This is a genomic window from Pedobacter sp. AC402 (genome assembly GCF_979252805.1).
The window spans coordinates 1-56,554 of the sequence record NZ_CEEDAI010000007.1 but is presented as its reverse complement, the minus strand read 5'-3'; the positions used below and the strand labels follow the sequence as shown (position 1 = coordinate 56,554).

Sequence of the window (56,554 nt, the reverse complement as noted above, 5' to 3'; positions counted from 1 at the left end):
AATACTGTACAGGTATTCGCCGGTATCTTCAATAAAAAGTATTTTACCTTTTGTATCTAAATCAGAATCGCTACCAGATAAGGTTTCAATAATGCTGAGATTTCCACCAACTAAAATTCCATCAACTTTTCCAAGTCTGTTATTGCTATTGGTGGGAGCAGAGTAACCCATTTGCTCACCAATTAAAGCATTTTTTATGGATAGAATAGTTTCAATCTGAATGGGCTCAGCTTTACTCCAATCATCAGGAAAACTGTTGCACATTTTGGAATGGATAGAGGCAATATTATAATTTTTTGCCAAATGGCAGTGCAAAACAGTGATGTCACTAAAACCAATAATCCATTTTGGATTCTTTTTGAAAGACGAAAAATCAAGTTTATCAATTATCCTTACAAAACCATAACCACCCCGGGCACACATAATGGCTTTAATGGTTAAATCATCAAGCATTTTTTGGAAATCAGCTAATCTTTCTTCGTCCGTTCCGCCATACGTAAAATCGCGCTTACCGATCGTATCACCTATTTTTATGTTAAAACCCCAGCTTTGCATCTGTAAAATAGAAGGTTGAATCTGCTCTAATGTGATATAACCTGCAGGACTGGTAATTGCAATAGTATCCCCAGGTTTTAAATATGGAGGCATTTTAAATGAGAAGTTTTCACTTTCTACAGTATTGGCTAATGTTTTAAATGCAGGAAATACAGTTGCTGCTGCGATAAATGAAGAAAGGAAGTGTTTTCTGTTCATCTAAAATGTGATGTAATGTTGATTTTGCTAAGATATGATTAAAAATTTTTGCATAAAAGAAAAGGGATTTATATCCATAAATCCCTTTTTTAAACCAAACAAATTAATCTGTAAAAGATTAGTATAATGTGAATTATATAAATAACCCAGAATGAAATAAAATGTTTTGGGATTTCTGAAAAAAAATGAATTCTATTTCATTCCATATTAATAAAAATAATTTTCAATCATTGCCATTACTGAATAGCCCTTATAAGAGCAGAAATAATTTGGTAATGTTGTCATTTTATAGATATTAAAAATAATTTGCTTTAAAAGGAAAAGGCTATTCATCGCGAATAGCCTTTGCTAACAACAAAACAAATATAAGATAACCAAATCTTGCCTGATTGAGCAGAATCAGGATAAAGTGCTATGAGATACACTTTGCGGCCTAGTAATGGATTCGAACCATTGTAAAAAGTTTATGAAACTCCAACCTTCCAATCGGTCAACTGGCCAATTTTTATAACTGTTTTAACGATAAATAATCTCTTAACTCTAAAATCTGATCCTTAATTAAGCTATCTTCATCCCTTAATATCTGATGATCTTCTTTTTCGCTATTTAATGGAAAAATCTGGTTCGGATATTCGCTTATGGCAGGATATTGAAAATATATGGACATAATTTAGTGGTTTAAATGATTGACATATTATTTCTTATTATTACCGTTGAGCAAATATATAAATAAGTATATAATATCTATAGATTTAGTAGTTATTAATTTAAATTATTTTTTAACTTATTCATTTTCAGTTTAATAATTTTTCATTGAACTTAAAGTTTTGTTTTTATTGTTATTATTTCGGCGCAAAAACTTAAAAATAACCTTCTTATTTTTATTATAGGTTTGAAGAAGAGCATAGCAGAAATTCATTATAACCCTACATCGTTTCCGGAGGCGAAAATTCAATTTCAGAAAAGCTAATTATTTTAAGGATATTTGCAGTTCAAAAATTAAAATAGTAATTGTGTCTTTAGATAAATTAAAACTTAGCAAACCACTTGTTGCATCCATGACTGAGGCCGGATTTTTAACACCAAAAGAAATCCAGTCCAGAACAATGTCGCGCATTTTAGGTGGTCAAGATGTTATAGCGGTGGGACCAGAGGGTTCGGGAAAAACGACAACTTATGTTTTAGCTACTTTAATGAAATTGAAGTATGCTTTTGAAGAAGCACCAAGGGCTTTAATTCTAGTGCCAGATGCAGAACATGTTGATCACGTTTTGGAACAGTTTAAATTATTAAACCGCAATAGCACTTTTAGGATTTTGGGTATTGATAGCCGTGGTGCAGTTGATACGCAAATGAACGAAATAACAGATGGATGTGATATTATTGTTGCAGTACCTGATCGTGCACGTGCTTTATACTTAAAACTGGCACTTAATACCAATAAAATTCAATTGTTTATTGTAGATAATGCAGAGCTTATCGTTAAAAAAGGCTTGCAACTGCCCGTTGTAGAATTGGCCAATAGTGCTTATAAATCTCAGCATGTAGTATTTACTGAAGTAATGCATGAGAAATTAAACCATATGATTTCTCCTTTCATGAAAGATTCTACCACAACTATAGAGGTAGATGAAATTGGCGAAAAACAAGCTGAAGTATATCAGCAAATGCTTTACCAGGTACCAAATTTCAGAACAAAGCTTAACCTGTTAACCCTATTGTTAAATGATGCTGAGGTTTTTGATAAAGTTATAGTATTTGTGAACACACGCTTAACTGCTCAAACAGTTTATAAAAATTTTAATCAACCCAAAGAAAACGAGATTACCATTTACCGCTCATTATTTTTTGATGATAAAGGTTATGATGATATTGAAGATTTTAAAGATAATCCTGAGGCCAGGGTGCTAATTGTGGCCAATGAGAACCTGGAAGAATTAAATATTAAGGGAATTCCTTTTATTTTGCATCTAGAATTACCTGAGCAAAAAGAAACTTTAATTCAGCGTATTGTTAAACACGATGATGAGGATGTGGTAGCAATTACTTTTTCTACAGACATTGAATTAATCGAGGTTAAAAAGATTGAACAAGCCATTGGTCAGAAATTGGAGATAATGGAGTTGCCAGAAGATTTAAAAGTTGTTGATGCAGCAGCCAAGCCTAAGAAAAAGAAAGACGCCGATGAGGAAGAAGATACCGATCGTGGCGCGGCCTTTCATGAGAAGAAAGCCAGTAACTTAAAAAATTACAACTATAGTGCTGGTACAAAAGCTAAAATGACTTATAAGAATAAGAAGGGTTTATCTTAACTAAATAATCGTTTTTATAAATCGCCATCCTGCACTTGTTTCCGGATCTTTTAACGTTAACTCAATTTTACAAGTGTGGTGTTATACATTGAGTATATGGATCCTGATAAATTCAAATTGACGAAAGTTAACATAAAAAAAGCTCCTCAGAAATTAATCTGAGGAGCTTTTTTTAGTCGTTATTTACGATTAATATAAAGTAAACTCTACACGACGGTTTTGTTGACGACCAGCTGCAGTTTTGTTGGTTGCAATTGGTTGGTCAGGTCCGTAACCTGTAGCTTCAACTCTTGATGCATTAGCACCTTGAGATACTAAGTAAGCTTTCACCGATTCAGCTCTATCTTTAGATAAACGTAAGTTTAATTCTCTACCACCGGTATTATCAGTATGGCCAGCTAATTTTAAGCTAAAGTTTTTCTCTACTAATAAAGCAGCAACACGGTTTAAAGTAGTATAAGATTTAGAACGGATAGTTGATTTACCTAAATCGAATTCCAAATTAGAAATTGCATCTTTAACAACTTTACGATCTTCTTCAGTAATTACTCTTGTTTCTTTAATTACTTCACGTTGAACTTTAATTGGGCAACCAGAACCATCAACAACTGTACCTGATGCAGTACCAGGGCATTTATCGAATTTGTTTGCTACACCATCATTATCATCATCACCAAGATCTTTTGCATATTGCTCTCTATCACGTTGTGCATTTTGCTCAGCAGTAGATAATGCTCTTCTTAATTCTGAACTTTCTTCAGCACTTTCTTTACGTAAGTTTGCTAATGAACTGTAGTTTTGTAATTGAGGTTTTTCTTTGCTACCCAATGCAAATTCTACACCTGCATGTGCATAAGCGAATCTACTTTTAGGTAATGATTCTGGAGATTTGATGAAATTTACATCGTAACCTAAATCAATGTTGATACCTTTTGCAACACCTAATTTAACACCAGCACCAACCGGGATAAACCAACCTTCTCTATTGTTACTTTCGCTTACAATTGCGCCACTTGTGCTATAATCAGACGACATGTAACCAGCACCACCTTTTAAATAAGGAATTAACACTGCATTTTCGTTATTGATGTTGATGTTAGCAACATTAAACACTGCTGTTAAAGCTCCAGACCATTCAACGCTTTGTTGAAAATCAGTTGCTCCGTTGGTAGATTTAATATCACCTCTTAAGAAATCAGCCTGGATACCTAAAGATGGTAAAATTTGTTTTCTAACGTTTGCACCGTAACCGATACTTTTAAATTCTTTTGCTCTAACACTTCCTGATCCGAAGATGGTGTTAGGAGAAAGTATTCCTCCGTGTACACCTACAGTCCAAGTGCGGAAAGATTTTTCTCCAAATCTTGTTCCTGTTGTAGTACTGGTTGTAGTTGGCGTCTCCTGTGCAAATAATTGTGATGATAAACCTAATAAAGCAACCAACATTGTTGATTTTGTAATTCTCGTATTCATTTTCTTCTATTTTGTAATTAATAGTCTCTTAACAGTTTTTATATCGTACTGTTTTGCATCGACTAAGAAAAAATCTTGCCAAAGGAAATATTTTACATACAAATAGCATGTTATCAGAAGATTAGCATGTTAAAATAAATTCACAGAAATGTTACTTAGCATTAAGAAATACTCATTATTATGTATATTATTCTATACATTTTCACTATTGCGGCTTAAGGAAAGAATTGTTTATTTATTTTTCGGATGGATTTTTCTTTCCGTTTAAAAGCATTTCCAAGGTTTTTTCGAGCCTGTTTAAGCGGGTTTTTTCTTGTTTTGCCGATAAAACCCATAGCACATATTCTTTACGGTGGGAGTAAGCGAGTTGGTTAAAGTAAGCCAATGCTTTAGGTTGGTTTTCAAGAATATTTTTCAAATCCTCTGGAAGTTTAACCGTTTTATTTACGGGATCAATGTATTCGCCAAAATCGTTTGTTTTGATATGATCATTCCGCATGCCTGATGGCTTTACTTCAGTGATGAGTTTTAAGCGTAAAGCCGTCCATGTTTCATTTACGGCAGCTGAGGCGCAAGGTGTTAAGCCGTAAACATTCAGTTCTTCCCAACTTTTCATCAAATCCAGATCAGATTTGATTTTTGATGATTTTTTTGGATAGAAAATCCAAAAAATGGTTTTTGAATCTATCTTTTTAAGATGATTTTGAATCTGCTGATTGAGTTGATCTCTATTTATCGTAAATGTAATTAATACATTAAAATCAGTTTCTTCGCTAAATGTGATGTTAGTCGGAACATCACCAAATATTGCAGCTGAATTTTCTGGCGCATCAACTACCTTAATTACATAACCTGGCTTTACCTGAAGCTTTTTTAGTAATAGATTTTCCATTTGTAGCTTAAAAAATCGATGTAGTTAACTAAGACTAATAGATATCATCCTTTCGTTGCCTTATAGTTTAAAAAATGGCATTACAGCCTCAATTTAGCAAAGAAATCCCAAAAAACAATGCCTGCAGAAATCACAATGTTAAAAGAATGCTTGGTTCCAAATTGCGGAATTTCGATACACTCATCAATTTTAGTCATTACTTCATCACTTACACCATCTACTTCGTTTCCAAAAATTAATGCATATTTTTTATTAGGATCAGGGTTAAAAGTGTTTAACATGGTGCTGTTTTCAGCCTGCTCTTTATGGCCACAATCTCATAGCCCAGTTCCTTTAGCGTATCAACAGCCTGTAACGTATCTGCATAATGAATCCAATCAACCGATTGTGTTGCACCAAGGGCTGTTTTTTCAATTTCGCGGTGTGGTGGTTGTGCGGTAATGCCGCATAAAATTACTTTTTCTAAAGCAAATCCATCTGCGGTTCGGAAAATCGAACCTACATTATGCATGCTGCGAACATTATCCAATACTACTACAACAGGCAATTTTTCCTGTGCTTTAAATTCTTCAATATCAGGACGGTTTAGTTCGTCTAATTTTAATTTTCTCATTATTTTTTAAAAAGGATTAAGCAGTTGATGGTTTACATCGATTAAATGTAATTTATGAAACTGTGTTTATCCTTGTGCATTTGTTATTAAATATGGGCCATTGCCAATTTCGCTGATGTAAATCGCAGCTGGATAACCAATTTTATCTACATAATAATCTGTAAGGTGCTTCGCAAAATCTTCTTCATAACCTTTTTCCAATAATGCTATTGCGCAACCACCAAAGCCAGCACCCGTCATTCGTGCGCCGATAACATGATCGTAGCCGCTACAAAAATCAACAACTGCATCAAGTTCGTTTCCGCTTACTTCATATAAATTTCTAAGAGATTCGTGCGAGGCAAACATCAATCTTCCAAATTCTTTTAGGTTTCCATTGTTTAAAGCTTTTGCTGCCAAATGCACACGGTCGTTTTCTTTTACCACGTGGGTTGCGCGGTTTAGAATAGTTTCGTCGGTAATTAAGTGGCTATGGAGCGCAAGTTTCTCTGCAGTTAATTCACAAAGGTAATGCAGTGTTATTTCCTGGTTCAATAATTTTAAAGCCTGCTGGCATTCTGCAACACGCTCGTTGTATTTAGAATCGGCAAGTTCACGTGGTTTGTTGGTATTGATGATAGCAAGTACATAGTTGCCAAGCGTTACATCAACCATTTTATACTTTAAAGTTTCGCAATCCAATACTATTGCTTTGTCTTTTTCGCCAAAAGCAACAGCAAACTGATCCATTATGCCCGAATTTAAGCCGATAAAATCATTTTCAACACGCTTTGCAATTTTAACAAGATCTAATTTGTCATAACCAAGATTATAATAGCTGTTTAATGCAAAAGCGGTTGCAATTTCGATAGATGCTGAGGAGGAAAGTCCAGATCCGATTGGAATATTACCGTAAAATAAAAAATCGAGGCCGTTAATTTCTTTGCCGTCTCTAATAAATTCATTGATTACGCCTACGGGGTAATTGGTCCACGAACTTCCGTCTTTATCATTTAAAACGTTGCTGTTTACTTCTACCTGATTTTCAAAATTTAAGCTTTTAAATCTGAATTTCTGATCATTGTTTGGGGCAATGGCAACCCAGGTACCTAAGGTGATGGCACAGGGCATTACCAAACCGCCATTGTAATCGATGTGTTCGCCAATTAGGTTAACGCGCCCAGGAGTAAAATAAACCGCATCGGCTTTTTTATGGTATTCTGCTGCAAATTTTTCCTCAAGGTTAATGTTCATTTGGCTAAAATATATTTATAAAAAGCATTAATAATGTTATGTTTGCTTAGGAAACAAAAGCCCTAAGTTACAATTTATGAGCGTTCAGCAAATACCTACAGGAAAAATTATTGATGGCGAAGAAGTTATCGCAATCGAACTAACCAATAGTAAAGGCAGTTATGTTAAAATATTTAATTATGGTACTATTATAAATAAGTTTGTAGTAAAAAATGCCAGTGGTGAAATGCAGGATATTGTGCTGGGTTTCGATAGTTTTGATCAATACCTTGATCCGGCTTATTTAGAAAACTATCCATATTTTGGTGCCATTATAGGCCGCTATGCCAACCGCATTAAAAACGGGAAATTTACTATCGGCGAAGAAACATACCAATTGGCACAAAATGCCGGCACTGATACGCTGCACGGTGGCGTGGTGGGTTTCGATAGAAAAGTTTGGGATATTGTGGATATCAGCGAAGGGCCGCAATCATCGGTAACCTTTCAATACGAAAGTGTGGATGGTGAGGAGAATTTTCCCGGAAACCTGATTGTTGATTTAACCTTTGAGCTTACTGAAAATGATGAGTTGATTTTAAGCTATGAAGCAGAAACGGATAAAGCTACAGCAATTAATTTAACGCACCATAGTTACTTTAACTTATCGCCAAAAGGTGGCAATGTTAAAGATCATAAACAGCAGATTTTTGCTTCGAATTACCTTGAGCAGGATGATAATTATTCAGTTACAGGTAAATTAATCCCTGTGGCGGGGACTGCGTGGGATTTTACAAAATCAAAAGCAATTGGCGAAAACTGGAATGAAGAAGAGGGCTACGATCAAACCTTTGTGCTGGATAAAATTTACGGCGATTTATCTCTGGCCAGTAAAACAATTGAAGATGAAAGCGGTTTAGTTTTAAGTGTGTACACCACAGAGCCGGTAGCGCACTTGTATACTGCTAAGTATTTAGCTGTTAAAAATGGAAAAGGTGGTCAGGATTACGATAGTTACGGTGCTTTCTGTGTTGAAACCCAACACCATCCTAATGCTGTAAATATACCTGAGTTTCCGACTACCCTTTTAAACCCTGATGATTTGTACACGCAAACTACAATTTATAAAATTTCATTAAATAGATAACTTATGTTCACCATAGAAAACATCCAAGCGGCAGAATCGAAAATTAAAACTGGTGCAGATTTTCCTCAGTTTGTTAAAGAAATTAAGGAAATGGGTGTGATACGGAACGATGTCTATGTATCTAACGGCTTGTCGATTTATTTTGATAACGAAGATAATGCGCAACAGGGAAGTCCTGAAAATTATCCCGCTTTAATTATAAATGATGAAGCATCTGCCGATAAGTTAAAGCATGCATTGGCTATCCATCAGCAAGGTGAAACAGATTATTTTACGTTTTGTAAGCAGGCTGCAGATGCAGGAGTAGAGAAATGGGTGGTAGATCTGGAAGAAATGACCTGTACATATCTGGATGCCGAAGGGAATGAACTTGTAAAGGAAACGATAGCAACAAAATAATAGATCATTAAACAATAAAGGCCAGAAATATCGGGCCTTTATTGTTTAAAACAAATGGTAATATTTAAGTTTTCCACCTACTTTGAATTTTCAATATAATGGTGCTATTTTATTAGTTTAGGCTGATGTTACTACCTTACATCTAACAACTTTTACTTTAAACTCTTTCCAACACCATTTTAATGGCCTGCTCTACAATTTTGTTTGGCTCTTTGCTGAATTCAAAATTTACCCTGCTAGCCAGAATTGCATTAATGGAAAGTGCATGGTGGCCCAACACTTTCGCCAGTGCATAAATTCCTGCGGTTTCCATTTCTAAATTGGTAATCCGATGCTGGTTGCTCCTGAAGCTATTAATTAGTTCTATAAAGTTTGGTACAGCATTTTTTGCACGCACTATTCGGCCTTGCGGTGCATAAAACCCAGGTGCGGTAATCGTGATGCCTCTCGGCATATCCTTGCCAATGGTATTCAATAGTGTTTCGCTGCCTGCCGTTAAATAAGGATTAATGTTTTTAAGGTGGCCGAAATGGGTTTTAATATCATCCATTAAAAGTTGTTCATCTCCAGAAAGTTGCTGAAGATAATAATTCATTAAGGCATCCATACCTAAACCATGTGACGAAGCCAGTATAGTGCCCATCGGGATATCGGGTTGAACTGCCCCTGAAGTGCCAATGCGGATAATATTTAAGGAAGTAAGCGATTTTTTAACTTCACGGGTTTCAAAATCGATATTCACCAGTGCATCCAACTCGTTAAACACAATATCGATATTATCGGTACCAATCCCTGTTGAAAGTACTGTAACGCGTTTTTTGCCCACATAACCGGTGTGGGTAATAAATTCACGTTTACCTTTCTTATACTCCACCGTATCGAAATGTTTACTTACTTCACCTACGCGGTCAGGATCACCAACAGTAATTACGGTGTCTGCAATCTCTCCGGGCAAAAGGTTTAAGTGGTAGATACTGCCATCAGGATTGATGATTAAATCGCTTTCGGATATTTTCATATTTGGTTTGTTTTGCCTGCTGATTTCGGTTCACGCATTAGATAGTATGGAGGTATTTTAACTTTACGCCATCTATTTTATCAAATTTACTTAAAACCTGGTTCAGTTGTGCCTTTCTGATCTCAAATTTAAGGATACAGTTGCTATCAAATTGTTGATTTAGAATCTGCAGGTTTTCTTCCTTACATAATTTCATTACATCATTCATCTGCAGGTATTCAAAATGTGCCTCGTAAACATCATTTACCGTTTTGCTAACAATGGTAGCGGCTTTAATGGCTTCAATACCAGCGGTTTTATACGCGTTGATTAAACCTGGCACACCAAGTAGTGTACCGCCAAAATAACGCACTACAACAATTAAAATATTGGTGATATCTTCTGATAACAAACAATTTAATATTGGCCTGCCTGCTGTACCCGATGGCTCACCATCATCGTTCACTCTATAAATAGATCGATCGGGTGTTAAGCGGTAAGCATAACAAAAGTGATTGGCCTTAACGTGTTCTGCCCGGAGTTTAGCAATTATCGGTTTTAATTCCGATTCGCTGCGCATAGGGTAGGCATATGCAAGGAACTTGCTTCCTTTATCACGAAAGATACTTTCTGAAGCACTTTCGATTGTTTTATAAGCATCATCGAACAGCATTTTGCGATAGTGTTATGAAGATGACGGCTGCAATAGCCAAAATGATACCTGCGTAATTTAATTTACTCAACTTCTCTTTAAAAGCAATGATTCCAATTAACGACGCCACAATGATTACCCCTAAATTCATAGCAGCAAAAACCGTTGAGGGATTTTCTGCCAGTGCTTTATGGGCTTTCATATAAAAAAGAATGTTTCCGAAATTGAATAAGCCTAAAATAAGCCCGCAAACCAGGTTGATGAGTTGTAATTTTATTTTTCGGGCAATTACCAAAGCAATTACTATCAGCAATGAAACCACAAATGCAAGCGCAAAAACCGTGAAAAGGGAAGTGGTATAGGGCAGATCTTTATATAAGGCAATCTGTTTAAAAAGCACATCAATAACACCAAACCCAATAAAAACCATCACAGGGTAAAGCAAATTTCCTTTACTGTTTTCTACCTGATCGGGCTTGCGTATAAAAGTTAGAAAAATAGCTGCGAAGCCAATGCATAATCCGGCTATTTTGAAACTGTTGAAATCTTCCTTAAAAATGAAATAGGCAGCCAGTACAGGGATAAACAACGATAAACGCTGGGCAATATCAGTTTTAACAATGCCCAGGTTTTTAACGGATGCCGCTAAAAATAAAAATATAGCTGGCAATAAAATTGCCAGTGCAATATAAGCTGGCCATGGTGCGCCTGGGCTAAGCTGACTTACATCTGGCCTGAAAAACAGGAAACACAAAGTTAAAGCTGCCAGGTAGTTAACGGTAACGGCTTGAATGATGCTGATTTGATACCGTTTTGCCAATTTTAATAAAATAGCTACAGTAACACTACAGCAGATACTTAAAATAATATAAATCATTTATTTAATGTCGTTAAGGTAGATAGAGAGTTTATCATTTCCAATTTGTACAGCTTCCTTTAAATTGCCATTAATGGTAGGTGAAGGTACACCATCGGTCCAACTGTTTGATGAAGTGAAAATACGTGCCTCATCCCATAAGCCTGTGCTTAAAAACTGGTTTAATATGTTTGCACCGCCTTCAATAATTACGGATTGAATATCCATCAGGTAAAGCTGAAAAGCAATTTTTTGTGCTAAATAGAAGTGCATATCTTCCATTTGGATGTAATGCACATTATCAATTACATCGGTTTTAACTTCATTAAAGATGATGGTTTTGGCTTCAGTATTAAATATATGGTTGCTTAACGGCACTTGCAGGTTTTTATCGATAACCAAACGTACAGGGTTTTTACCTGGCCACTCGCGGGCTGTTAACTGCGGGTTATCCATAATGGCGGTTTGTTTGCCAATCAGAATTGCATCTTCTTCGGTACGCCATTGGTGCGCCAAACGCTTGGCCAAAGCCCCGCTGATCCATTTTTGATGCCCATCTTTTGTGGCAAAATAACCATTAGCTGTTTCTGCCCATTTTAAAATAATGTAAGGCCTTTGTTTTTGTATCCGTGTAAAAAACCTTCTGTTAAGGTACCGGCATTCATCATCTAAAATCCCACTTACTACGGTAATACCAGCATTTTCGAGCTTCTCAATGCCTTTTCCGTCTACACCCGAAAAGGGATCTTTATTGCCTATCACAACTTTTTTTAGCTGATGTTTAACAAATAAATCCGCACAGGGTGGAGTTTTGCCAAAGTGGGCACAGGGTTCGAGACTAACATAGGCTGTAGCTTGTTTAAGCAGGCTTTCTGCCGCTGTTCCATATTGATCGAATACTGCCTTTACCGCATTGGGCTCTGCATGGGCCTTTCCATATTGCTGATGGTAACCTTCGCCTATAATTTTGCCATTTGCCACAATTACGCAACCAACCATTGGGTTTGGACTTACGTTCCCGATGCCTAAGGCTGCTAACTCCAAACAGCGTTTTATATAAAATTCATCGCTCATTGGGGCAAAAGTAGTAAAAAAAGAGTCACCGACTTATCAAAAGAGATCTGTTGTCATCTCAATTAAGTAATTTTGTGCGCATGAAGATCGGAGAATTAGCGGCACATTACCAGGTTGAACTAGCGGCTTTGTACGAAAGCAATGAAGCTAAAGCACTATTTAATATTGCTGCTGAACATGTTTTAAGCCTTTCTCCAAATCAACAGGTTATGCAGAAGGAAACGGATATCCCTTTCATCAACATGCAAAAACTACTGAGTATCTTAAACGACCTTGAGATTGGTAAGCCTATACAGCATATTTTAGAAGAAGCGTATTTTTATGGTTCGGTTTTTAAGGTTAACGAGCATGTGCTCATCCCAAGGCCTGAAACGGAAGAACTGGTGGATTGGATGATTTCAGTTTGCAATTTACAGCGCTCGGTTAACAATGGTAAGATAATTAGTATACTTGATATCGGAACAGGATCTGGCTGTATCCCTATAACGCTTAAAAAGCATTTGCAAAATGCCGAAGTTTCTACTTTGGATGTATCTGCCGATGCAATTGTTGTAGCCGGGCAGAATGCTTTAAAAATGGGTGTTGAAATCAATTTCATCGAAGCAGATATTTTAACTTATAATACTGAACAAAAATTTGACATCATTGTAGGTAACCCGCCTTATATCAGAGATTTAGAAAAAGCCGATATGCATCACAATGTGCTATCACACGAGCCACATTTAGCCCTGTTTGTAAGCAATGAAAATCCGCTGATCTTTTACAAAGCGATAGCCGACTTTGCCAAAACGAACCTGAAACCTAAGGGGTTATTGTTTTTTGAAATTAATGAATACCTGGGGAACTGATACTGTTGACATGCTAAAGGAAAAGGGCTTTTTACATATTGAGTTGAGACAGGATATGCAGGGCAAAGACAGAATGGTAAGGGCGGAAATTGGGATGGAAGAGGTGTGATGGAAAATGGACGAAGAATAGAAGTCAAAAATTGATTTTCAATGATCAATTTCTAACGATATAGGCTTTATCGTTGAATGATTTTAATGGCCTTAACTTCTTAATTGTAAAAGAAATCATTACTAAGTCAGGATTCAGATGTCTGAAAGTATGGATATATATAAAGAAAGGAAAAACCATTTCAGCTGAACTTTGTGTTTTGCCTTTTTATGCCTTTGCGGTTAAAAATTATTAACTGATGCACGGAAAATTAGCCGTTTTGCTTAAGGCTAATATGGTTAAACTTTTTTAAAACCCAGCTTTGACTTAGTTAATTCAATGATATTATTAAATTGTGACTCACTTGTTTCAGACTTATGCAGCATGAGAAATATTTTATTCTCGATTAGCAGTATGAAAAAATCATTTCGAATTGAATATGATGAAAATGCTCCCCATTTAAAATGAAATCTTTTTTCATTATCAAAATAACTAAATTCATCATCCAAAAATTCAAAAGTATAGATGAAATTCTCGTGTTTTTTACATAGGATATTTAATTCCTTAGAAAAAATGCTACGTACATTTATAATTCTTAAAATATAATTAAGTGTTAGTATACAAAGTATAAAACCCACTATTCCATAAAATGATGAACCCCTTCCGTTATCAATTGTAATTGAAATTATTAACCCTATAGTTAGCATAACATAGATAAACAATTTAATATAGCTATTCTTGTTTTCTAATTTGAATTTTAGCCTGTTGCCTTTAATACAAAGCATTTTATTGAATGGTACAGTAATACTGATCATATTTACTTAATTTAAAGTTAGGCTCTCGGATGAAACTGCGTAATTACCTCTCTTAGGTAATCTCTGTCAATATGCGTATAAATTTCAGTAGTTGTAATACTCGAATGGCCCAACATTTCCTGTACAGCACGTAAATCGGCACCACCTTCAATTAAATGCGTTGCAAATGAATGCCTTAAGGTATGCGGACTGATTGTTTTCTTTAAACCTGTGGTTATTGCCAGGCTTTTAATCAGGTTAAATATCGAAATCCGTGATAATTTAGCACCGAAGCGGTTTAAAAAAATAAAATCTTCATTCCCTTTTTTGATGCTGGCATGTACCCGTACTTCATTTATATAAATATCGAGCAGTTTTAAAGCCACACCACCAATGGGTACCAAACGCTCTTTATTGCCTTTTCCAATTACTTTTATAAATTCAATTTGTGGGAATAGGTTAGAGATTTTTAGTTCGGTAAGTTCTGTCACCCTTAAACCACAGCCATATAATACTTCCATAATGGCTTTGTTGCGCATTCCTTCAGGCTTGGAAGCATCTATTGCGGCAATGAGATCGTTTATCTCATAAATGTTCAGCGTATCGGGGAGTTTCCTGCTTAGCTTCGGGGCTTCAATCAGTGCTGTTGGGTCGTTTGTAATCACCTCCTCGAGCATCAAATAAGAAAAAAAAGCCTTTAAACCCGAAATTACCCGCGCTTGTGTACTGGCTTGCATCCCCAATTCGTTTAGCCACGTAATGAATGATTTTAATTGTGCAATGCTAATATCTGTTAGTTTTGGTTCCTGATTTTATAGATTCAAAGTATTGAATCAGCTTATCTATATCACTAAGGTAGGCCTCAACAGAATTGCCAGACAATGAACGTTCGAGCTTTAAATATGATTTAAATCCTTTAATATATGATTGCCAAAGCATGCTTTTATTTGAGATTTTTTATAACATTGCAACGTTACAACATTATATTATGAAAATACAAATTATTAACGGCCCAAACTTAAACTTATTAGGCGTGCGCGAACCATCTATTTATGGTAGCACGAGTATAGAGGATTATATTAAAGAATTAAAAACCGTTTACCCTGGCATTGAAATAAGCTATTACCAAAGTAATGTAGAGGGTGAAATTATTAATAAACTGCACGAAGTTGGTTTTAGCTGCGATGGCATAATACTTAATGCCGGCGGTTATACGCACACCTCTGTAGCCATTGCAGATGCTATTGCCGCAATTGTTACGCCTGTTGTTGAGGTGCACATATCCAATATTTATGCCCGCGAAGAATACCGTCATGTTTCTTTAACAGGTAAAAACTGTCAGGGTGTTTTAACAGGCTTTGGTATGAATGGTTACCGTTTGGCTATTGAAAGTTTGCTGATCTGATTTTGAGCAGCTGATTAGCACCTGATTATAATAGTGCTCATTTTTAGTGGAGTGTAAGGCCCCAATTAATATGAAAGCTAAATTTTAAGGTGCTCACATTTGTGCAGGAGACTAAAATCGCATAAAATTAGCCTTTACATTTGTGCAGGAGACCAAAATCGCGTGTAATTATTAGCCGCTAGTTTGCAGGAGACCAAAATCGCACAAAATTAGCCTTTACATTTGTGCAGGAGACCAAAATCGCGTGTAATTATTTGCCGCAAGTTTGCAGGAGACCAAAATCGCATAAAATTAGCCTTTACATTTGTGCAGGAGACCAAAATCGCGTGTAATTACTAGCCGCAGGGTTGCAGGAGACTAAAATCGCATAAAATAGGTCATTACAATTGTGCAGGAGACCAAAATCGCGTGTAATTGGTGTCGATTTTACTTTAACTGAGTGAAATACTTAATTTTTTTGATAAAAAAAGCCCAAACAATGCTGTTATTGTACACACCGGTGTGTTGGGGGTATGCTTTTTGAAACGCCTTACGCTTTTTGTTTGTTTTGAATAATGATTTAACAAAATGCCAATGCCCTTTGCTTACAGCCAGGGTAAATTTAGGTTTCCCGCTCAGCAAAAAGTGCCACCAGGCAATAAAATCAATAAACATCCTGATTGTTATCCTGAAAACAGCATCACCAGCAGGCAGGTTTTTTTGCATAATAATCAGGTTGTTCCTAAAGTTGAGGTATGTTTTAAAAGGATTTTCTGTTTGTAAAGTTCCACCGCCAACATGGTAAACTTCGGCATCCGGACAGTACATTATCTTATAGTTCAGGTTTTTTAAACGCCAGCAGAGATCTATTTCCTCCATGTGTGCAAACAAATCTGCATCCAAACCGCCTGCTTCTGTCCAGCATTTACTTTTAATAAAGAAAGCCGCTCCACTTGCCCAAAAAACCTCTTGTTTAACATTGTACTGGTCGCTATCCAACTCATACACATTAAAAATTCTTCCCCGGCAAAAAGGGTAAGCATAAATATCCAGGTAGCCACCGGCCGCACCTGCATATTCGAACTGATTTTTGTTAAGCTGCCATTTTATTTTTGGTTGCGCGGCTGCAATCTGTGCATCGCTTTCCATCAAATCAATAACCGGTTGTATCCAATTCGGGACCACCTCAACATCCGAATTGAGTAGAATGAAATAATCGGCTTCAACACGTTCTAAAACCTTATTGTAGCCTCCTGCAAAACCATAATTCTGGTCGTTCAGAATAATTTTAACCGTTGGAAAGTTTTCTTGTAAGTATGCCACAGAATCATCTGTTGAGGCGTTATCACCTACAATTATTTGCAGGTTATCATATTCGGAAAGTAATATTCCGGGCAAAAACTGTTTTAAATATGCTTTTCCATTCCAGTTTAAAATTACAACGGCTACTGATGGCTTCATTCTTTGTTATTCGGGTTTAAATTTCCAGCGTTTATGGCTCCAAAGCCAGTATTGAGGCTGTTCTTTAATAATATCTTCTAAAAACTTAAAGTGTAAGTCGGTAATTTCGAAATCCTGCATCAGCTCTGGCTCAAGGCACATCGGCAGCACATCAATATGGTAATAACCCTTTTTAATTACTTTAACCTTAAAGTAGTAGATGGGCCTTTTGGTCGATTTTGCAATTTTTTCTACCCCCAGTAAAGCAGCGGTTGGCTGATTTAGAAAATCTACAAAGTATTTTGTTTCCTCTCTTGTTGGCGATTGATCACTTGCAAAACACAATAGGGTAGGTTCATTTTTATAGGCTGCCATACCACGAAGCGTTTGCCGCATTGCGATAAAAATGTTGCCATATTTTGTTCGTGCATAATCGAACCACTTGCCAAAAACTTTATTCGATATCGGTTTAAAAATAACCATTGTTTTGGCAGAAATGTTAAGTCCTAAAGCTAAGGTACCCAGCTCCCAGTTGCCATAATGGCCCGTACAGGCTAAAACGCTTTCGCCCGCTTTAAAATGTTTTTCCAGTTGCTCCAGGCCCGTAAACTTTACGCGCTTTAAAGTTTCTGCTTTGGAGATGCTCGTCATTTTAATAATTTCGAAAATAAGCTCGGCGAGGTACAGAAAGAATTTCTTTTCAATTACCCTGATTTCTGAAGGGGATTTTTCAGGAAAAGAACAGGTTAAATTCTGCCTGACAACTTTTTTTCTATAGCCTATTACGTAATAAAGGAGATAATATAGTAATCTTGCAAAAAAAAACAGCAAAGGCAAAGGGAGCAGCGACAACAGGTATAAAAAAAATACGCCAACGTGCGCAATCCCTCTTTTAATCATTATTTTTAAAACGTTTCAGCTACAAACATAAATTTTCAAATGCAGAATACAGCTATACTTCCATTATTTTATCTTCCACCAGTGGGTTATTTTAGTTTATTGCAAAAACTGGGAACAGATTTTTTAATCGAAAAACATGAACATTTAGCCAAGCAGACCTACCGCAACAGGGCCAGTATTTATTCGCCCAACGGAAAATTGGATATCACTGTTCCGGTTGTTAAAGGCTCTAAAACACATACAAAAATGAAAGATGTGAGGATTAGCTACGATTTTAAGTGGCAGCGTTTGCATTGGTTAAGTTTGGAAAGCTGTTATAGAAGTTCGGCCTATTTTGAATTTTACGAAGATGAGTTGTCGCGTTTTTACAATAACAAATTCGAATTTTTATTCGATTACAACCTCGAACTGGTAGAATGGTTAAGTAAAAAGTTAAAACTGAACAAAGCTTTTGAGGTTACGCCCGAGTATTATGATGATATTGCTCCTGAGCTGGATTTCCGCACGATTATGAATCCTAAAAAAGAAGATGATATTGTAAACAATAAGCCATATTATCAGGTTTTTGAAGATAGACATCAGTTTCTGCCCAACTTAAGCGTGGTTGATCTGTTGTTTAACCAGGGCCCGCAGGCCAAACTATATTTGTAGCAGATGGGAAAAAACAAACCTCGTAATCGACACAAACACTATAAAGTTCCAGCTCCGGGTACCAGTCCGGGCCTGTACGCTATAGATGAAGATGCACTAAAGCCAATAATTGTACTGCATACTTATAACGATAAAAGTTACAAAAAGACGGAGCTTGAGAATATCAACAATATTGATAAGCTGACTGAAAATACTGATTTTTATTATTGGTTCGATATTAAAGGTTTTGCCGATCCCAATATTTTTGAAACGCTGTATACCAAGTTGGATATCAGCAGGCTTGTTTTGGAAGATATTACAAGCTCTTACCAGCGACCGAAGTTGGATGAGTACGATAACGATAAATACATCTTTTCGGTAAGCAGACATCTTTTTTTAAATGATGAAAACGTGCTCAGTAACGACCAGATTTCTTTCATTTTATCTGAACGGACGCTTATTACCTTTCAGGAAACGTATGCCGATTGTTTTGAGCCGGTAAGAAAGCGACTGGAAATAGGGAAGGGCAATATCCGGATTGGTGGTAGCAGCTATTTAATGTATGCCATAATGGATGTGATTGTGGATAATTATTTTACACTACTGAATTTTTGGGGCGAAGAGCTGGATGCGATTGAAGACCGTTTATACGATCATCCTGATAAACGGATTATGTACGATACACAGGCCATCAAAAGATCGTTGATTACCATTAGAAAAGTAACCTGGCCCGAGCGCGATAAACTGAATGATATTATCCGCACCGATAGTCCGCTAATTTCCGATCTCACAAAAACCTATATGAAGGATGCTTACGATCATTGCATCCAGATTATTGATTTCATAGAATCGCTCAAAGAGATTGCTTCAGCAAATATCGACATGAATTTATCCATCATCAGCAATCGGATGAATGAAATTATGAAGGTGCTAACCATTATCTCATCCATATTTATCCCTTTAACATTTATTGCCGGTATTTATGGAATGAATTTTAGCAGGGAAGATCCCGCAACAGGAAAAATATTGAAAGATAACATGCCAGAATTATATGCCGAACATGGTTATTTATACACCTGGATTGTGATGGCGGTGATAGCTGTTATACAGGTAATTTACTTTTGGCGCAAAGGTTGGTTTAAATAATTTTTATTTTTAAAATGTACCAATTCTTGGTAACTTTAATTAAATTAATATTACAACGATGGCACGAAATACATCTATGGCTTTAGGAGATCATTTTGAAAAGTTTGTTGATGAAAGGATTTCTGAAGGAAGATTTAAAAATGCAAGCGAAGTTGTTCGCGCAGGATTAAGGTTATTGGAAGAAGAAGAGAATAAGATTAAAATTTTAAGAGAAGCCCTTCAGGTTGGAATTGATAGTGGAATAGTGAAGGATTTTGATCCGAAAAAACACCTTGAAATGTTGAAAGCCAAAAAAAGGAAAGATGGGTAGCTTTTCTTTTAGTAACAAAGCGCTTGAAGATTTAAGTGAAATTTGGGATTATACTTATGATGTTTGGTCTGAAAATCAAGCAGACAAATACTATAAACTACTAATTGGATTTTGTACTCAAATTGCTAAAAAACCAGGGGTAGGTAGGAATTATAAGGAAACAAATCAAAATGTATTAGGATTCAAAGCAGGTGAATATTTCATTTTTTATCGGATAATTGAGAGTGGAGAAATTGAATTAGCTAGGATTTTACATGCTAAGATGGATTTAAGGGCTAAAATGTCAGAACTTTAATTGGACAAAGGTCAAATTTTTATAAAATCAATTTTTAATATTTGTAGCTTTAGGGCATTTTGGTAAGGTTATAGATGCAGTCATTCGAAATAGATAAAAGCGACGTTCTCAAAGTTAAAAATGCAATTTTAGCTGGTGATGAGACATTAAAAATAGTTTTAGAGGAATACCATGCGTCAGAAATTGCGATTCTTCTTCGAACGTCTGGATAAATCCGAACAGCGGCATATCATAAACCTGCTTCCTGCGGAAATAGCCTCGGAGATCATTTCGGAGATGGATGAAGAATCCCATCCGGAAGATTTACTTTTTGAGCTCCACCCCGATAAACGTACCGAAATTGTTGAAGAACTGGATTATGACGATGCAACCGACATCATTTCTCAGTTGGAGGATCATGAACAGAAGGAAATTTTACAAGATCTTACCGAAGATCATGCCTCCGAAATCCGCAACCTTTTAACTTACGACGAAAAAACTGCCGGTGGTTTGATGAATACAGAGTTGATCTGTGTAAACATCAACCTAACAAAAAAAGATGCCATCGACGAGATTATCCGCCAGAGCGAAGAAATGGAGGAGTTTTATACCATTTACGTAGTGGATGATGAAGAGATATTTAAAGGTATAGTTTCGTTAAAAGATATTATCAAAGCAAAACACAATGCTAAAATAACCGAACTGGTTAAGATAGATGCTGTGTATGTGCATCCCGATACCGACCAGGAAGAGGTGGCCAACCTCATCTCTCAATACAATTTAACCAGTATCCCGGTTATCGATGATCATCAAAAATTGCTCGGCAGGGTAACATTTGATGATGTGATTGATGTGATGGAGGCTGAAAGTACTGAAGATATATTGAAAATATCGGGGGTATCAGAAGATGAGGAATTGAGCGGTAACTGGGTAGAAGCTGTAAAATCGCGTTTGCCCTGGTTAATTACTAACCTCGGAACAGCTTTTCTAGCATCATCCGTGGTGCGTTACTTCGATCCAACAATTAAGTTAATCCCTTCTTTAGCAGCATATATGACTATTATTGCAGGGATGGGCGGTAATGCAGCTACGCAAGCGCTTGCTGTAACGGTTAGGCGTATTTCTCTTTACGATTTAACGGATAAACAAGCTTATAGAACGGTTTTGAAAGAATTTACGGTAGGCTTGATCAATGGTGCTTCCAATGGATTAATCGTATTTATTTTTGCTTACTTTTTCGACGGAAATCCACTGCTTGGATTGGTTATCTTCCTGGCTATGACGGGTAATCTGGTTATTGCTGGCATTACCGGTGCCGGAATTCCGCTTATTTTAAAACGTGTGGGTATCGATCCTGCCATTGCATCATCTATAATTATTACTACTTTTACCGACGTTTTTGGTTTCCTATTGATTTTAGGGCTGGCCAGCAAACTTTTACTATAATTAGGGTTTACTTGATTTAGGTGCAAGAATTAACGCTTGCAAACTGAATGGAGCCCTTGTAAATTTAACTAAGACTACAAATTAAATCTGTAAAATCTGATCCCGATGCAAACAACAAGACACGATTGGACAAAAGAAGAAATATACGAAATTTATAATAGACCATTTTTAGATCTGGTTTATGAAGCTGCCAGCATCCATAGAGAAAATAAAGATTACAATGAAGTTCAGGTAAGTTCATTAATCTCTATTAAAACCGGTGGCTGTGCAGAAGATTGTTCATATTGCCCACAAGCAGCGCGTTACCACACCGAACTGGAGGTACAGCCATTAATGCAGGTTAGCCAGGTGGTTAGTGCTGCGGTTAAGGCAAAAGAAGGTGGTGCATCTCGTTTATGTATGGGTGCTGCCTGGCGCGAAGTACGCGATAACCGCGATTTTGACCGTGTTATTGAAATGGTTAAAGCCGTAAACGATATGGATATGGAAGTTTGCTGTACTTTAGGTATGCTTACCGAAAATCAGGCGCAACGTTTGGCTGATGCCGGTTTATATGCATATAACCACAACATTGATACCTCAGAAGATGATTATAAACGGATTATTTCTACCAGAACTTACGATGATCGCTTGAATACCATTAAGAACGTACGCAAAGCTAAATTAACGGTTTGCAGTGGTGGTATTATTGGATTAGGTGAAACGGTAGAAGACCGGGTTTCGATGTTGCAGACACTTTCCAACATGGAAAAACACCCTGAATCTGTACCAGTTAATGCTTTAGTTCCGGTAAAAGGAACACCTTTGGAAAATCAACCTCGTGTTCCAATCTGGGATATGGTGCGAATGATCGCTACAGCGCGTATTGTAATGCCAAATTCAGTGGTGCGTTTATCAGCAGGCAGAAACGAAATGAGCACATTGGAACAAGCTTTTTGCTTTATGGCAGGTGCAAGCTCTATTTTTGCAGGAGATAAATTGTTGACTACACCAAATCCTGCTTTTGTAGATGATATTGCAATGTTCGAATTGTTGGGATTAAAAACCCGCGACGCTTTTAAAAATGGCAGACCAGCCAATACAAGGGTTGCTGAAGAAGCTGTTTAATAAAAAAATAAATTAATTTTGGTGTGCAATGATGATTCAATGCCACGTATAATATAAATGGTGTCAGATTTACTATCTGACACCATGTTAAAAAGTAAAACAGTATCTTTTTTAAACTGCTGTTACTCTTACCTCAATATTTCCTTTTGTTGCTTTAGAATATGGGCAAGCCTTGTGTGCTTTATCAGCCAATGCCTGTGCTTCTTCATGAGAAATACCTGGAATATGCACATCCAGATCTGCAGATAAAACGAATGAGTTTCCGTCTTTATTAAATGAAACCAATACTTTCACATTTGCTTCACTAACATCAACACCTTCACGTTCTGCAACAGAGCCTAATGCACCTAAATAACATGGTCCCCAGGCTGCTGCAAATAGTTCTTCAGGGTTAGTTGCCCCGCCCTGGCCACCAAGCTCTTTAGGTTTGCGTAATTCAAAATCTAAAATTCCATCACTTGATTTGATGTGTCCGTCTCTTCCTCCAGTAGCTGTAACTTCAGCTGTATATAGCTTTTCCATAATGATATATTAATGTGAAGAGTTAACAAATCACAAAGGCCTTTGTTTGATGCGGGTTTTGTTACCACAAAATTTCAGCCTGGCTAAATCGATTTGAAAATGGTTAATGGAAGTAATGAAATGGTAAATTAAATTTTAATTTTTACCGATAGTTTATAGATATCGTACGCTACCTTTTGAATCAGGTCGAACTGTTCGGGTACTAAATCTTCACCTTTTTTTATCGCTAAGCCAGTATCATTTAACCTGATGAGTGGAACATTATCCATTGTGCTGGTGCCTTGTATCAAATTATCAATAGCGGTATCAAGCAGGTAATTTGTGTTATTGGCAATTGGCTTTAAAGCGTCGAAACTTTCAAAAATGAACTGATGTTCTTTATTATATAAAGAAAGTGTTGCCACATATGATGACAGCAGATGGCTTAATGCAGTAAATTGATGCACCTCCTTAATAAATAATTGTTTGCTTTTTGGTTCGGAAAACATTCTTTGAAATAGAGAAGCCAGGTTTGCGGTGCTCACATAAACTTCTTTGCGGGCAAGCTTGTATTCGGTTCTGTTGTAATTCTTTTCGAAATAAAGTTTAATTACCTGCGCATAATATGCTTTATTGGCCCTTAAAATATTCAGCATGGCTTCTTTTAGTTTTTCATGCTCCCAGGTTGGGAACAAAGAATAACTGGCTATTAGCGCAATTCCTGAACCTATAAAAGTATCATAGATTCTCTCGCGGGCAAGCGCAATTGATCCCATACCCAAAAAATCGAATAGGATTAAGATATAAGGTGTCATAAACAGCACACTTACTACATAATTTTTCCTTTGGAAACTGTAGCACCCCACCATGCAGATCAGCAAAATTACAAATAAGGTGTGTCTGTCATCAATATAAGTCAACACGCCCATCCCAATAAACGCACCTATTGTAGTACCAATTAAACGCTGATAATTGCGTTCTTTTGTTAAGCTAAAGCCCGGTTTTGAGATAACCAGGATGGTAAGCAGAATCCAATAACTGTGTGAGAAATTGAGGATCAGCGAAACAATAAAGCCCAAAAGCATTACCACGGTAACCCTCAGCGAATGCCTGAAAGTGGAAGAGCTATAGGTTAAATTCTCGGTAAATAGTTTAAAATCAAATTTCTGCCTGGTAATAAATTTCTCTGTATCTACCTCTGCCTGCCTGATATCTTTGCTGTTCCTGATCTTAAAATAACTGAAGATGGTTTTAACCCTGGCCAGTATATTTTCAATATTTACTTCTATGTTTTTAAGTGCAATAATGCCAAGGGTATTGTACTCCTGGTTTTGATTGTTTTTCTCCAGGTCGTTTATTTTAATCTTCAAACGTTCAATCTCAATCAATAAACGCTTTGATACAACAGGCGTACCACCGCTTTTTAATGCGAAAGCAATATCATCAAGCGCATAAGAAATCCTTTTAATGGCCATTTCATAATCAGAAAGTATCCCGGCCTTATCAAACTGATCATGCAATTGCTGGTAATTATAATAGGTAGACATAACCTGCTCGAAAAGATCAACCATATCTACAAAAACCAGGAGCAAAAATCTACCTTCGGGAGTAGAATCCCTTACAATTTCGCGTGTTCTAAACAATAACTCTCTTACTGCATCCTGTTTTTCGTGTACAGAAACCTGGAGTTGTAAAAGATCGGAATACGTTTTATCGTAATTGTTGTTCTGATGGTAAAACTTCGCCTTCTCCCGCAGAAATTCTGCCACCTCTAATATTGAATCGCTCAGCGATTGCTGTACCAAACGGAAAGGGCGGAGGCGGTATACAAAATAACTCAAACCAGTATACCAAAGGCTTCCGGCCAGCACCATAACGGCATGTAGTAGCACATCCTGCCAGGGCCGTACATCATCGATACCTAAAACCATAATCAGCAGCACCGCAGTGCCAACCGATGCAGCCCTGAGCCCGTAGATATAAAACATTGAAAATACGAAACTCGATACCACTAGTAAAAACCCTATAAAGTAATGGTTTTTATTGGTTAGGCCTGTAATAATCGAAAAGATGAAAATTAGCGCGGTGGTAACCAGCATTGCATTTCTCCTGTGTACCATAGGGCCGGGGCTATCAACCACACTTACACATAATGCGCCAAGCGATAAAGTCATGCCGTACTTAAGCAAACCGAACTGGGCCAGTATTAAAGAGGGGAGCAGTACACCAATGGTTATTCGGAGCCCGTCGGCAAAATACGTACTCAATAAAAAGTCTTGTACATTTCTAATGGGTTGCCTAATCTGCATGTACAAAAATAACATAATAGCGAAGTTTTTTGTTGCGATTAAAATTAAGTTTTATGCTTTTTTTTAACTTTTAAGCAGAAATACTTTAATGTGTTGACTGCCAGAATGATAAGAAATGTTTGTAATTACATCTTTCCTAATTGTTAATAAGATGAAACAATATGCCATTAGATTAAATAAAGAGCCGTTTTAAATATTTAACATGTTGATAAACAGTGTTTTTAGGTGGATAACTTTGTGAATAAAAACGTTCATTTTTCTCTTGACAAAAGAACGTTTTCATGCTAAATTAGATCATATCAAATACGAAGTACTTTGAATTCTGATAAAACAATCCAAAAGAGATAAAGAACCGAAAGGGAAATTGTTTCGGATAGTTTACAGGGAAAACGATTAATTTCAGAAAGGGTTAAACCGAGTAAGAATATATATAACCATCGAAAGATTGGACGATAAGAAAATCGCACAGGCCCAAACAGAGCTTATTGAAAACTAAGAAGTTTACGGACGGAAGAGTTGGAAATAAATTTTCACGGATCGCAAAAGTTGCAAAACCTAACGATAACGGAAAAATCAAAGTAACAAGAATTAGATGCTTTAAAATACGACTAAGGTTGTTTTTAAAGTTAAAACGGGGAACTGAATCGAAAGAAGAAGGTCCCCGTTTTTATTTTGGTAAAAACTTTCCAGCAATCAAAAAAGAAGCACACATTTTTCTGCTTATTATTCCTAAAGTATTAAATTTACCAAATGGCCAAAAAAGGTAAATCAATCTCCGCTCCATCAAAAAAGATCTTCGTTTTAGATACCTCTGTCATTTTATACGATCACGATGCAATAAATAATTTCCACGAGCATGACGTAGCTATTCCTATCCAGGTTTTAGAAGAACTTGATAATTTTAAAAGTGGTAATGACACCAGGAATTTTGAAGCCAGAAGTTTTATACGCCTAATTGATGAAACATCTAAACAAAAACTCATTAGTGATTGGATTGCACTTAAAAGTGCCGATGCAGGTAAGTTTAAAGTAGTTTTAAATGAAAAACCGCTTACTGTTGATGCTGAGGAAGTGTATGGAAAAGGAAAAACCGACCATAAGATTTTAAATGCCGCTTTAAGTTTAAAAAGAGGAGCATCCTGATAAAAAAGTGGTTTTGGTATCGAAAGATATTTGCCTTAGATTAAAAGCCAAAGCACTCGATTTAAATGCTGAAGATTACGAAACTGGTAAAATTAAAAACGTTGATGAACTTTATGCCGGGAAAACTGAGATAACGGATTTTCCTGTTGAAGTTATAGAGGAGATAAAAAAACACCCCTTTATCGATGCCAGCGAGATTGAGTCTGCCACCTAAAAACGCCAACCATTTTTATATTTTAAAAAATAAAAGGAAAACAGCGAATGTATTTTATAACAATAATTTAAAAACGCTTTCTGCTGTTTCTACCGATCCTATATTTAAAATTAAACCAAAAAATATTGAACAGGCCTTTGCAATTCACGCGCTTTTGGATCCGGAAATTAAGCTCGTAAGTATTCAGGGGAATGCCGGTACAGGCAAAACTCTTTTGGCTCTGGCCAGTGCGTTAGAACAGCGCAAAAACTTCAGGCAGATATATGTAACCCGACCAATCGTTTCATTGAGTAATAAAGATATCGGGTTTTTGCCGAGGGGATGCAAAATCAAAAACCGATCCTTTCATGGCTCCTATATGGGATAACCTGCGTTTTATTAAAGAGCAGTTTATCGGCGATGATAAAATGACTGAAAAGATTGATGAGCTGATTGCAACCGAGAAAATAGCCATTGCTCCTTTAGCTTTCATCCGTGGAAGAACCCTTACCAAAATTTTCTTCATTATTGATGAAGCCCAAAATTTAACACCCCATGAGGTAAAAACAATTATATCGAGGGCAGGTGAACATACCAAAGTTGTTTTTACTGGCGATATTTATCAAATCGATACACCATATCTCGATTCGGAAAGTAACGGGCTTTCGTACCTGATAGAAAACGCCAAAAACCATCCGCTTTATGCACACATTACCTTACATAAAGGCGAAAGGAGTGAGTTGGCAAATTTGGCAAATGAGTTGTTGTAAAGGATACTTCATTACGTAAAACTAAGTTGATCGTCATTCCTAATTTGATTGGGAATCGTAATGTATTAAGATTCCCGCCTGCACGGGAATGACGCTTGTTTTCAATTTAATGGTATTTCTTCAAGCTTCTTAAACAGATAAACAAACCGATTAAAGTTAAAACCGCACTCAGTATAAACGGTGCGCCCGGAAAGTAAACTGGTGCTTTCCCTTCAATAAAATAAGCGAAAATATGTGTCATTACCCAAGGGGCAAATATGGCTGCTAAACTTTGTAGCCCCGTTAAAACGCCCTGCATTTCACCTTGAGCATTTGACGGAATTTGATTGGAGATTAACCCCTGCATCGCTGGTCCACCGATACCTGCCAAGCCATAAGGAACCATAAAAGCAAACATCATCCAGCCTTTACTGGCAAACGCAAATGCAACAAAACCGATTACATATAAAATCAATCCGAAATAAACAGCTTTCTTTTCTCCAATTTTTGGAAGGATAATCCGGATTAACCCACCCTGAACAATACCGATTACCAAACCCACAAAGCCTAACGAATAACCAACCCATGCAGCATCCCATTTAAATTTTTCCATCGTATAAAATGTCCAGTTGGATTGAACAGAGTGGCTAGAGAAATACAATAAGAATAATGTTGCCATTAAGCCTAATAACGCAGGGTATTTACCAATACTCAATAATGAACCAACCGGGTTTGCTCTTTTCCAGTCGAAAGCCCTTCGTTTATCCACAGGTAAAGATTCTGGTAATATAAAATAACCATAAAGCCAGTTGATTAATGATAAACCAGCAGCAATCATGAAAGGAACCCGAGTGCCGAAATGACTAAAAACACCTCCTAATACCGGACCAAGGATAAATCCAACGCCAAATGCTGCCCCAACCAAACCAAAATTCTGCGCTCTCTTTTCAGGCGGCGAAACATCAGCAATATAAGCTTGCGCTGTAGTAAAACTGGCACCGGTAATGCCAGCTATAATTCTTCCTACAAATAACCAGATGATAGAAGGGGCGAAGGCTAAAAAGATATAATCGATACCGAGGCCGAATAAAGAGCTTAATAATACAGGTCTGCGGCCATACCGGTCGCTCTATTGCTCCGATAATTGGCGAAAATATAAATTGAACCGATGCATAAGCCAATGTAAGCCAACCGCCATACTCTGCAGCCAGGCCGAAACCGCCTCCGGTAAAATCCTGTATAAGTTTTGGTAAAACAGGAATAATCAACCCAAAACCTGTAAAATCAATCAGGAGGGTAACCATAATAAAACTCATTGCAGATTTCTTCGTATTTGCCATCGTAGATCAGGTTGAAAAACAAAAGTATCAGAATTAGTTAACAATGTAAATTTTTGTTCTCTACAAACTCAATTACAAACCTAGTAGGTTTTTGAAACCTGCGAGGTTTAGATCCAAATATGAAATACTGTCCTCTGTTTATAAACCTGATATAGCGGAAAGCCCGCAATGAGGTACGAGTGATGACTTGCAGCGATAGCAGTACTGCAGACCGCCACTGAAATAGAACCTCACATATACAAAAAAAACTTACAACCCATTTTTTTTGTAAATGCTGTAAACTCGTTAAACTGGCCTTCAATAAATTAAAATCTCACCGGGAATAAAAAACCTATAACAAAGGTCAAAACTTTTCCACAATGCCTTAATTCGGCTAAATTTTGTTAAATTCGCAAGGTTATAGTAATACCCTTTTTTAATATCGTTTTAAGTAACGAGAATAATAATTTATGGCAGAAGATTTAGAAAATCAGCAGAACGACAAAATCATTCAAATTAATATAGAGGAGCAGATGAAATCGGCCTACATTGATTATTCAATGTCGGTAATCGTATCGAGGGCTTTGCCTGATGTACGCGATGGATTAAAACCGGTACACCGCCGTGTTTTATATGGTATGCTCGATCTTGGTGTAACCAGTAATAAACCCCATAAAAAATCTGCCCGTATTGTAGGGGAGGTTTTGGGTAAATATCACCCGCATGGTGATGCATCTGTTTATTTTACCATGGTTCGTATGGCTCAGGATTGGAGCTTGCGTTATCCGATGGTAGACGGACAGGGAAACTTTGGTCACATTGATGGCGACTCTCCGGCTGCAATGCGTTATACTGAGGCACGTTTTTCTAAAATTGCTGAAGAAATGCTTGCCGATATCAATAAAGATACTGTAGATTTTCAGTTAAACTTTGATGATACCTTACAGGAGCCAACTGTTTTACCTGCAAAAATTCCTAACTTATTGGTTAACGGATCATCAGGTATTGCTGTAGGTATGGCCACCAACATGGCACCACACAATTTAACCGAAGTAATTGATGGTGTTGTAAATTATATCGATAATAGAGATATCACTATCGAGGAACTGATGAAGTTTGTAAAAGCTCCTGATTTTCCTACTGGTGGTATTATTTACGGTTATACAGGTGTTAAAGAAGCTTTTGAAACCGGGCGTGGCCGTATTGTAATGCGTGCAAAAGCCGAAATCGAAAGCATTAAGGAACGTGAAGTAATTATTGTTACTGAAATTCCTTACCAGGTTAACAAAGCACAAATGATTGAGCGTACTGCTGAGTTGGTTGGCGAGAAAAAACTGGAAGGAATCTCTAACATTAAAGATGAATCCAATAAAGATGGTATCCGCATTGTTTACGAAATTAAACGCGATGCAAATGCCTCTATCGTTTTAAACAACTTATATAAGTATACTGCTTTACAAACATCTTTCAGTGTAAATAATATTGCATTGGTAAAAGGCCGTCCGCAAATGCTAAATCTAAAAGATTTAATTGTGCATTTTGTAGATCACCGCCATGATGTTATTGTTCGCCGTACCCGTTACGAATTATCAGAAGCCGAAAAACGTGCCCACATTTTAGAAGGTTATTTAATTGCGTTAGATCATTTAGATGAAGTTATTAAATTAATCCGTGCTTCCGAAACACCAGAAGATGCCCGTTTAGGCTTAATGGAAAAATTCGGATTAAGCGATATTCAGGCCCGTGCAATTCTGGATATGACGCTTCGTCGTTTAACAGGACTAGAGCGTGATAAGATTAAAGAAGAGTATGCTGAGTTAATGAAAACCATCGAACATTTAAAATCTATCTTGGCTGATGAAGGTTTGCGTATGCAGATCATCAAAGATGAGTTGGCAGAAATCCGCCAGAAATTTGGAGATGAGCGTAGAACAACTATCGTTCACTCGGCTGAGGATATGAGCATGGAAGATTTCATCGATGATGAAGAGGTCGTAATCACGATTTCTCACGAAGGTTATGTTAAACGTACACCGGCAACCGAATTCAGGGCACAGGGTAGAGGTGGTAAAGGATCAAAAGGCAGTACTTCAAGAAATGAAGATTTTATTGAGCACATGCTCGTGGCTACCAACCACAACTATATGTTGTTCTTTACTGAAGCAGGAAGATGTTTCTGGTTGAGGGTTTATGAAATTCCGGAAGGTTCAAGAACCAGTAAAGGAAGAGCGATCCAGAACATCATCAACATTCCGAAAGAAGAGAAAATCAAAGCTTATATTAAAGTTAAAAACTTAAAAGACCAGGAGTATTTAGAGAACAATTTCATCATTATGTGTACTAAAAAAGGTACCATTAAGAAAACTTCTCTTGAGGCTTATTCACGTCCGCGGGTAAATGGTATTAACGCCATTAACATTAATGATGGCGATGTATTATTGGAAGCATGCTTAACCAATGGCGAAAGTGAGATTGTAATGGCTTTAAGATCAGGTAGGGCAATCCGTTTCAATGAAAAAACCGTTCGTCCGATGGGAAGAACTGCAACTGGAGTGCGTGGTGTAAGGCTTGCACACGATCAGGATGAAGTTGTTGGCATGATTGCTGTAAACAATCCTGAAGTTACGGTGTTAGTAGTATCAGAAAAGGGTTATGGTAAACGTACCGATATTGAAGATTACCGTGTAACCAACCGTGGAGGTAAAGGGGTAAAAACAATTAATGTTACTGAAAAAACCGGACAATTAGTTTCGATTAAAGACGTTACTGATAGCGAAGATTTGATGATCATTAACCGTTCGGGCATTGTAATCCGGATTCCGGTTTCAGCTTTAAGGGTAATGGGCCGCGCCACACAAGGTGTTCGCCTGATATCATTAAAAGGTGATGATGAAATTGCTTCGGTAACGAAGATTGATCATGAAGAGGATGAGGAAGAAACAGTAGATTTAGCAGATGTTGTGGTTACGGACGGAGAAGAAATTGAAGCCGATACAACTCCTGAAGCCGAAGATGCTGACGAAGAAGAAGGTGATTCAGATAACGAAACGGAAGAAGAAAATTAATTAAAATTAAGATTAGAATAAAAATTATGAAAAGAGTATTTCTAAGTATAGTTCTAGCAGGTGCGGTGAGCTCTGCATTTGCTCAGAAAAGTGAAGTAACCGCGGCGAAAAACGACTGGGGTTTATTCCAGCTAACTTCTTCAAGTGCATCAACACCGTTGGCAAAAAAGCTTGAATCTTTAGCAAAAGGATTGGCACATACAGATAAAGCCATTGCTGATGAAAAATCTAAAGTAATGCCTGAGGCATGGAGTTATCGTGCTTTATTTGCTTCTTCTACAGCTATTTTAGATTCAACAAGTACAGCAAATGCTGATAAAAATTTAAAAATTGCTCAGGAAGCAGTAGTTGAAGCTAAAAAATTAGATACAAAAGGAGGTGAAAAAGAAAACATCACTTTAGCTGAAACCAATATTAGCAATGCCGTTAGAAATGGTGGTGTAATTGCTTATAATAAAAAGGATTACAAAACTGCTTACGAAAAATTTGTTGCAGCAACGTTAATCAATCCTAATGATACAGCAATGTATTTAAATGCAGGTATCGCAGCTAGAAACATTGAAGATTATCCTAACATGATTACTCAATTTAAAAAAGTAATCTCGTTAAATTCACCTCAATCTAAAGATCTTTACTCTGAAATTATTAATGCTAATTTGAGCAAACAGAAAGATACAACTGCAGCATTGGCAACGATTAAAGAAGCAACCGCTAAATTTCCTGACAATGCTGAGTGGATCAAAACTGAAACCCAGATTTATATTAATAGGGGTGATGCGGCAAAATCAGAGCAGATGTTAAATGCTTTGGCAGCAAAAGAGCCAAATAACCCTAATTATCAGGTTTTATTGGGAAATATTTATTTTACGCAAGCTTTGAAATTACAAGCAGACCGTAATAAAATCGATCCTAAAAAAGTAAAAGAATTTAATGAAGTTACCGGTAAAATGAATGCTTTATTAGATAAATCTCTCCCTTTTTATAAAAAAGCCTTAGAGGTTGATGCTAAAAACCAAGGTGCATTGGAAACGTTAAAAACGATCTATGCATTTAGAAATGATACTAAAAATTATGATGACATTAAAAAACGTTTAGACGCTTTACCTAAGCAATAATTATTCATCATCGATTTAAAAAAAGAGCCCTGAAATTTCGGAGCTCTTTTTTTTATGTTTATTTTTATCAATTATTACGGTTTTACAACATTGTTCAAATTATGCAAAATTGCCTTAAAATATCATTAACCGCTTTAATTTTCGTCTCTTTTAATGCTATGGCTCAAAAAAGCCAAATTCTTATTGCCAGGAATTCAGTTGGTAAGCTTCAGGCATCAATCGCGAATAAAGAAGATGAAAAAAAGCAGTTGTCGATTATTACAGAAGGCTTAAAAGCAATAGAATCAGCAGAAAAAGATAATAAAACCAAAAACTGGGGCGAAACCTGGTCTATAAAATCATATTTAACATCTTTTGCTTCTTTAATAGATACAGATCCGAATAATGCGAACAAATTTTATGATGCGGCTATTGAAGCGGTAACAAAGGCAAAATCTTTAGACCGTTATGATGACAATGGAGGCCTAATTAAAGCATCAGATCATAATATTCTGATAAAAAAACAGGATAAAGGCAATGAAGCTTACTTCAACAATGATTTTAAAGAAGCTTATGCAGATTTAAAAGAAGTTTGTGATAATTTTCCTGCAGATACCACATTAGCTTTAAATACCGCAATTTGCGCGCTGAATATTCAGGCTTATGATGAATCTTTAACGTATTTTAAAAGGGCAAAAGAAAATGGCATCAGAAATCCATCTGTTTTTCAAAAGATGGCACAGATGTATGTTGTAAAATCAGAAAACGAAACTGCAATTAAAACTTTAGAAGATGGTTTGGTGCTAAATCCTTTCAACCGTTTTTTAACAAATGATTACATCAATTTATTATTGGATACCGAAAACTATAACAAAGCACAAGGTTTAATTGAAAATAACCTGAAAGTTGAGAAGGGAAGCAAATTGCTTTATTTTCTGTATGGTTACCTGCAACAAGTTGGAGGAAACAATTCTACAGCGATTTTAGCTTACGACAAAGCATTATCTACCGATCAAAACTATTTTGATGCCTTGTATCAGTTGAGTTTAGCTTATATCAATACAGCGAACGAAACTTTGAGTAAAAACGACGCCGATAAAAATGAAAAATATAAAGGCCTGATTGATCGTGCACAATTTGCTTTACAGCGTGCAAATGAAATTAATCCTAATGATAAAAAAACCGTACAGTTGCTAATCGATATTTACGCCAAAAAAGGAGCAACAAATAAGGTACAGGAACTTAACCGCAGGCTTCAAGAACTATAATTATCGAGTGATTTGTTGGAAATAAGTGGTAAAAGAAATATCAACTTAACATAATATTAATTATAAGACATAAAATTATATATTTTTGAATATGCCTTTTGTATATTTACTTCCGTAAGCATTTCAATTACTACTTTGAACGATATGGATATTAATGATAATGATTTTTCAAAAATAACTTCTATAAAATCAAATAACATAACTTTGATACTGAAAGCTTTAGGGGCATTTATTTTCGTAAGTATAGTTTTAGGAATAATTAATTTCAGTATAATAATTATTAAGTCTGTGGAATTATCTGATGAATATAAAATTTCTACTTTCGTTTTATCAGTAATTCTGTTATCTCTTTTAATATTTCTTGCATTAAAAGGCATAAATACGCTAAGTAAAAACAAAATAAATAAGGTTACGGTCGATAAGTACGGTATACATCATTATATAGATGAAATAATTATTGAATCCATTACATTTGAGTCATTGTCTCCTAATCCAGATACTAAGAATTACGATGTAGTTTTATCCAATGGTGATGATGTAAGCTTCGATATTCGTGTGCATTATTTTGATAATGATAGTCAGAAAATACTTTATAAAGCAATTATATTCAATACACCATTTTCAATAACCAATAAAAACGAATTAGAAAGACATTTCATAAATGGTGTTTTGAAGTTCCGATCTGATTTGAAAGTCTCACCAAGAGTTCTAGACCTATTAAATTTGAAGTATTCATCAGCTTTGCAGGACTAGATTTAACTAGATTAATATTTGTATATAACACAAACAATTTACAGCCAGCCTTGTACTAAAATCATGTACGATCACTATAGCTTTGAAGATGCTACTGCATATCAAAATGAATTAGCTAAACAATTAAAGTTTCAGCCGATTGATAAAATTGAAACCATTGCCGGTGCAGATATTTCTTTCAATAAAAACAGCACAACCATGTACGCTGGAATTGTGATCTTAAGTTACCCAGGAATGGTTGTAAAATCTTTTGCTATAGATACTTTTGAAACAAATTTTCCTTATAAAGCAGGGTTTTTAGGATTTAAAGAAGTTCCGGCGCTATTAAAAGTTTGGAGCCTGATAAATGATAAGCCCGATGTTGTTGTATTGGATGGTAACGGAATTTTGCATCCACGCCGCATGGGTGTTGCTTCACATTTTGGAATTTTAGCAAACCAGGCTTCAATTGGTTGTGCTAAAAGCCTTTTGCATGGCGAAAACCATGTTCCGGAAAATAAGAAATTAAGCAGTGCTGAAATCATCAGTCATGGTGAAACCTTAGGTTTTGCATTGCGTACAAAGATTAATTGCGAATCTGTGTATGTTTCTGCCGGCCATTTAATTACGGCTGAACAAAGTTTGGAAATTATGAAAAATAGCGTTGGGAATTATCGAATTCCTGAGCCAACGCGTATGGCACATAACATTGTAAATGATTTTCGCATTGGGAAATTAAAACCTGGTTTTCATAAGGTATCGGCACCGCTTACTTTATTTTGATCCTAAATCCAGTTAATTCCTTTTTTTAGCAGTTGCTGGGTTTTATATTCATCAGAATTGATCTCAGGCTGAACATTATAGCCCCAGTTGGCTTGTGGCGGTAAGCTCATTAAAATAGATTCTATCCGGCCGTTGGTTTCTAATCCGAATTTGGTCCCCGAATCGTAAACTAAATTAAACTCTACATAACGGCTACGGCGTTGATATTGCCATTCTTTCTGTGCCTCGGTAAATTCTTTATCACGGTTCCGGTCAATCAGTTCTGTATAAATAGGTAGAAATGTTTCACCAATATTTGCAGAGAAATCTAAAATCTGTTCCCAGCTTAGGTTGGTATTTTCTGGTCTTAGTCGGTCGTAAAAAATCCCACCAATTCCACGGGTTTCTTCACGGTGTTTAATAAAGAAATAATCGTCGGCTTGCGTTTTAAATTTAGGATAAAAATCAGTGCTGAAATCGTCGCAAGCTAGCTTTAGTTTATGGTGAAAAAAGCGGGCATCATTTTCAAATACATAATGCGGCGTTAGATCTATTCCACCACCAAACCAACGTGTTTGTTCATTCAATTCGAAATAGCGGATGTTCATGTGAATAATCGGAACCAATGGATGATTCGGATGAATTACAATCGAAACTCCAGTTGCAAAAAAATCATCTTCAGTAACATTAAAAGCTTTTTTTACTGATTCGGGCAGTTTACCATAAACGGCAGAAAAATTTACACCACCTTTTTCAATAATTGCTCCTTTTTGCATAATCCGCGTACGGCCGCCTCCCCCACCGGTTCGCTCCCAAAGTTCCTCTTCAAATTTTCCCTTGCCGTCGGCAATTTCCAATCCCCTGCAAATTTCATCCTGTATTTGCTTATAACGCGCTGCTACTTCTTCTTTGAACATGATGGCTCCTTCTATTTCCATACAAATTTAAGGCTATTAAAGCAGCTATATTGATTTATGTTTAGATAGTACATTTTATTGACATTGGTTATGGCCGATCAAATTATTCTTCTAAATAATTGAGATCTTTATTAAAGCTTTCTTTCAAATAAGAAACTGAAATCATAGCAATAACTGTTACAATACCCATCACGATAAATGCGGCTGAGACTATACTGTAATGGTGAACAAAAAATTCGAATACGAATGTGATTGGAATTAAGGCCCCGCGTACAAAGTTTGGAGCTGTTGTGGTTACGGTAGAACGGATATTTGTGCCAAACTGCTCAGCAGCGATGGTTACAAAAGTTGCCCAATAGCCAACGGCAAATCCCATAAACAAGCAAATTAAGATAAATGTGCTTTCAGTTAAACCTGTGCCTGGTAAGGTATATAATAACGGTAACCACAGAGAGACTTTGGAAAATTAATACCGTTTTTTTTCTTGATTTTAAGTACCTGTGCTAAAAAGCCACAAACCACATCGCCAATGGCAATTCCGAAATAGGTATACATAATACCCGTACCTGCATTAAGTAAATCTTTCGCCCCCAGTGCTTTTCCAATTTCTGGTGATTGGGTTACTAAAATGCCTACTATAAACCAAAGTGGAAGACCTAAGCAAATACAGGCCAGATATTTTAAAAACCGTATCCGATCAGAAAAAAGCATAAAAAAATTGCCTTTAGAAACTTTAGTACTTTGTTCGGCGTGTTTAAACATGCCCGATTCGAAGGTGCCTACACGCAAAAGCAATAATAAAAGGCCCATGCCCCCTTCCACAAAATAAGAAGTTTGCCAGGTGAAATGTTTGCCTATTGTAGCTGCTGCTGCTGCGCCTAATAAGCCAATCCCCGCAACAACCATTGTTCCGTAACCACGTTTTTCTTTATCCATAGTTTCGGTAACCAGTGTAATTCCAGCACCTAGCTCCCCCGCAAGGCCAATACCAGCTATAAGTCTGATAATGGCGTAAGTATGAACATCAGTTGCGAAACCATTGGCAATATTAGCAACAGAATACATTAAAATTGAACCAAACAGCACTTTAATTCTTCCAAATTTATCGCCAATAATGCCCCATATTAATCCTCCGATCAATAATCCGAACATTTGCATGTTGATTACATATTCGCCTTCAGTACGCATGTGTTCTGCGGAAACACCGATATCTGTAAAGCTTTTTAAACGTACAACAGAGAATAAAACGAGGTCGTAAATGTCGACGAAGTAACCCAGAGCGGCTACAATGACTAAGAAAATGACATTACGGTTGTTGGTTTTGGCTTGAGAATCCATTTAATATTTGGTTTAAAGGCTGAAAGTACACAATAACCCAAATATTTGAAATAGATTTTATAAAAATAAAAGCCACTCTATTTCTGGAGTGGCTTTTATCATCCTACATTGGAGGATTTTTTTTAGTAGTATCAGGTGGCATTTTTGTTGTGGTATCAGGCATTTTTTTCGATGCTGTGTCAGTCATCGTCTTTGTGCTGTCCATTACTTTTGTAGAATCCGTCATTGTACTGTCCTGAAGAACCAGCCATATTTTTTGACGAATTGCATGCTGAAGTGGCTATCATAAGAGAACCCGCGAAAGCAAGACTTAAGATTATTTTTTTCATAGTTTTTTATTGTTATCTATCAACCAAACAACAATGCAATCATTTGGTTTTAATTTTTTTACTTCTTGTTGACTATTTTAATTCAATATCACTCGTTAATAAGTTCGCGAAGGTGAATGCCAGCTATAATAACATTCAACGCTTAATTACCAAAATATTACCAAATCAAGCGGTTTAAAACTTTAAAAGGTGGCAAAACTTTCTGATATTAGTAAGTATGATTATTTCTCAAAATACCCTGAAATGGGTAATGCGCCTTTACCCTCCATTGTTTTTTCAGCGCATTTGGGTTCAGAAATTTGAAAATGAATTTAGAAGCTGCACAGTTAAGCTGAGTAAAAGTTTTTTAAATAAGAATTATAACGGATCTATTTTTGGTGGAACTATTTATGCCGCAACTGATCCTTTTTACGCCCTATTATTCGATCAGTTGATGCAAAGGCGGGGTTTTAAAGTCCGTGTTTGGCTAAAAAGTGCTTCTATACAATATTTAAAGCCGGGCCGCTTTCACTTTGTATTTTACCATCACTGTAAGTGATGAGATGTTGAACGAAGCAGAACACGCATTAAAAACCGTTGGAAAATTTGTAAAAGCTTATCCAATGGAAATTACCAATAAAAACGGTGAGCTTTGCGCCACTGTAATGAATGAAGTATATATCCGAAACTTACATCAGGGCGAAGCGCCCAGAGTTGCTTACTAATTTTAGATTATGCCGAGTATTAAGAGTTTAATTTTGCAGGGCGAAGGTGTGATGCTCGATTTTAAGAAAACCATTACCAGTACCGAAAAAATAGCGAAAAGTTTAGTGGCCTTTGCCAATAATAAGGGTGGTAAATTATTAATTGGTGTGGCCGATGATGGATCTATAAAAGGTGTAAAATCAGAAGAAGAAGAAAAATACATGATCTTAACTTCTGCACACCAGTTTTGCAAGCCAGCTATAGAGCCTTATTTTGAAGAAATTTATGTAGATGATAAATTGGTGCTTGTTGTAAATATTCCTGAAAGCGATACAAAGCCTCATTACGCGCTTGATGACCAGAAAAAGTGGTGGGCTTATATCCGTATTGATGATAAAAGTGTTTTGGCCAGTAGAATTATTATTGAAGTGCTTAAACAGGAATATAAAAGCAATGGTGTACTGATTTCTTATTCAGAAAATGAGAAAAAACTACTCGAATACCTGGAACAGAATCAAAAAATCACTTTAAAAGAATTTAGTAAGCTGTTACGAAGTTCTTACCGAAAGGCACAAAAAGTATTGGTTAATTTAATTCTGACCAATGTGATCAAATCGCACACCTCAGAAAAAGAGGGAATATTTTACTGCTGTAAGGTAAATATTTACTAAAATATTTTTATAAATCGTCTTCCTGAACTTGTTTCAGGATCTTCATTAACAAAATTTCTTTCAGCAAAATCGTCTTCCTGAACTCGTTTCAGGATCTTCAATAATAAAATTTTTTAGCATAATCGTCTTCCTGAACTCGTTTCATGATCTTTAAATCGATTTGTTCTTTTGAAATAGATGCTGAAATAAATTCAGCAAGACGCCTACTTTGATAACTAAGAATGGAAAATATAATCGTCTTCCTGAACTCGTTTCAGGATCTTTAAATTGATTTGTTGAAATAGATGCTGAAATAAATTCAGAAAGATGCATACTTGGAAAACTAAGAATAGAAGACATAATAATCGTCATCCTGAACTCGTTTCAGGATCTTTAAATCGATTTGTTCTTTTGAAATAGATGCTGAAATAAATTCAGCAAGACGCATACTTGGACAACTAAGAATGGAAGATATAATAATCGTCTTCCATTACTCGTTTCAGGGTCTTTAAATTGATTTGTTGAAATAGATGCTGAAATAAATTCAGCAAAGACGCGTACTTGGAAAACTAAGAATTGAAGGTATAATCGTCTTCCTGAAGAGAATGGAAGATATAATAATTGTCTTCCTGAACTTGTTTCAGGATCTTTAAATCGATTTATTGAAATAGATGCTGAAATAAATTCAGCAAGACGAATAATTGGAAAATTAAGAATGGAAGATATAATCGTCTTCCTGAACTCGTTTCAGGATTTTTAAATTGATTTGTTAAAAGAGATGCTGAAATAAATTCAGCAAGACGCATACTTTGAAAACTAAGAATGGAAGATATAATCGTCTTCCTGAACTCGTTTCAGGATCTTCAAATTGATTTGTTCTGTTGAATAGATGCTGAAATAAATTCAGCAAGACGTCTACTTTGATAACTAAGAATGGAAGACATAATAATCGTCTTCCTGAACTCGTTTCAGGATCTTTAAATTGATTTGTTCTGTGACAATAGATGCTGAAATAAATTCAGCAAGACGTATACTTTGAAAACTAAGAATGGAACTCCACCCCTTCTACATTAACTTTTCTACATTGCTGCAATTTCAACATTAAAAACGCGACCTTTGCAATCTTATGTTTTCTAAAATTTACACCAAGTATAAACCTTATTATAAAGAAAACCTTCATTTGGCCTTGCCAATTGTAGGGTCTCAGGTTGGCCATACGCTGGTACACATGGCCGATAGCATTATTGTAGGTCATTTCACTGATACCATTCAATTGGCAGCTGTATCGTTGGTTAACAGTATTTTCATGCTCATTTTAGTAATCGGGCTGGGTATCTCCTATGGATTAACACCGCTTATCGCACAAGAAAATGGACGGCAGAACTATGATGAATGCGGAAAACTTTTATCCAACAGTTTAATCATTAATGTGTGTGTAGGCATATTTCTGTATATTTTGGTTCAATTGGGTATATTTTTCGTGATCGATCGCCTTGATCAAACACCAGAAGTTGTACGTTACGCAAAACCCTACTTAAATCTTTTATCTATTTCAATTATCCCATTGTTGATTTTTCAGACTTTTAAACAGTTTGCAGAAGGATTAGGCTTTACCAAACAAGCCATGTTCGTTTCCATCTGGGGGAATGCGCTCAACATTATCCTGGGAATTATTTTCGTAAAAGGAATGTTCGGCATTAAATCTATGGGGGTTAGCGGCGTAGGGTTGAGTACATTAATCGACAGGGTTTTAATGGCTACAGTAATGTGTTTTTATGTATTACGCTCGAAGCATTTTAAAAAATACCTCATCAGTTTTAAAGCTACGTTTATTGATAGGCTAAGGGCCATCAAAATTGCAAAAATCGGAATGCCTGTTGCAATGCAGTATTCTTTTGAAATAAGTGCTTTTAGTGGTGCAGCAGTATTAATTGGCACAATCGGTGCTGTAGAGCAGGCTGCCCATCAAATAGCCATTAGTTTAGCCGCTATGACTTATATGATTGCCAGTGGGGTGGCATCGGCCGCTACCATTAAAACAGGTAATAACTTTGGAAAGAAAAATTTTGATGATTTACGTAAATCTGCAATTGCCAGTTATCATGTTATTTTATTGTTTATGTGCTGTACAGCGGTAATTTTTGTTTTAGCAAACAATATTATGCCATTCATTTATACAGAAGATGCTGCCGTTATTCCAATAGCAGCGCAGTTATTAATTATTGCTGGCTTTTTTCAATTGTTTGATGGTACCCAAGTGGTAGGTTTAGGTGTACTGCGTGGTATTGGTGATGTAAATATTCCTACTTTTATAACATTTCTGGCTTACTGGGTAGTAGGAATTCCTATCGGATATATACTCGGATTTAAGTTTGATTTAGGTGTTAATGGCATTTGGTACGGATTAACCCTGGGTTTGTTAACAGCTTCTATCCTATTGTTTTTAAGGTTTCAGAACAAGACTAGGGCACTGAAGGTTGATCTTTAATTTGTTTAATAACAAATGAGTTTTTAAGCGGTGATCATTATCGAGTGATTGTCATTCCCAACATGATTCGTAATGCAATAAACTTTAAGATTTTCTCCTGCGCGGGAAAGATGATAGTTCTTTCCAATCTGTATGTGATGGTCTATAGAAAAAGCCTTTACTCATCGTCTCTTTATAACATGCAGTATGACAGCAGCTATTACTTCCCACCAACATTAACCACAACACCAATAGTGAAGATCGAATTTCCTGCAGACATGTATTTGCGGTTTTTCAAACCGATATTGCTACTCGTAGTATATTGTAATTGAAAGGTTTTACTCAGCGCCATGCGGGTAAAGAAAACTGGCTCAAAGAAAATATTATCTTCTTTTGGCTGAACAACGCCATTTAAAAAGAACCTATCCATTTTAACATGGCTAATTCTGAGTGCAGTACCATAATTGATCGGGAAATCTGTGCCAAATAAACGAAGGTTGTTTTTCTTTTTCGAGCTGTAGTTTACCTGTAAAAATGTTTTTCTGTAATCTACTTCCTGTAATTCGCTGCTAATCAGTACATCATTTTTATAATCGCGGAAGGTAATGTCGCTCCATCCTTTTCCTACACCTGCATAAACTTCAATAATCCGATTGTTATCCGGACCAAAAGTGTCGAAATATCCGCCACCAATCTCAATTAGTTTGTGTCCGAAATCTTTACTTTTCCTTTCACTGTTCATTCTTGAGCCACTAAAAAGCACACCAATATGATCGGAAACGGCATAAGCGCCATTAACACTGGCATTGCCTTTTAAAGAGATGTGTGCACCACCACTAAATTCACCTTGTTTGCTTAACATTGGTGTATTTGGAACGTTTGGCATATAAACTGAAGAACAACTTGCTGCAAAAAGCGCTAAAACTGGAAGTGTAAAACGTAGGTATTTAATCATAGATGTTATATAAACAGATTTTGAAGGTAAAAATTGTGTTAGTAATCCATTTTCATGAAATCCACTACCCGCTTAAATTCGTCGTGTATAGCGGCTTTTAAATGGATTCTTTCTTTGGTAACCGGATGCGCAAATTCCAATTCAGATGCGTGCAACAACATGGTGGTCATTTCCCACTGATCTTTAAAAAATTTATTCTGCTTGTTGCAGCCATGTGTCCTGTCGCCTATAATTGGATGCAGAATATGACTAAAATGCCTTCTTAATTGGTGCATCCTGCCGGTTTTTGGTGTGGCTTCTATTAATGAATACCTTGAGGTTGAATGTTTGCCAAAAGCTACTGGGATTTCTGCTCGTTGTAGGGTAATAAATGAAGTGAAAGCATCCTGCATGGTGCCATTTTCTTTTGCAAGAGGATAATCGATATCCATAGCATCAGGTGCGAAACCGCGTAAAATAGCTAAGTATTTTTTATTTGTTTCAGTATTCATAAATTGCTGATGCATAGCAATTTCAGATGACTTATCGAAAGCAAATAACAATATTCCGCTAGTCTTTCTGTCAAGACGATGAACCGGACTCTACATGTTTACCAACCTGATCTCTTAACAACTGAAGGGCAAATTCTGTTGCATCTCTGGCAATTGGTGATTGATGCACCAACAATCCATGAGGTTTGTTAATCGCAATTAAATGCTCATCCTGATAAATAATCTCCAACATATTGCCGCGAAGATAAGGATATTATGGTTTTTGCGTCATTGCCTAAGTAAATAAATCAAAAGCCAGGCGATAGGTGTTGCAATGTGCATCTACAATATCCTTAATTTCTGTAGAATAACCACCGCCCATGCTTACCTCAACCGGCAAATTTTTATCCTTACATGCTTGTAAAACTAACCTGTCGCGTTCTTTACAGGCAGCCTTGCTTAATGCGAGCTTACCCAACTTATCTGTAGAAAGAACATCCACTCCTGATAAATAAAACACAAAATCTGGTTTGGCACGTTCAAAAGCTTTTTTGAGGTTTACTTTCAAAATGGCAAGGTATTCATCATCCTGCACACCATCGTTTAAAGCAACGTCGAGACTGGAAATTTCTTTCCTAAAAGGAAAATTTTTATCTCCATGCATCGAAAAAGTAAATACTTTAGGCTCTGATTGAAAAATTTCTGCTGTTCCATTTCCCTGGTGTACATCTAAATCTATGATTAAGATCCGACTTGATAAACCTTTATTTAATAAATAGTTAGCTGCTATTGCCTGATCATTTAACATGCAGAAACCTTCGCCCCAATCGCTACCCGCATGATGTGTACCTCCAGCCACATTAAAGGCAATCCCATTGTTTATTGCATAATGTGCAGCATCAATTGTACCTTGTGTAATCCTTAATTCCCGTTCCAATAATTGCGCATTCAGAGGGAAACCGATCCTTCTTTGATCTTTTGCTGAAAGCGTCAAGTCTCTTAACTGCTCCCAATAGGCTTTTTGATGCGTCAATAGAATGATATCTTCCGTAACTGGCTCAGAGCTGAATAAATTTTGCTCATCTATCGTACCTTCATGCAAAAGCTGTTCAGGTATCAATTCGTATTTCAACATTGGGAAACGATGGCCTTCAGGTAGCGGATGTGAATATAACGGATGCCAGGCAATTTTAATCATCAGCCCAAAATCTCTCCTACATGTTTTTCAATATTCGTGCAGATCTGATCCACTGGAAGATCGTTTGCATCGTAGCCGAATGGGTTTTCTATTTCTTCAGCTATCAGCTCCAAACTTGCTAATACATAGAGAATAAAGGGAACAATCGGTATAACGAAATAGCCTAAACTGAACACCCATCCAAATGGTAGCGTAACGACATAAATGAAAATAAATTTTTTGATGAAAGCACTGTACGAAAATGGAATTGGTGTATTTTTAATCCGTTCACAAGCACCGCAAATATCCGTAAACTGGTTAAAATCGCTTGATAGCACGATGAATTGTTCTTGTGAAATTGCACCCTTTTCCAATAAACCATATAGTTTGTTAATCAGGCTTCCGGCAATTTGGTTTGGGATATGTTTTCCTTCTTCAACTTCGATTAAAAGACTGTTTTTTCCGAAATATACTTTTTCACGCAGGTGCTCTTTTAAACCGAAAGCATATTTAGGAATACCATATTCGAAAAATTTAACATCCTCATCTGTTAATTTAAGTGCCTTAATCTTCATTGCAAGGTTACGGCTTACATTGGTTAAAGATCCGAGCAACTTTCTGCCTTCCCACCATCTATCGTAAGCTGTATTGGTTCTAAAAACAAGTAGCAATGACAACACGAAGCCCAATAAACTATGCATCATTCCAACATTGGTTACATAGCTGCTTTTGGAAAGTTGAAAAAAACTCAATTCGGCAAAAGCAACCAAGCCCGAAAAAATAGCTACAGCAAGCATCAATGGCCATAATTTTCTGAACGTATCGCTTTTGTGAATATGAAAAATGAATGTACTCCAGTCTTTAGGGTTGTAGTTGATCATTCTTTAAAGTTTTATTTTTAAAATATCTAAACTGACTTTCAACAGTGCTTGGCCAGCCAGAAAAACATCTTCAAATGAATTATATAAAGGCACGGCACTTAAACGGATTACATTTGGCTCGCGCCAGTCGCCAAGTACATGATTTGCCATCAGGCCATCGAAAATTTGTTTACCTTCTTGCTGTGCGATAATTGAAAGTTGGGCACCCCGATCTTCTGGTGTTTTCGGGGTAATGATTTTATACTGCGTAATTCCTAATGTTTTATTTACTTCATTAATAATGAATTCAAGGTAGTTGGTTAAAGTTATACTTTTGATTCTTAAGGGCTCAATAAATCCAGCTTGTTCAAAGAGTTGAAGTGAGGCATGGTATAAAGCCATGGGCATTACCTGCGTGCAGCTCACTTGCCAACCATCTGCCCCAGGTTCAGGAATAAAGCCTTTTTCCATCTTAAAGCGTTTGTTCTCCTGGTAGCCCCACCATCCTGCAAAGCGATTTAAATTGTTATTGTTAAAATGCTTTTCATGAACAAAGATACCACTTATGCCCCCCGGACCTGAATTTTGGTATTTGTACGAACACCAGCATGCAAAATCTACATCCCAATCGTGCAATTTCACTGGTACATTTCCAGCCGCATGTGCTAAATCCCACCCTACAATGGCACCTATTTCATGCCCGGCTTTGGTAATGGTTTTCATGTCGTACCACTGGCCCGTATAATAATTTATTCCGCCAAATAGCACTAGAGCTATATCATCGGCATTTTCTTTGATTTTAGCTAAAATGTCATCAGTATGGAGTATTTCTTCGCCTTCCTTAGGGAAAACCTCTATAATCGCTTCTTTTGGGTCAAAACCATGAAATCTTACTTGGCTTTCTATCGCATACTGATCTGAAGGGAACGCGCCCCCCTCCATAATAATTTTAAAACGTTTTCCTTTTGGTTGATAAAAGCTTACCATCAACAGGTGAAGATTTACCGTTAAGGTATTCATTGGGCAAACTTCAGCCGGTAATGCACCCACAATAGGTGCCATTAATTTTTTTAATTCCTTATGGTAGAACATCCATGGCTCATTTCCATCAAACCAGCCTTCTACGGCATAGTTGGCCCAGTTATCAAGCTGCCCTTTTAAAACATCAGCTGCAACTTTAGGTTGTAGCCCTAAAGAATTGCCACACAGGTAAATAAAATCTTTATTGTTATGCTTTGGAAATATAAATTGAGACCTGAAATGACGGAGCTGATCAGCTTCATCAAGTGTTTGCGCGAATGATAAGTTATTTTCGAAATTCATTGGCTCAAAACTACAAAAAAAGCAGGCATTGTTCCCAATCCTGCTTTTCTATTTATTTAATGATTATTAAAATTTAATTGTATCGTGTTTGCCTAAATCTGGCGTATCGCCGGTTACAACTGCTTTTAACATACTGAATAATACCACAATTTTTGAAGATGAAGCATCCCAGTATTCGGCCTCTTCTGGTGTAACTTTTATCAGGATTAACCTGGGGTCTTCAACCCCATCAGGAAACCATGCTTTAACAAATGGAGAGAAATATGCTTCTTTCCTAACCTGATCATCAACAAGCTCTGCTTTTCCTTTAACAGTAAGGTATGTATTATTCGATGGATCGCTGTAAGCCAACAGCACGTTATTTTCTTTTGAAATTTCTTTTGATTTAGGCGAATATTCATTTGTGTAAAACCACAAACTGCCATCGTCTTCAATTTTTGCAGTTCCCATTGGTCTGCTACCCAATTCATCTGATGAAGAAAATGTGGTAAACATACATGTTCTTACACTTTCGGCCATTTCTTTAAGGATTGCTATGTTTTTCTCGTTTTTCATCTTTATTTTAGTTTTATAAAGACAACAGGAAGTGCGCAAAAATGTTTCTGTAAATTAAGCCTTATTTGGTTTACTTACATATTTATTACCTTTAACATAAAACCGCCATGGCAGCAAAGCGTGTTCTTTGGCATATGCAATTCCAACGCGTGGGCTTGCAACGATATCCTCTTCTTTATATTTTATGGCATGGTCTTCTATCCATATCTCATCCCCATTAAGGTCTTTTGTATTAAATTTCCTGTCAATTCCCAACGCTTTTGCAGCTGAGCCGGGCCCGGCAGAAATAGCACCTTTTGTGTACGGCATATTCCTTCTTTCCTCAATAATAGCTATGCCAATTAAAGGTTCAATTCCTCTAATAAGTACTGCGTGGGGATCATTTTCCTTTGAACTTACAATGTTGAAAAGGTTGTGCATGCCATAGCAAAGGTATACATAAGCAATTCCGCCCTTGCTGTACATGGTTTCAGTGCGGTTTGTGCGTCGGCCACCATAAGCATGAGATGCTTTATCTTGTATTCCAAAATAAGCTTCGGTTTCTACAATAATTCCGGCAGTTATTTCATCATCTATTTTAGTGTACAATACCTTTCCGAGCAGATCCTTGGCCAAGCCAACAACATCTTCATTGTGGTAATATTCAGGGTTTAACTTCAAAATAATATTAACTATCTGTTTAATATAATTGATATAACTTGCTCTATATAAGCTTTATCGGTATCATCGAATTTATTTAGCACTTCACTATCCACATCTAAAACGCCAATAACTTCACAGTTTACAATGAGTGGCAAAACAATTTCTGATTTAGAAGCAGATGCGCAGGCAATATGTCCGGGAAACGCATCAACATCAGGCACAATAATGGTTGCTGCCTGCGCCCACGAAGTTCCGCATACACCTTTTCCTTTTTTAATGCGTGTACAAGCCACCGGACCTTGAAACGGACCCAATACAAGTTCATCATGTTTTACCAGGTAAAAGCCTACCCAAAACCAATTAAATTGTTCTTTTAGCGCAGCAGCAACATTTGCCAGGTTTGCAATAAAATCTGTTTCGCCATACAGCAGTGCTTCAATTTGAGGGATGATGGACTGGTATTGTTCTTCTTTTGATGTGTTCCGGGTAATGGTTAAATCTTCTGCCATATTTAATGCGTTTAAGTCAAAGTTAATCATGATTTGCAAAATGCATGCTTAAAGGTGATTTAATGACGAAAATTTGAACGACAATCTATTTTTAAAATTATTAGTTTTGAGCCTTATCAATTCAATTAATGATTGTAGCCTTAACCATCACGAAATTTCATCGCTTAGCCATTCCCTTTGCATTTATCGGCATGGCTGTTTTAAGGTTGCCTTTATGGCTGACAAAAACATGTAGATTTTGGAAATTAATGGGGAGTGGAAAAGATGCCCAGGTTGATCTTGCGCCAGATTATAAACATTGGGCGGTACTCACTACCTGGGACAATAGAGCTGATTGCGATCATTTTTACCGTAATTCTTTTGTAGTGAAGTGGTTCAGGTTTTTTGGAATAGAGCATTTTACCATGTTATTAGATCCTTTAGCTAGTCATGGCTTATGGTCAGGTAAACAGCCATTTACTATTTCGAAAAATAAAAGCCAGCATCAGGGTAAAATAGCAGTGATTACCCGTGCTGCCATTAAATTTAATAAGTTAAAAGAGTTTAGGCAAAACATAAAACGTGCAGCAAATGCGATGAGAAATGCTCCGGGATTCGTGCTTTCTGCCGGAGTTGGTGAAAACCCATTTTTTGATCAGGCTACATTTTCCATCTGGACAGATGAAGATAGCATGAAAAATTATGCTTACAAATCATTTGATCACTCTGATGTGATTAAACTCACCAGGGAACGCCAATGGTACAAAGAAGAATTGTTTGCCCGTTTTGCTATTGTAGATAGTTGGGGAACATTAAACGGGGTTTCTATCGATATATAAAAAAAATTAAATCATAATACAATGAGAGTAGTAGCAGAGCTTCCGCACCCGGAATGTAAGATTACCATTTTTTCAATGAACCAGAAATTCATCATCAAGTTTGAGCAGGGTACTTTTGAGCAAAGTTATAAACTGGCCGAACTAGACTTGAGTGGAGGGGGCGTTAATGATGTTTTCGAAATTATTGACGAAGCGTTTATACAAACAGTAGTTGCTAAGTTTAAACTCATGCGTGCTGATTTTACTGCTGCCTACAATAGGCATCATTACTAATGGATTTAGTGTGTAAGTTACTGATTTATAGCGGATTTTGTGCTGTTTCAGAATTAAATTCTGAATTTTAGCCTTACTCTATGGTATTCTTTGACTTCTAAAGTCTAAATTTGTTTAATTGAAAGAATTTAACTGATTGATATTATGGTCATTATGTTATCTAACAGAATATAATTTTCTAAGGCTTTTTTGCCAAATAAATGGGAAGTTTTGGGGTTTTGACTTGAATGGTAAGTTTTATTTGTATTTCAGTCTTCAAACTAATTTTGAAAGATTTTTGGCCAATTAAGATTTCTCCGCTACGGTTGAATGACGGTTCCATCGAAATAAAATTTTCTCAAATAGTGATTGAGAATAAATAGTTTAGTGTAGTTTAAGGATTTCTCCGCTTCGGTCGAAATGACGTTTCGATCGCTCAAATATTTTCTTAGTGGTAATTGAGTTTGGTTTAAGGATTTCTCCACTACGATCGAAATGACGGTTCGATCGAAATAAAATTTTCTCAAATTGTGATTGAGAATAAATAGTTTTTTGTAGTTCAAGGATTTCTCCACTACTGTCGAAATGACGATTCGATCGAAATAAAATTTAAATATTTAGGTATATGTCAAAGATTTCTCCGTTTCAGTCGAAATGACGGTTCGATCGAATTAATTTTTTTTTTAAGGGAAGTTGAGGTATAGATCAAGATTTCTCCGCTTCGGTCGAATAACGGTTCGATCGCTCCTAAATATTTCTTAATGGTAATTGAGTTTAGTTTAAGGATTTCTCCGCTACGGTCGAAATGACGGTTCGATCGAAATAAAATTTTCTCAAATAGTGATTGAGAATAAATAGTTTGTTGTAGTTCAAGGGTTTTCCACTACTGTCGAAATGACGAATTAAAATTTTCTTAAATAGAGATTGAGAATATATAGTTTAGTATAGTTCAAAGATTTCTCTATTACGATCTTATACTTTCAATATAGGTCAAGGATTTATCTACTAGGATCGAAATGACGATTAGATCGAATTAAAATTTAAATATTTAGGTATAGGCCAAAGATTTCTCCGCTACGGTCGAAATGACGGATTTATCGATATTATATTATTCTTAAAAGGTAATTGAGTTTAGTTGAAGGAATTCTCCGCTACGGTCGAAATGAAGGATTTAATTGATGGTTTCACAAACTGTAATTCAAATTTATAATACAAAAAATGCGCATAAATAAATCTGTGTTTATCTGTGCGCATCTGTGGTTAAAAAGATTAAGAAATCACAGTATCGTGCACCACCACTCTATACCAGTTTTTAGAGAACTTCTCTACAGCATCTAAATGTGTTTTATCTTCCTGATAGGCATTATGATCTGCAATATTGGCAAAGGTTATGGTAAGTGAATAGGTAAATGAGTTATCGGTAACCGGGCGTACAGGTGTATTGGCTGCCAAGCCGTAACTTATGGTTTTAATGTATTTAATTGGTTTCAAACTTTCGAAGAAATTGGCGAAATCTGCAATTTCAGTTTTAGTGAGTTGAGGTTTTAGCCAGAACATTACGAAGTGTTGGATCTGGCCTTTATCAATGGTAGGGATTTCTGTCATGCGTTTTTTTTTCTTTAAATATATTAATCATTTTTTATTAGGCATAAAAAAAGTCCTGATGTAAATCAGGACTTTTAATATCTTTTAAAAAAGATTAGTTTTTAGGTTGTACCCTACCAGATTTTCTGTCTTCACCTCTACCGATTAAATAACCGCCACCAGCTCCAACTAATCCACCTATAATAGCACCTCTACCTTTTTTCTTATCAATTAATGCACCACCAACGGCACCACCAACACCACCAATTACAGCACCTTTAGCTGCATCGCTCCATCCTTTTTTCTTAGCTGTTGGTTGTGTACCACCATATGCAGCACTTGAGCTACCACCTGAACTTGCATAAGATCTTGATGAATTTGCACCTGCCTCTTCTTGCTGCTGCTAATTCTGCCTGATGCTTAGCTTCTTTTTCTTGTTCTACTTTAGCTACTTCTGCTTTTTTAAAGCTATCTAACCTTAAACTGTCTTTTACTGCTTTAACTGCTAATTCCTTTTCGGCCTGTTGTTGCTTTAATGCAGCTTCTTCCTTTGCTTTGTTGTTACAAGCAAATAAAACTGAAGAACTTAATGCGATTACTACCAATATCTTTTTCATAACTTTTAATTTTTTAAATGACACTTGTTCAGCTACCTAACCTCGCTAAACAGGTTTCAATTGGATGTGTGATTTAGTTAATTACTTGTACTAAAGAAAAAATGATGCCAAAATGTTTTGAAAATGGAAAATTATTCCTCAAGGTCGATATACCAAAAGCCGGAAAGTGCTGTGGTTGAGCATGGTGAATCTTCATTTTCTTCTTTTTTTGCTGGTGTATTATAAGTCCTAAATACCTTCTCACCTATGGTAAAAGCGATTTTATTCCTGAAAATTGGTCCCTCAAAGGCGAAAGTATGAAATTCTCCGTTTTCTCCGCAGGGGTCAATATCGGCGGGCAATTGATTAATTAAATCTAGGCTGATTACTTTTCCACAATACTTTTCGAGATTTTGCTGGGTGCAAACAATGATGGTTTTATAGCTCAGGTTTAAGAATTCTACACATAATTGTTTTGTATTTTTTTGCCACAAAGGGAAAATTGCGGTCATTCCTATTTCTGCCAATTTATTTTCACGGTATGTACGTAAATCTTCCAGAAAAATATCGCCAAAAATGGAATGCGTAATGCCTTCATCTTTAAACTTAGTAAGGTGATGCTTCATTGTATTATCGTAGGTTTCCATATCGGGCATTTCGCCCAAGCGGATCTGGTACAACGGAATACCAATACTTTCAGCCTGTTTAATCAGCAGGGCTTCTCTAACACCGTGCATGGAAACCCTGTTGTATTTTTCGGTAACCGTTGTAATGAGGTAACGGATTTCTATAGTTGGATCTTGCAGGGCATAATGAAGTGCCAAAGTACTGTCTTTACCTCCGCTCCAGTTAAAAATGCAAATCTTTTTACCTGGCATCTGATAAGATATCTTTTAGTTCTGCAACGCCTTCTACTGCGTTTTTTTCGATATTAATTACGTTTTTATAACGTTTTACATCTGGTGTTTTCGGATCAATGATGTATTTATCTATAACAGAAGGTACAAAATCTATCAGGCCTGCTGCCGGATAAACGGCCAATGAAGTACCTATAATTACAAATATATCGGCCTGTTTGCAAAGCTTGGCTGCTACTTCGATCATCGGAACGGCTTCGCCGAACCAAATTACATGGGGCCTTAGCTGCGAACCAAGTTCGCACAGTTCGCCCATTTTAATTTCAGCTCCCTCAATAGGATATACTAATTCTGATTTGATATCGGATTGCGATTTGGTAATTACGCCATGAAGGTGGGTAACTTTGGTTCAACCTGCCCTTTCGTGCAAATCATCAATATTTTGAGTAATAATTTCAACATCAAAATCTTTTTCCAGTTCAGCCAGCAGATAATGTGCATGATTGGGTTTTGCCGCTAAAACCTGACTCCTCCTTTCATTATAAAACTGCTGAACGAGTATTGGGTTTCTTTCCCAGGCTTCTGGCGTAGCCACATCGTATACATTATAACCTTCCCAAAGGCCATCAGCATCCCTAAAAGTTTTTAACCCACTTTCAGCACTGATCCCTGTCCTGTTAAAACAACTAATTTCATAAATGTGATTGCTGTGCTTTATATGGTTACACTGTTTTTAGTGTTTTAACTGATTGATTGTAATTGATGAATTTTTTGGATAGGTGTTTGTCCGCCTTAAAAATTTCGGGGTGAAACATGCATGCAAGTGCTTCAATACCTTCTACCAATGTGCCTACGCTCGGTTGAGTAAACATATCAAAATCTGCAATGTATACCTGCTTGTTTTTTACAGCTTCAAGATTATCCCAGCCAGCTTTCGAAAGTCAACAATTGCATTTCTTCCAAACTCCTGATCTGATCGAAACCGCAAGGGGCAATTACCAAAACTTCCGGGTTGTATCTTACTGACTTTATCCCATTGGGTAACGATAGAGTCTCCTGCGGATTGGAAAGCATATCTACCCCACCGGCTGCAGCAATCTGAAATGGAATCCAATGGCCGCAATTATAAATCGGTTCAATCCATTCCATCAGCATAATTCTTTTTAAAGGTGCGCGGTTGGCCCTAAGCTGATCTAATATGTAATCGGTTTTATTTTGCAGGCCTGCAAGGTATTTTAATGCTACTTCTTCTTTACCAAGTGCTTTGGCAATGGTTATGGCACATTCGAAAACATCTTTTAGGTTGTTGGGTGATAATGGTACCAGTGTAGGCTGCTTACTGAGCTTCATTACAGCCGTTTCTGTACAAACGGTATCAATATTACATACCTCGCAGATATCCTGTGTAAATACAACATCAGGTGCAATGCTTTCCAGTAATTCGTCATCAACCCAATACAAGCTTTTACCCTGTGCTTTTGAAGCTGAAAATATCCGATCGATCTCGATACTCGAATAGTTTTTACCTTCGAGTATGCAACGTACTACCTTTGGCTGATCTGCAGCCTCTTTAGGGCATTCGAATGTTACGCCATGCAAATATTCCTGCAGACCCATATCGTAGATCATTTTTGTAGCGGCAGGTAAGAAGGAAACAACTTTCATATCAATATTTTTTTTGCGTTATCCTGTTTTTGTTTAACATCAGGATCAGAAACCTATAGTCTTTATAAAATGCTGATCCGGATTGTTCAGAAGAGCGCGACGAAAGTTCTAAGTTAAAAAAAATCCTCTTTTGAATCGAATCAAAAGAGGATTTCTATGTTGTTTTTTAATATTTAGTTATACCAAATATTGAATATTTCTACAATTCTTGTGTTTGTAATTTCAATACCGGGTACTTTGCCTTTAGCACTTCAAAAGCACCGAAAAGCAATGCGCCATAAATAACTGTTCCTTCAAGGAATCTGATTTCGAAAGGAATTGCCTTTACCAAACATGCCCAAAAACCAGCTACATCTTGCGTATATGCAGGATTGTTATACCAAACACCGATATCGCTTACAATCCAGTGGATAAAAACAATAACCAGGGTTGAGGCCAGCAGATTTACAACAGTAACATTTTTTAACATTGTTCTACCTACCAACACCATTAAGGCAAAGGCAAGATAAGTCCAATACCAGCCTTCATAAAGAAAACCACTGCTGTATTTGCTGAATATAGTGGCCGATAAAATAAAATCACTTAAGAATAAGCTTAATAAAGGAAAGGCAAATGCTTTTAAATTATCTTTAAAATAGGCTCCTCCAAATAAAGCTACAGCTCCTATTGATGAAAAATTAGCAAATTTTAATTCATCTGAATTGAACGTTACCAATAAACGGAATGCCGTTATGGCCAATATCATCAACAGCAAAATTAAGGTGCGTGGATTAAATTTTAAATGAGACATTTTATTTTGGTTAATATTTATAGTGCAAAGTTAATTCTTATTAGTGTATATTAAAAATTACACCGGTATTAAAGTTGAAACCTAAACTATTGTAGCCAATAATTTCGTTATATTTTTCGTTAAGAATGTTCTTCGCATCAAAAAATAACTTCACTCGTTTTTTAGCCAATGCATATTCTGCGTAAGCATTAAATAGCTTGTAACCCGCTAAATCATCAACGGTATAGGTTACAAAATTTCCATCTTTACGTTTACCAAAGTAACGGAAGTTGGCACTCACAAATAAGTTGCTGGTGGCCTGTGCACCTGCAGTAATACCAAAAGTATGCTTTGGTCTGCGGAAAAGATAGTTGGCAACAGCATTATCTACAAAGTTAAACTCATTACCTTCTACATATGCGTAATAACCGTTAATTGTAAATACACTAAATTTAGCTGCTGGTTCTACTTCAAAACCTTTGGTTTTCTGACTCACCTGATTGATGTATCCATTTGGAAAAGCATAAAGAATCGCATCCGTTAAATCGCGTTTGTAACCTGCCAGGCGTAAGCTAAACTGATCATCAGCAAAACTAAAAGTTAACTCCTGCCTCGTAATTTTGTGATTTCTCCGGCTTTAAATCAAGGTTGGCTCCAAACTGACCAAAAAGCATATTTAGTGTAGGTACTTTAAATGCAGTTGAAACTGTTCCGAATAATTTTATCTCTTTAATAATATTAATGCTTGGGGTAATTGAGTAGGTATAGTTTTCGCCATATTGTTTGTGTTTATTGTAACGTCCGCCAATTTCAAGATTAAAAACACTTAAATCATGTAAAAATAATGATCCGTATGCGGCAAAAATATTAGTTTCGGGCTTGTTTGCTGCTGATGATAATTTCATCACGCGGTTATCAATCCCTACTAATAAATCGAGTTTATTGTTTATTTTTTGGTTGTAAAATAAATCCAACAATGATACCCTTCCTTCATTAAGGCTCGAAAACTGACTATGTGCATCGTTTCTTGTACTTTCAAAACTATAATTTAATGTTACTTTACCTGTAGCAAATTCGTACCTGGCATTTGTACCTGCGGCAAAGTTTTTAAGGATAGAATAGTTGTTTGCATCGGTTTCTTAAAGTGCATGAAAAACGCGAAAGCGTTTCACGATAAATGCGAAAACCAGTGGTGTTAGTGAGGTAGACCTGGTTAATATCGGCTCTGCATACAACCGAACGAAGTACAGGACAT

62 protein-coding genes and 4 pseudogenes (1 of these 66 cut by a window edge) are annotated in these 56,554 nt (G+C 36.5%); 28 read left to right on the top strand and 38 right to left on the bottom strand.

What is annotated here, in order from left to right; all coding sequences use genetic code 11:
- Together AC0IWE_RS06700 and AC0IWE_RS06695 are read right to left on the bottom strand one after the other, a co-directional pair.
- Positions 1–753 carry the 5' portion of a S66 peptidase family protein gene (locus AC0IWE_RS06700; protein ID WP_471792468.1) on the bottom strand. Its footprint begins 270 nt before the window's first position, so 753 of the gene's 1,023 nt are visible here — the first part of the coding sequence; it begins with the start codon at positions 751–753; its stop codon lies beyond the left edge, outside the window.
- A 505-nt stretch (positions 754–1,258) separates the two neighbouring features.
- Positions 1,259–1,420 carry a hypothetical protein gene (locus AC0IWE_RS06695; RefSeq protein WP_157255497.1) on the bottom strand — a complete coding sequence of 54 codons (162 nt, stop codon included), beginning with the start codon at positions 1,418–1,420 and terminating at the stop codon, positions 1,259–1,261.
- A 346-nt stretch (positions 1,421–1,766) separates the two neighbouring features.
- Here AC0IWE_RS06695 and AC0IWE_RS06690 point away from each other — a divergent pair, with 346 nt between their 5' ends.
- Complete coding sequence (locus AC0IWE_RS06690; protein ID WP_471792467.1) at positions 1,767–3,065, top strand: DEAD/DEAH box helicase; 1,299 nt, start codon at positions 1,767–1,769, stop codon at positions 3,063–3,065.
- Between the two features lie 189 nt (positions 3,066–3,254).
- Here the strand turns inward: AC0IWE_RS06690 and AC0IWE_RS06685 are convergent, their stop codons facing one another.
- The 4 genes and pseudogenes from AC0IWE_RS06685 to AC0IWE_RS06670 form a co-directional block, all read right to left on the bottom strand.
- The gene (locus tag AC0IWE_RS06685; RefSeq protein WP_471792466.1) at positions 3,255–4,538 is read right to left on the bottom strand and encodes an OmpA family protein; all 1,284 of its coding nucleotides are present in this window, start codon (positions 4,536–4,538) and stop codon (positions 3,255–3,257) included.
- Positions 4,539–4,773: 235 nt separating this feature from the next.
- Positions 4,774–5,430: a YdeI/OmpD-associated family protein gene (locus tag AC0IWE_RS06680; RefSeq protein WP_471792465.1), complete on the bottom strand. Its 657-nt coding sequence runs from the start codon at positions 5,428–5,430 to the stop codon at positions 4,774–4,776.
- An 80-nt stretch (positions 5,431–5,510) separates the two neighbouring features.
- Positions 5,511–6,043: pseudogene (locus AC0IWE_RS06675) on the bottom strand (RNA methyltransferase).
- Between the two features lie 66 nt (positions 6,044–6,109).
- On the bottom strand, positions 6,110–7,276 hold the full coding sequence (locus AC0IWE_RS06670; RefSeq protein ID WP_471792464.1) for a galactokinase: 1,167 nt from the start codon (positions 7,274–7,276) through the stop codon (positions 6,110–6,112).
- 76 nt (positions 7,277–7,352) lie between these two features.
- Between AC0IWE_RS06670 and AC0IWE_RS06665 the strand changes: the two genes are divergently transcribed.
- Positions 7,353–8,402, top strand: a complete 1,050-nt coding sequence (locus tag AC0IWE_RS06665) for an aldose epimerase family protein (RefSeq protein ID WP_471792463.1) — start codon at positions 7,353–7,355, stop codon at positions 8,400–8,402.
- Positions 8,403–8,405: 3 nt separating this feature from the next.
- A complete protein-coding gene (locus tag AC0IWE_RS06660) occupies positions 8,406–8,801 on the top strand; it encodes a DUF1398 domain-containing protein (RefSeq protein ID WP_471792462.1) in 396 nt (131 codons plus the stop codon).
- Positions 8,802–8,958: 157 nt separating this feature from the next.
- Here AC0IWE_RS06660 and AC0IWE_RS06655 read toward each other — a convergent pair whose 3' ends face one another.
- The 4 genes from AC0IWE_RS06655 to ribD are packed head-to-tail and all read right to left on the bottom strand — an operon-like array spanning position 8,959 to position 12,380.
- Entirely contained in the window at positions 8,959–9,819 is an 861-nt protein-coding gene (locus AC0IWE_RS06655; RefSeq protein ID WP_471792461.1) for a nucleoside phosphorylase, read from the bottom strand.
- 37 nt (positions 9,820–9,856) lie between these two features.
- Complete coding sequence (locus AC0IWE_RS06650) at positions 9,857–10,471, bottom strand: IMPACT family protein (RefSeq protein WP_471792460.1); 615 nt, start codon at positions 10,469–10,471, stop codon at positions 9,857–9,859.
- Positions 10,458–11,327: an EamA family transporter gene (locus AC0IWE_RS06645; protein ID WP_471792459.1), complete on the bottom strand. Its 870-nt coding sequence runs from the start codon at positions 11,325–11,327 to the stop codon at positions 10,458–10,460. Before AC0IWE_RS06645 ends, AC0IWE_RS06650 begins: the two co-directional genes overlap by 14 nt.
- Positions 11,328–12,380: a bifunctional diaminohydroxyphosphoribosylaminopyrimidine deaminase/5-amino-6-(5-phosphoribosylamino)uracil reductase RibD gene (ribD, locus tag AC0IWE_RS06640; RefSeq protein WP_471792458.1), complete on the bottom strand. Its 1,053-nt coding sequence runs from the start codon at positions 12,378–12,380 to the stop codon at positions 11,328–11,330.
- Positions 12,381–12,460: 80 nt separating this feature from the next.
- Here ribD and prmC point away from each other — a divergent pair, with 80 nt between their 5' ends.
- Both prmC and AC0IWE_RS06630 read left to right on the top strand, forming a co-directional pair.
- Positions 12,461–13,228 (top strand): peptide chain release factor N(5)-glutamine methyltransferase, encoded by a 768-nt coding sequence (gene prmC, locus AC0IWE_RS06635; protein WP_471792457.1) that lies wholly within the window; start codon positions 12,461–12,463, stop codon positions 13,226–13,228.
- Positions 13,209–13,337 (top strand): hypothetical protein, encoded by a 129-nt coding sequence (locus AC0IWE_RS06630; protein ID WP_471792456.1) that lies wholly within the window; start codon positions 13,209–13,211, stop codon positions 13,335–13,337. Before prmC ends, AC0IWE_RS06630 begins: the two co-directional genes overlap by 20 nt.
- Positions 13,338–13,615: 278 nt before the next feature.
- Here the strand turns inward: AC0IWE_RS06630 and AC0IWE_RS06625 are convergent, their stop codons facing one another.
- Both AC0IWE_RS06625 and xerD read right to left on the bottom strand, forming a co-directional pair.
- Positions 13,616–14,131, bottom strand: a complete 516-nt coding sequence (locus tag AC0IWE_RS06625) for a hypothetical protein (protein WP_471792455.1) — start codon at positions 14,129–14,131, stop codon at positions 13,616–13,618.
- Between the two features lie 17 nt (positions 14,132–14,148).
- A pseudogene (gene xerD / locus AC0IWE_RS06620) lies at positions 14,149–15,049 on the bottom strand (site-specific tyrosine recombinase XerD).
- Between the two features lie 49 nt (positions 15,050–15,098).
- Between xerD and aroQ the strand changes: the two are divergent.
- Positions 15,099–15,515, top strand: coding sequence for a type II 3-dehydroquinate dehydratase (aroQ, locus tag AC0IWE_RS06615; RefSeq protein WP_471792454.1), 417 nt, complete (start codon positions 15,099–15,101; stop codon positions 15,513–15,515).
- Positions 15,516–15,941: 426 nt separating this feature from the next.
- Here the strand turns inward: aroQ and AC0IWE_RS06610 are convergent, their stop codons facing one another.
- Positions 15,942–16,955 carry a glycosyltransferase family 2 protein gene (locus AC0IWE_RS06610; protein WP_471792453.1) on the bottom strand — a complete coding sequence of 338 codons (1,014 nt, stop codon included), beginning with the start codon at positions 16,953–16,955 and terminating at the stop codon, positions 15,942–15,944.
- Between the two features lie 6 nt (positions 16,956–16,961).
- Positions 16,962–17,834, bottom strand: coding sequence for a lysophospholipid acyltransferase family protein (locus AC0IWE_RS06605; protein ID WP_471792452.1), 873 nt, complete (start codon positions 17,832–17,834; stop codon positions 16,962–16,964).
- Between the two features lie 39 nt (positions 17,835–17,873).
- Between AC0IWE_RS06605 and AC0IWE_RS06600 the strand changes: the two genes are divergently transcribed.
- The 6 genes from AC0IWE_RS06600 (at position 17,874) to bioB (ending at position 22,747) form a co-directional block, all read left to right on the top strand.
- On the top strand, positions 17,874–18,485 hold the full coding sequence (locus AC0IWE_RS06600; RefSeq protein ID WP_055913652.1) for a WbqC family protein: 612 nt from the start codon (positions 17,874–17,876) through the stop codon (positions 18,483–18,485).
- A gap of 3 nt (positions 18,486–18,488) precedes the next feature.
- Positions 18,489–19,610 (top strand): magnesium/cobalt transporter CorA, encoded by a 1,122-nt coding sequence (corA, locus tag AC0IWE_RS06595; protein WP_463495002.1) that lies wholly within the window; start codon positions 18,489–18,491, stop codon positions 19,608–19,610.
- Between the two features lie 58 nt (positions 19,611–19,668).
- A complete protein-coding gene (locus AC0IWE_RS06590; RefSeq protein WP_055913660.1) occupies positions 19,669–19,920 on the top strand; it encodes a type II toxin-antitoxin system ParD family antitoxin in 252 nt (83 codons plus the stop codon).
- Positions 19,913–20,215, top strand: a complete 303-nt coding sequence (locus AC0IWE_RS06585) for a type II toxin-antitoxin system RelE/ParE family toxin (RefSeq protein WP_471792451.1) — start codon at positions 19,913–19,915, stop codon at positions 20,213–20,215. Before AC0IWE_RS06590 ends, AC0IWE_RS06585 begins: the two co-directional genes overlap by 8 nt.
- A gap of 171 nt (positions 20,216–20,386) precedes the next feature.
- A complete protein-coding gene (gene mgtE, locus AC0IWE_RS06580; protein ID WP_471792450.1) occupies positions 20,387–21,640 on the top strand; it encodes a magnesium transporter in 1,254 nt (417 codons plus the stop codon).
- Positions 21,641–21,745: 105 nt separating this feature from the next.
- The gene (bioB, locus tag AC0IWE_RS06575) at positions 21,746–22,747 is read left to right on the top strand and encodes a biotin synthase BioB (RefSeq protein WP_471792449.1); all 1,002 of its coding nucleotides are present in this window, start codon (positions 21,746–21,748) and stop codon (positions 22,745–22,747) included.
- Positions 22,748–22,858: 111 nt separating this feature from the next.
- Here the strand turns inward: bioB and AC0IWE_RS06570 are convergent, their stop codons facing one another.
- Positions 22,859–23,269 (bottom strand): organic hydroperoxide resistance protein, encoded by a 411-nt coding sequence (locus AC0IWE_RS06570; RefSeq protein WP_471792448.1) that lies wholly within the window; start codon positions 23,267–23,269, stop codon positions 22,859–22,861.
- Positions 23,270–23,397: 128 nt separating this feature from the next.
- Entirely contained in the window at positions 23,398–25,557 is a 2,160-nt protein-coding gene (locus tag AC0IWE_RS06565) for an FUSC family protein (RefSeq protein ID WP_471792447.1), read from the bottom strand.
- Between the two features lie 485 nt (positions 25,558–26,042).
- Here AC0IWE_RS06565 and AC0IWE_RS06560 point away from each other — a divergent pair, with 485 nt between their 5' ends.
- Genes AC0IWE_RS06560 through AC0IWE_RS06540 form a run of 5 tightly spaced genes read left to right on the top strand, consistent with a single transcriptional unit; the run spans position 26,043 to position 27,663 of the window.
- On the top strand, positions 26,043–26,324 hold the full coding sequence (locus AC0IWE_RS06560; RefSeq protein ID WP_157255498.1) for a hypothetical protein: 282 nt from the start codon (positions 26,043–26,045) through the stop codon (positions 26,322–26,324).
- A complete protein-coding gene (locus tag AC0IWE_RS06555) occupies positions 26,308–26,700 on the top strand; it encodes a PIN domain-containing protein (RefSeq protein ID WP_471792446.1) in 393 nt (130 codons plus the stop codon). The genes AC0IWE_RS06560 and AC0IWE_RS06555 overlap by 17 nt, the downstream gene beginning before the upstream one ends.
- Before the next feature lie 13 nt (positions 26,701–26,713).
- Positions 26,714–26,914, top strand: coding sequence for a hypothetical protein (locus AC0IWE_RS06550; protein WP_471792445.1), 201 nt, complete (start codon positions 26,714–26,716; stop codon positions 26,912–26,914).
- Entirely contained in the window at positions 26,886–27,281 is a 396-nt protein-coding gene (locus tag AC0IWE_RS06545; RefSeq protein ID WP_471792444.1) for a PhoH family protein, read from the top strand. Before AC0IWE_RS06550 ends, AC0IWE_RS06545 begins: the two co-directional genes overlap by 29 nt.
- Positions 27,262–27,663 carry a PhoH family protein gene (locus AC0IWE_RS06540; protein WP_471792443.1) on the top strand — a complete coding sequence of 134 codons (402 nt, stop codon included), beginning with the start codon at positions 27,262–27,264 and terminating at the stop codon, positions 27,661–27,663. The genes AC0IWE_RS06545 and AC0IWE_RS06540 overlap by 20 nt, the downstream gene beginning before the upstream one ends.
- A gap of 106 nt (positions 27,664–27,769) precedes the next feature.
- On the opposite strand, the gene AC0IWE_RS06535 is transcribed toward AC0IWE_RS06540, so the two are convergent.
- Complete coding sequence (locus AC0IWE_RS06535) at positions 27,770–28,717, bottom strand: TCR/Tet family MFS transporter (protein ID WP_471792828.1); 948 nt, start codon at positions 28,715–28,717, stop codon at positions 27,770–27,772.
- Positions 28,718–29,431: 714 nt separating this feature from the next.
- On the opposite strand from AC0IWE_RS06535, the gene gyrA reads away from it, so the two are divergent.
- From gyrA to AC0IWE_RS06510, 5 genes are all read left to right on the top strand, one after another.
- Positions 29,432–32,026, top strand: coding sequence for a DNA gyrase subunit A (gyrA, locus tag AC0IWE_RS06530; RefSeq protein WP_055913681.1), 2,595 nt, complete (start codon positions 29,432–29,434; stop codon positions 32,024–32,026).
- 158 nt (positions 32,027–32,184) lie between these two features.
- A complete protein-coding gene (locus AC0IWE_RS06525) occupies positions 32,185–33,141 on the top strand; it encodes a tetratricopeptide repeat protein (protein WP_235526189.1) in 957 nt (318 codons plus the stop codon).
- A 158-nt stretch (positions 33,142–33,299) separates the two neighbouring features.
- On the top strand, positions 33,300–34,388 hold the full coding sequence (locus AC0IWE_RS06520; RefSeq protein ID WP_471792442.1) for a tetratricopeptide repeat protein: 1,089 nt from the start codon (positions 33,300–33,302) through the stop codon (positions 34,386–34,388).
- A gap of 144 nt (positions 34,389–34,532) precedes the next feature.
- Positions 34,533–35,141: a hypothetical protein gene (locus AC0IWE_RS06515; RefSeq protein WP_471792441.1), complete on the top strand. Its 609-nt coding sequence runs from the start codon at positions 34,533–34,535 to the stop codon at positions 35,139–35,141.
- Positions 35,142–35,204: 63 nt separating this feature from the next.
- Positions 35,205–35,903 carry an endonuclease V gene (locus AC0IWE_RS06510; RefSeq protein WP_471792440.1) on the top strand — a complete coding sequence of 233 codons (699 nt, stop codon included), beginning with the start codon at positions 35,205–35,207 and terminating at the stop codon, positions 35,901–35,903.
- A 2-nt stretch (positions 35,904–35,905) separates the two neighbouring features.
- On the opposite strand, the gene hemF is transcribed toward AC0IWE_RS06510, so the two are convergent.
- The 3 genes from hemF to AC0IWE_RS06495 all read right to left on the bottom strand — a co-directional run bounded on the left by hemF (position 35,906) and on the right by AC0IWE_RS06495 (position 38,137).
- Positions 35,906–36,820, bottom strand: coding sequence for an oxygen-dependent coproporphyrinogen oxidase (gene hemF / locus AC0IWE_RS06505; protein ID WP_471792439.1), 915 nt, complete (start codon positions 36,818–36,820; stop codon positions 35,906–35,908).
- An 82-nt stretch (positions 36,821–36,902) separates the two neighbouring features.
- Complete coding sequence (locus AC0IWE_RS06500; protein ID WP_471792438.1) at positions 36,903–37,175, bottom strand: hypothetical protein; 273 nt, start codon at positions 37,173–37,175, stop codon at positions 36,903–36,905.
- 32 nt (positions 37,176–37,207) lie between these two features.
- Complete coding sequence (locus tag AC0IWE_RS06495) at positions 37,208–38,137, bottom strand: MFS transporter (RefSeq protein ID WP_471792437.1); 930 nt, start codon at positions 38,135–38,137, stop codon at positions 37,208–37,210.
- A gap of 546 nt (positions 38,138–38,683) precedes the next feature.
- Here AC0IWE_RS06495 and AC0IWE_RS06490 point away from each other — a divergent pair.
- The 4 genes from AC0IWE_RS06490 to AC0IWE_RS06475 all read left to right on the top strand — a co-directional run bounded on the left by AC0IWE_RS06490 (position 38,684) and on the right by AC0IWE_RS06475 (position 42,288).
- A complete protein-coding gene (locus AC0IWE_RS06490) occupies positions 38,684–39,004 on the top strand; it encodes a DUF4442 domain-containing protein (protein WP_471792436.1) in 321 nt (106 codons plus the stop codon).
- Entirely contained in the window at positions 38,979–39,170 is a 192-nt protein-coding gene (locus AC0IWE_RS06485; RefSeq protein ID WP_471792435.1) for a hypothetical protein, read from the top strand. Before AC0IWE_RS06490 ends, AC0IWE_RS06485 begins: the two co-directional genes overlap by 26 nt.
- Before the next feature lie 9 nt (positions 39,171–39,179).
- Entirely contained in the window at positions 39,180–39,821 is a 642-nt protein-coding gene (locus AC0IWE_RS06480; RefSeq protein ID WP_471792434.1) for an RNA-binding domain-containing protein, read from the top strand.
- 1,105 nt (positions 39,822–40,926) lie between these two features.
- Positions 40,927–42,288 carry an MATE family efflux transporter gene (locus AC0IWE_RS06475; RefSeq protein ID WP_471792433.1) on the top strand — a complete coding sequence of 454 codons (1,362 nt, stop codon included), beginning with the start codon at positions 40,927–40,929 and terminating at the stop codon, positions 42,286–42,288.
- A gap of 199 nt (positions 42,289–42,487) precedes the next feature.
- Here AC0IWE_RS06475 and AC0IWE_RS06470 read toward each other — a convergent pair whose 3' ends face one another.
- From AC0IWE_RS06470 to AC0IWE_RS06435, 8 genes and pseudogenes are all read right to left on the bottom strand, one after another.
- The gene (locus AC0IWE_RS06470; RefSeq protein ID WP_463494970.1) at positions 42,488–43,222 is read right to left on the bottom strand and encodes a hypothetical protein; all 735 of its coding nucleotides are present in this window, start codon (positions 43,220–43,222) and stop codon (positions 42,488–42,490) included.
- 38 nt (positions 43,223–43,260) lie between these two features.
- Positions 43,261–43,945, bottom strand: a pseudogene (locus AC0IWE_RS06465) (pseudouridine synthase).
- 42 nt (positions 43,946–43,987) lie between these two features.
- On the bottom strand, positions 43,988–44,890 hold the full coding sequence (locus AC0IWE_RS06460; protein WP_471792432.1) for a histone deacetylase family protein: 903 nt from the start codon (positions 44,888–44,890) through the stop codon (positions 43,988–43,990).
- The gene (locus tag AC0IWE_RS06455; RefSeq protein ID WP_471792431.1) at positions 44,890–45,750 is read right to left on the bottom strand and encodes a bestrophin family protein; all 861 of its coding nucleotides are present in this window, start codon (positions 45,748–45,750) and stop codon (positions 44,890–44,892) included. Before AC0IWE_RS06455 ends, AC0IWE_RS06460 begins: the two co-directional genes overlap by 1 nt.
- 3 nt (positions 45,751–45,753) lie before the next feature.
- Positions 45,754–47,052: a kynureninase gene (kynU, locus tag AC0IWE_RS06450; protein ID WP_471792430.1), complete on the bottom strand. Its 1,299-nt coding sequence runs from the start codon at positions 47,050–47,052 to the stop codon at positions 45,754–45,756.
- Between the two features lie 66 nt (positions 47,053–47,118).
- Positions 47,119–47,607, bottom strand: coding sequence for a pyridoxamine 5'-phosphate oxidase family protein (locus AC0IWE_RS06445; RefSeq protein WP_471792429.1), 489 nt, complete (start codon positions 47,605–47,607; stop codon positions 47,119–47,121).
- A gap of 54 nt (positions 47,608–47,661) precedes the next feature.
- The gene (locus AC0IWE_RS06440) at positions 47,662–48,267 is read right to left on the bottom strand and encodes a DNA-3-methyladenine glycosylase (RefSeq protein WP_471792428.1); all 606 of its coding nucleotides are present in this window, start codon (positions 48,265–48,267) and stop codon (positions 47,662–47,664) included.
- 11 nt (positions 48,268–48,278) lie between these two features.
- Positions 48,279–48,758: a GAF domain-containing protein gene (locus AC0IWE_RS06435; RefSeq protein WP_471792427.1), complete on the bottom strand. Its 480-nt coding sequence runs from the start codon at positions 48,756–48,758 to the stop codon at positions 48,279–48,281.
- A 128-nt stretch (positions 48,759–48,886) separates the two neighbouring features.
- On the opposite strand from AC0IWE_RS06435, the gene AC0IWE_RS06430 reads away from it, so the two are divergent.
- Positions 48,887–49,576 (top strand): DUF3291 domain-containing protein, encoded by a 690-nt coding sequence (locus AC0IWE_RS06430; RefSeq protein WP_471792426.1) that lies wholly within the window; start codon positions 48,887–48,889, stop codon positions 49,574–49,576.
- A 21-nt stretch (positions 49,577–49,597) separates the two neighbouring features.
- Positions 49,598–49,849 (top strand): hypothetical protein, encoded by a 252-nt coding sequence (locus AC0IWE_RS06425; RefSeq protein ID WP_471792425.1) that lies wholly within the window; start codon positions 49,598–49,600, stop codon positions 49,847–49,849.
- Between the two features lie 1,248 nt (positions 49,850–51,097).
- Here the strand turns inward: AC0IWE_RS06425 and AC0IWE_RS06420 are convergent.
- The 10 genes and pseudogenes from AC0IWE_RS06420 to AC0IWE_RS06375 form a co-directional block, all read right to left on the bottom strand.
- Entirely contained in the window at positions 51,098–51,433 is a 336-nt protein-coding gene (locus AC0IWE_RS06420; RefSeq protein WP_055913739.1) for a Dabb family protein, read from the bottom strand.
- A gap of 94 nt (positions 51,434–51,527) precedes the next feature.
- Positions 51,528–51,644, bottom strand: a complete 117-nt coding sequence (locus AC0IWE_RS06415; protein WP_431295389.1) for a glycine zipper domain-containing protein — start codon at positions 51,642–51,644, stop codon at positions 51,528–51,530.
- A 112-nt stretch (positions 51,645–51,756) separates the two neighbouring features.
- Positions 51,757–52,029, bottom strand: a complete 273-nt coding sequence (locus AC0IWE_RS06410; protein ID WP_471792424.1) for a hypothetical protein — start codon at positions 52,027–52,029, stop codon at positions 51,757–51,759.
- Between the two features lie 131 nt (positions 52,030–52,160).
- Positions 52,161–52,886 (bottom strand): Dph6-related ATP pyrophosphatase, encoded by a 726-nt coding sequence (locus AC0IWE_RS06405; protein ID WP_471792423.1) that lies wholly within the window; start codon positions 52,884–52,886, stop codon positions 52,161–52,163.
- Positions 52,876–53,532 (bottom strand): annotated as a pseudogene (locus tag AC0IWE_RS06400) (SIR2 family NAD-dependent protein deacylase). The gene AC0IWE_RS06405 and the pseudogene AC0IWE_RS06400 overlap by 11 nt, the downstream one beginning before the upstream one ends.
- A gap of 55 nt (positions 53,533–53,587) precedes the next feature.
- Positions 53,588–53,737, bottom strand: coding sequence for a hypothetical protein (locus tag AC0IWE_RS06395; protein ID WP_471792422.1), 150 nt, complete (start codon positions 53,735–53,737; stop codon positions 53,588–53,590).
- 46 nt (positions 53,738–53,783) lie between these two features.
- Entirely contained in the window at positions 53,784–54,530 is a 747-nt protein-coding gene (locus tag AC0IWE_RS06390; RefSeq protein WP_471792421.1) for a TroA family protein, read from the bottom strand.
- Positions 54,531–54,729: 199 nt separating this feature from the next.
- The gene (locus AC0IWE_RS06385) at positions 54,730–55,320 is read right to left on the bottom strand and encodes a DUF6580 family putative transport protein (protein ID WP_055913755.1); all 591 of its coding nucleotides are present in this window, start codon (positions 55,318–55,320) and stop codon (positions 54,730–54,732) included.
- Positions 55,321–55,360: 40 nt separating this feature from the next.
- Positions 55,361–55,864 (bottom strand): TonB-dependent receptor domain-containing protein, encoded by a 504-nt coding sequence (locus AC0IWE_RS06380; RefSeq protein WP_471792827.1) that lies wholly within the window; start codon positions 55,862–55,864, stop codon positions 55,361–55,363.
- A gap of 28 nt (positions 55,865–55,892) precedes the next feature.
- The gene (locus AC0IWE_RS06375) at positions 55,893–56,414 is read right to left on the bottom strand and encodes a TonB-dependent receptor domain-containing protein (protein ID WP_471792826.1); all 522 of its coding nucleotides are present in this window, start codon (positions 56,412–56,414) and stop codon (positions 55,893–55,895) included.
- Positions 56,415–56,554: the final 140 nt, after the last annotated feature.

What these genes read in the sequence shown, in the direction of transcription:
- gyrA (WP_055913681.1), top strand. Translation starts at nt 29,432, where the DNA reads ATGGCAGAAGATTTAGAAAATCAGCAGAACGACAAAATCATTCAAATT.
- AC0IWE_RS06685 (WP_471792466.1), bottom strand. Translation starts at nt 4,538, where the DNA reads ATGAATACGAGAATTACAAAATCAACAATGTTGGTTGCTTTATTAGGT.
- AC0IWE_RS06425 (WP_471792425.1), top strand. Translation starts at nt 49,598, where the DNA reads ATGAGAGTAGTAGCAGAGCTTCCGCACCCGGAATGTAAGATTACCATT.
- AC0IWE_RS06500 (WP_471792438.1), bottom strand. Translation starts at nt 37,175, where the DNA reads ATGGGATTTGCCGTTGGCTATTGGGCAACTTTTGTAACCATCGCTGCT.
- AC0IWE_RS06565 (WP_471792447.1), bottom strand. Translation starts at nt 25,557, where the DNA reads ATGCAGATTAGGCAACCCATTAGAAATGTACAAGACTTTTTATTGAGT.
- AC0IWE_RS06590 (WP_055913660.1), top strand. Translation starts at nt 19,669, where the DNA reads ATGGCACGAAATACATCTATGGCTTTAGGAGATCATTTTGAAAAGTTT.
- AC0IWE_RS06645 (WP_471792459.1), bottom strand. Translation starts at nt 11,327, where the DNA reads ATGATTTATATTATTTTAAGTATCTGCTGTAGTGTTACTGTAGCTATT.
- AC0IWE_RS06405 (WP_471792423.1), bottom strand. Translation starts at nt 52,886, where the DNA reads ATGCCAGGTAAAAAGATTTGCATTTTTAACTGGAGCGGAGGTAAAGAC.
- AC0IWE_RS06650 (WP_471792460.1), bottom strand. Translation starts at nt 10,471, where the DNA reads ATGCTGTTCGATGATGCTTATAAAACAATCGAAAGTGCTTCAGAAAGT.
- kynU (WP_471792430.1), bottom strand. Translation starts at nt 47,052, where the DNA reads ATGAATTTCGAAAATAACTTATCATTCGCGCAAACACTTGATGAAGCT.
- AC0IWE_RS06470 (WP_463494970.1), bottom strand. Translation starts at nt 43,222, where the DNA reads ATGATTAAATACCTACGTTTTACACTTCCAGTTTTAGCGCTTTTTGCA.
- AC0IWE_RS06670 (WP_471792464.1), bottom strand. Translation starts at nt 7,276, where the DNA reads ATGAACATTAACCTTGAGGAAAAATTTGCAGCAGAATACCATAAAAAA.
- AC0IWE_RS06630 (WP_471792456.1), top strand. Translation starts at nt 13,209, where the DNA reads ATGAATACCTGGGGAACTGATACTGTTGACATGCTAAAGGAAAAGGGC.
- AC0IWE_RS06610 (WP_471792453.1), bottom strand. Translation starts at nt 16,955, where the DNA reads ATGAAGCCATCAGTAGCCGTTGTAATTTTAAACTGGAATGGAAAAGCA.
- ribD (WP_471792458.1), bottom strand. Translation starts at nt 12,380, where the DNA reads ATGAGCGATGAATTTTATATAAAACGCTGTTTGGAGTTAGCAGCCTTA.
- AC0IWE_RS06605 (WP_471792452.1), bottom strand. Translation starts at nt 17,834, where the DNA reads ATGATTAAAAGAGGGATTGCGCACGTTGGCGTATTTTTTTTATACCTG.
- aroQ (WP_471792454.1), top strand. Translation starts at nt 15,099, where the DNA reads ATGAAAATACAAATTATTAACGGCCCAAACTTAAACTTATTAGGCGTG.
- AC0IWE_RS06430 (WP_471792426.1), top strand. Translation starts at nt 48,887, where the DNA reads ATGATTGTAGCCTTAACCATCACGAAATTTCATCGCTTAGCCATTCCC.
- hemF (WP_471792439.1), bottom strand. Translation starts at nt 36,820, where the DNA reads ATGGAAATAGAAGGAGCCATCATGTTCAAAGAAGAAGTAGCAGCGCGT.
- AC0IWE_RS06480 (WP_471792434.1), top strand. Translation starts at nt 39,180, where the DNA reads ATGCCGAGTATTAAGAGTTTAATTTTGCAGGGCGAAGGTGTGATGCTC.
- AC0IWE_RS06585 (WP_471792451.1), top strand. Translation starts at nt 19,913, where the DNA reads ATGGGTAGCTTTTCTTTTAGTAACAAAGCGCTTGAAGATTTAAGTGAA.
- AC0IWE_RS06625 (WP_471792455.1), bottom strand. Translation starts at nt 14,131, where the DNA reads ATGATCAGTATTACTGTACCATTCAATAAAATGCTTTGTATTAAAGGC.
- AC0IWE_RS06455 (WP_471792431.1), bottom strand. Translation starts at nt 45,750, where the DNA reads ATGATCAACTACAACCCTAAAGACTGGAGTACATTCATTTTTCATATT.
- AC0IWE_RS06475 (WP_471792433.1), top strand. Translation starts at nt 40,927, where the DNA reads ATGTTTTCTAAAATTTACACCAAGTATAAACCTTATTATAAAGAAAAC.
- AC0IWE_RS06420 (WP_055913739.1), bottom strand. Translation starts at nt 51,433, where the DNA reads ATGACAGAAATCCCTACCATTGATAAAGGCCAGATCCAACACTTCGTA.
- AC0IWE_RS06490 (WP_471792436.1), top strand. Translation starts at nt 38,684, where the DNA reads ATGATTATTTCTCAAAATACCCTGAAATGGGTAATGCGCCTTTACCCT.
- AC0IWE_RS06680 (WP_471792465.1), bottom strand. Translation starts at nt 5,430, where the DNA reads ATGGAAAATCTATTACTAAAAAAGCTTCAGGTAAAGCCAGGTTATGTA.
- AC0IWE_RS06545 (WP_471792444.1), top strand. Translation starts at nt 26,886, where the DNA reads ATGCCAGCGAGATTGAGTCTGCCACCTAAAAACGCCAACCATTTTTAT.
- AC0IWE_RS06445 (WP_471792429.1), bottom strand. Translation starts at nt 47,607, where the DNA reads ATGAAAAACGAGAAAAACATAGCAATCCTTAAAGAAATGGCCGAAAGT.
- AC0IWE_RS06555 (WP_471792446.1), top strand. Translation starts at nt 26,308, where the DNA reads ATGGCCAAAAAAGGTAAATCAATCTCCGCTCCATCAAAAAAGATCTTC.
- AC0IWE_RS06435 (WP_471792427.1), bottom strand. Translation starts at nt 48,758, where the DNA reads ATGGCAGAAGATTTAACCATTACCCGGAACACATCAAAAGAAGAACAA.
- corA (WP_463495002.1), top strand. Translation starts at nt 18,489, where the DNA reads ATGGGAAAAAACAAACCTCGTAATCGACACAAACACTATAAAGTTCCA.
- AC0IWE_RS06660 (WP_471792462.1), top strand. Translation starts at nt 8,406, where the DNA reads ATGTTCACCATAGAAAACATCCAAGCGGCAGAATCGAAAATTAAAACT.
- AC0IWE_RS06390 (WP_471792421.1), bottom strand. Translation starts at nt 54,530, where the DNA reads ATGAAAGTTGTTTCCTTCTTACCTGCCGCTACAAAAATGATCTACGAT.
- prmC (WP_471792457.1), top strand. Translation starts at nt 12,461, where the DNA reads ATGAAGATCGGAGAATTAGCGGCACATTACCAGGTTGAACTAGCGGCT.
- AC0IWE_RS06495 (WP_471792437.1), bottom strand. Translation starts at nt 38,137, where the DNA reads ATGGATTCTCAAGCCAAAACCAACAACCGTAATGTCATTTTCTTAGTC.
- AC0IWE_RS06520 (WP_471792442.1), top strand. Translation starts at nt 33,300, where the DNA reads ATGGCTCAAAAAAGCCAAATTCTTATTGCCAGGAATTCAGTTGGTAAG.
- AC0IWE_RS06665 (WP_471792463.1), top strand. Translation starts at nt 7,353, where the DNA reads ATGAGCGTTCAGCAAATACCTACAGGAAAAATTATTGATGGCGAAGAA.
- AC0IWE_RS06695 (WP_157255497.1), bottom strand. Translation starts at nt 1,420, where the DNA reads ATGTCCATATATTTTCAATATCCTGCCATAAGCGAATATCCGAACCAG.
- AC0IWE_RS06540 (WP_471792443.1), top strand. Translation starts at nt 27,262, where the DNA reads ATGGCTCCTATATGGGATAACCTGCGTTTTATTAAAGAGCAGTTTATC.
- AC0IWE_RS06600 (WP_055913652.1), top strand. Translation starts at nt 17,874, where the DNA reads ATGCAGAATACAGCTATACTTCCATTATTTTATCTTCCACCAGTGGGT.
- AC0IWE_RS06510 (WP_471792440.1), top strand. Translation starts at nt 35,205, where the DNA reads ATGTACGATCACTATAGCTTTGAAGATGCTACTGCATATCAAAATGAA.
- AC0IWE_RS06410 (WP_471792424.1), bottom strand. Translation starts at nt 52,029, where the DNA reads ATGAAAAAGATATTGGTAGTAATCGCATTAAGTTCTTCAGTTTTATTT.
- AC0IWE_RS06570 (WP_471792448.1), bottom strand. Translation starts at nt 23,269, where the DNA reads ATGGAAAAGCTATATACAGCTGAAGTTACAGCTACTGGAGGAAGAGAC.
- mgtE (WP_471792450.1), top strand. Translation starts at nt 20,387, where the DNA reads ATGCGTCAGAAATTGCGATTCTTCTTCGAACGTCTGGATAAATCCGAA.
- AC0IWE_RS06655 (WP_471792461.1), bottom strand. Translation starts at nt 9,819, where the DNA reads ATGAAAATATCCGAAAGCGATTTAATCATCAATCCTGATGGCAGTATC.
- AC0IWE_RS06385 (WP_055913755.1), bottom strand. Translation starts at nt 55,320, where the DNA reads ATGTCTCATTTAAAATTTAATCCACGCACCTTAATTTTGCTGTTGATG.
- AC0IWE_RS06515 (WP_471792441.1), top strand. Translation starts at nt 34,533, where the DNA reads ATGGATATTAATGATAATGATTTTTCAAAAATAACTTCTATAAAATCA.
- bioB (WP_471792449.1), top strand. Translation starts at nt 21,746, where the DNA reads ATGCAAACAACAAGACACGATTGGACAAAAGAAGAAATATACGAAATT.
- AC0IWE_RS06460 (WP_471792432.1), bottom strand. Translation starts at nt 44,890, where the DNA reads ATGATTAAAATTGCCTGGCATCCGTTATATTCACATCCGCTACCTGAA.
- AC0IWE_RS06395 (WP_471792422.1), bottom strand. Translation starts at nt 53,737, where the DNA reads ATGTTTACTCAACCGAGCGTAGGCACATTGGTAGAAGGTATTGAAGCA.